The 57,671-nt window shown below is 47.7% G+C and carries 45 protein-coding genes; 17 read left to right on the top strand and 28 right to left on the bottom strand.

Translation table 11 applies throughout. The features are described from left to right. Positions 1 to 157 precede the first annotated feature (157 nt). From ACSF8W_RS17620 to ACSF8W_RS17610, 3 genes are all read left to right on the top strand, one after another. Complete coding sequence (locus ACSF8W_RS17620) at positions 158 to 1,081, top strand: LysR family transcriptional regulator (protein WP_500848476.1); 924 nt, start codon at positions 158 to 160, stop codon at positions 1,079 to 1,081. 225 nt (positions 1,082 to 1,306) lie between these two features. Continuing rightward, entirely contained in the window at positions 1,307 to 2,416 is a 1,110-nt protein-coding gene (locus ACSF8W_RS17615) for an NAD/NADP octopine/nopaline dehydrogenase family protein (RefSeq protein ID WP_500848475.1), read from the top strand. Positions 2,417 to 2,474: 58 nt separating this feature from the next. Further along, positions 2,475 to 3,881 (top strand): YfcC family protein, encoded by a 1,407-nt coding sequence (locus tag ACSF8W_RS17610; RefSeq protein ID WP_500848474.1) that lies wholly within the window; start codon positions 2,475 to 2,477, stop codon positions 3,879 to 3,881. A gap of 144 nt (positions 3,882 to 4,025) precedes the next feature. Here ACSF8W_RS17610 and ACSF8W_RS17605 read toward each other — a convergent pair whose 3' ends face one another. The 9 genes from ACSF8W_RS17605 to pheS all read right to left on the bottom strand — a co-directional run bounded on the left by ACSF8W_RS17605 (position 4,026) and on the right by pheS (position 16,715). After that, the gene (locus ACSF8W_RS17605; protein WP_500848473.1) at positions 4,026 to 5,627 is read right to left on the bottom strand and encodes a DUF1501 domain-containing protein; all 1,602 of its coding nucleotides are present in this window, start codon (positions 5,625 to 5,627) and stop codon (positions 4,026 to 4,028) included. Between the two features lie 3 nt (positions 5,628 to 5,630). Continuing rightward, positions 5,631 to 7,154, bottom strand: a complete 1,524-nt coding sequence (locus ACSF8W_RS17600; protein ID WP_500848472.1) for a DUF1800 domain-containing protein — start codon at positions 7,152 to 7,154, stop codon at positions 5,631 to 5,633. Between the two features lie 348 nt (positions 7,155 to 7,502). Further along, positions 7,503 to 9,290, bottom strand: coding sequence for a M3 family oligoendopeptidase (locus ACSF8W_RS17595; protein ID WP_500848471.1), 1,788 nt, complete (start codon positions 9,288 to 9,290; stop codon positions 7,503 to 7,505). A 41-nt stretch (positions 9,291 to 9,331) separates the two neighbouring features. Next, on the bottom strand, positions 9,332 to 10,120 hold the full coding sequence (gene btuD / locus ACSF8W_RS17590; RefSeq protein WP_500848470.1) for a vitamin B12 ABC transporter ATP-binding protein BtuD: 789 nt from the start codon (positions 10,118 to 10,120) through the stop codon (positions 9,332 to 9,334). A 12-nt stretch (positions 10,121 to 10,132) separates the two neighbouring features. Next, a complete protein-coding gene (btuC, locus tag ACSF8W_RS17585; protein ID WP_500848610.1) occupies positions 10,133 to 11,125 on the bottom strand; it encodes a vitamin B12 ABC transporter permease BtuC in 993 nt (330 codons plus the stop codon). Between the two features lie 154 nt (positions 11,126 to 11,279). Beyond that, positions 11,280 to 12,323 carry a succinylglutamate desuccinylase gene (gene astE / locus ACSF8W_RS17580; protein ID WP_500848469.1) on the bottom strand — a complete coding sequence of 348 codons (1,044 nt, stop codon included), beginning with the start codon at positions 12,321 to 12,323 and terminating at the stop codon, positions 11,280 to 11,282. Positions 12,324 to 12,538: 215 nt separating this feature from the next. Then, positions 12,539 to 12,835 carry an integration host factor subunit alpha gene (gene ihfA / locus ACSF8W_RS17575; protein WP_428478119.1) on the bottom strand — a complete coding sequence of 99 codons (297 nt, stop codon included), beginning with the start codon at positions 12,833 to 12,835 and terminating at the stop codon, positions 12,539 to 12,541. Positions 12,836 to 13,310: 475 nt separating this feature from the next. Then, positions 13,311 to 15,713: a phenylalanine--tRNA ligase subunit beta gene (gene pheT, locus ACSF8W_RS17570; protein WP_500848468.1), complete on the bottom strand. Its 2,403-nt coding sequence runs from the start codon at positions 15,711 to 15,713 to the stop codon at positions 13,311 to 13,313. An 18-nt stretch (positions 15,714 to 15,731) separates the two neighbouring features. Next, a complete protein-coding gene (gene pheS / locus ACSF8W_RS17565; protein WP_428478121.1) occupies positions 15,732 to 16,715 on the bottom strand; it encodes a phenylalanine--tRNA ligase subunit alpha in 984 nt (327 codons plus the stop codon). A gap of 454 nt (positions 16,716 to 17,169) precedes the next feature. Here pheS and ACSF8W_RS17560 point away from each other — a divergent pair, with 454 nt between their 5' ends. The 3 genes from ACSF8W_RS17560 to ACSF8W_RS17550 all read left to right on the top strand — a co-directional run bounded on the left by ACSF8W_RS17560 (position 17,170) and on the right by ACSF8W_RS17550 (position 18,312). After that, positions 17,170 to 17,427 (top strand): YiaA/YiaB family inner membrane protein, encoded by a 258-nt coding sequence (locus ACSF8W_RS17560; RefSeq protein ID WP_500848467.1) that lies wholly within the window; start codon positions 17,170 to 17,172, stop codon positions 17,425 to 17,427. Between the two features lie 13 nt (positions 17,428 to 17,440). Continuing rightward, entirely contained in the window at positions 17,441 to 17,890 is a 450-nt protein-coding gene (locus ACSF8W_RS17555; RefSeq protein ID WP_500848466.1) for a hypothetical protein, read from the top strand. 173 nt (positions 17,891 to 18,063) lie between these two features. After that, positions 18,064 to 18,312, top strand: a complete 249-nt coding sequence (locus ACSF8W_RS17550) for a phenylalanyl-tRNA synthetase subunit alpha (RefSeq protein ID WP_500848465.1) — start codon at positions 18,064 to 18,066, stop codon at positions 18,310 to 18,312. Between the two features lie 105 nt (positions 18,313 to 18,417). On the opposite strand, the gene ACSF8W_RS17545 is transcribed toward ACSF8W_RS17550, so the two are convergent. The 17 genes from ACSF8W_RS17545 to ACSF8W_RS17465 form a co-directional block, all read right to left on the bottom strand. After that, complete coding sequence (locus ACSF8W_RS17545) at positions 18,418 to 19,941, bottom strand: trypsin-like serine protease (RefSeq protein ID WP_500848609.1); 1,524 nt, start codon at positions 19,939 to 19,941, stop codon at positions 18,418 to 18,420. A gap of 368 nt (positions 19,942 to 20,309) precedes the next feature. Then, positions 20,310 to 22,268, bottom strand: coding sequence for a methyl-accepting chemotaxis protein (locus ACSF8W_RS17540; RefSeq protein ID WP_500848464.1), 1,959 nt, complete (start codon positions 22,266 to 22,268; stop codon positions 20,310 to 20,312). A gap of 647 nt (positions 22,269 to 22,915) precedes the next feature. Next, positions 22,916 to 23,596 (bottom strand): hypothetical protein, encoded by a 681-nt coding sequence (locus tag ACSF8W_RS17535; protein WP_500848463.1) that lies wholly within the window; start codon positions 23,594 to 23,596, stop codon positions 22,916 to 22,918. A gap of 131 nt (positions 23,597 to 23,727) precedes the next feature. Further along, positions 23,728 to 25,341 (bottom strand): alkaline phosphatase, encoded by a 1,614-nt coding sequence (locus tag ACSF8W_RS17530; protein WP_500848462.1) that lies wholly within the window; start codon positions 25,339 to 25,341, stop codon positions 23,728 to 23,730. Between the two features lie 8 nt (positions 25,342 to 25,349). Further along, positions 25,350 to 26,837: an alkaline phosphatase gene (locus tag ACSF8W_RS17525; RefSeq protein ID WP_500848461.1), complete on the bottom strand. Its 1,488-nt coding sequence runs from the start codon at positions 26,835 to 26,837 to the stop codon at positions 25,350 to 25,352. 493 nt (positions 26,838 to 27,330) lie between these two features. Beyond that, a complete protein-coding gene (locus ACSF8W_RS17520) occupies positions 27,331 to 29,046 on the bottom strand; it encodes an NAD-dependent malic enzyme (RefSeq protein ID WP_500848460.1) in 1,716 nt (571 codons plus the stop codon). 529 nt (positions 29,047 to 29,575) lie between these two features. Continuing rightward, positions 29,576 to 30,205: a hypothetical protein gene (locus ACSF8W_RS17515; RefSeq protein WP_500848459.1), complete on the bottom strand. Its 630-nt coding sequence runs from the start codon at positions 30,203 to 30,205 to the stop codon at positions 29,576 to 29,578. Then, positions 30,202 to 34,062: an RHS repeat-associated core domain-containing protein gene (locus ACSF8W_RS17510; RefSeq protein WP_500848458.1), complete on the bottom strand. Its 3,861-nt coding sequence runs from the start codon at positions 34,060 to 34,062 to the stop codon at positions 30,202 to 30,204. Before ACSF8W_RS17510 ends, ACSF8W_RS17515 begins: the two co-directional genes overlap by 4 nt. 3 nt (positions 34,063 to 34,065) lie before the next feature. After that, positions 34,066 to 35,076 (bottom strand): Rhs family protein, encoded by a 1,011-nt coding sequence (locus ACSF8W_RS17505; protein WP_500848457.1) that lies wholly within the window; start codon positions 35,074 to 35,076, stop codon positions 34,066 to 34,068. After that, positions 35,073 to 35,813, bottom strand: coding sequence for a DUF4123 domain-containing protein (locus tag ACSF8W_RS17500; RefSeq protein WP_500848456.1), 741 nt, complete (start codon positions 35,811 to 35,813; stop codon positions 35,073 to 35,075). The genes ACSF8W_RS17505 and ACSF8W_RS17500 overlap by 4 nt, the downstream gene beginning before the upstream one ends. Positions 35,814 to 35,987: 174 nt before the next feature. After that, positions 35,988 to 36,374, bottom strand: coding sequence for a PAAR domain-containing protein (locus ACSF8W_RS17495; protein ID WP_500848455.1), 387 nt, complete (start codon positions 36,372 to 36,374; stop codon positions 35,988 to 35,990). A 351-nt stretch (positions 36,375 to 36,725) separates the two neighbouring features. Next, positions 36,726 to 37,079 carry a 50S ribosomal protein L20 gene (gene rplT, locus ACSF8W_RS17490; RefSeq protein ID WP_007469869.1) on the bottom strand — a complete coding sequence of 118 codons (354 nt, stop codon included), beginning with the start codon at positions 37,077 to 37,079 and terminating at the stop codon, positions 36,726 to 36,728. Positions 37,080 to 37,123: 44 nt separating this feature from the next. Then, a complete protein-coding gene (rpmI, locus tag ACSF8W_RS17485) occupies positions 37,124 to 37,318 on the bottom strand; it encodes a 50S ribosomal protein L35 (RefSeq protein ID WP_036832349.1) in 195 nt (64 codons plus the stop codon). Positions 37,319 to 37,415: 97 nt separating this feature from the next. Next, entirely contained in the window at positions 37,416 to 37,967 is a 552-nt protein-coding gene (gene infC / locus ACSF8W_RS17480; protein ID WP_500848608.1) for a translation initiation factor IF-3, read from the bottom strand. A 3-nt stretch (positions 37,968 to 37,970) separates the two neighbouring features. Further along, positions 37,971 to 39,899 carry a threonine--tRNA ligase gene (gene thrS, locus ACSF8W_RS17475; protein ID WP_500848454.1) on the bottom strand — a complete coding sequence of 643 codons (1,929 nt, stop codon included), beginning with the start codon at positions 39,897 to 39,899 and terminating at the stop codon, positions 37,971 to 37,973. 186 nt (positions 39,900 to 40,085) lie between these two features. Further along, on the bottom strand, positions 40,086 to 40,451 hold the full coding sequence (gene yqfB, locus ACSF8W_RS17470) for a N(4)-acetylcytidine aminohydrolase (RefSeq protein WP_500848453.1): 366 nt from the start codon (positions 40,449 to 40,451) through the stop codon (positions 40,086 to 40,088). Positions 40,452 to 40,511: 60 nt separating this feature from the next. After that, positions 40,512 to 40,961 (bottom strand): VF530 family protein, encoded by a 450-nt coding sequence (locus ACSF8W_RS17465; RefSeq protein ID WP_500848452.1) that lies wholly within the window; start codon positions 40,959 to 40,961, stop codon positions 40,512 to 40,514. A gap of 229 nt (positions 40,962 to 41,190) precedes the next feature. Here ACSF8W_RS17465 and hutI point away from each other — a divergent pair, with 229 nt between their 5' ends. From hutI to ACSF8W_RS17430, 7 genes are all read left to right on the top strand, one after another. Then, entirely contained in the window at positions 41,191 to 42,459 is a 1,269-nt protein-coding gene (hutI, locus tag ACSF8W_RS17460) for an imidazolonepropionase (RefSeq protein ID WP_500848451.1), read from the top strand. After that, positions 42,449 to 43,489, top strand: a complete 1,041-nt coding sequence (gene hutG / locus ACSF8W_RS17455; RefSeq protein ID WP_500848450.1) for a formimidoylglutamase — start codon at positions 42,449 to 42,451, stop codon at positions 43,487 to 43,489. Before hutI ends, hutG begins: the two co-directional genes overlap by 11 nt. A 34-nt stretch (positions 43,490 to 43,523) precedes the next feature. After that, positions 43,524 to 45,233 carry a urocanate hydratase gene (gene hutU, locus ACSF8W_RS17450; RefSeq protein WP_500848449.1) on the top strand — a complete coding sequence of 570 codons (1,710 nt, stop codon included), beginning with the start codon at positions 43,524 to 43,526 and terminating at the stop codon, positions 45,231 to 45,233. Next, complete coding sequence (gene hutH, locus ACSF8W_RS17445) at positions 45,226 to 46,761, top strand: histidine ammonia-lyase (protein WP_500848448.1); 1,536 nt, start codon at positions 45,226 to 45,228, stop codon at positions 46,759 to 46,761. Before hutU ends, hutH begins: the two co-directional genes overlap by 8 nt. Before the next feature lie 165 nt (positions 46,762 to 46,926). Next, positions 46,927 to 47,802, top strand: coding sequence for a fructosamine kinase family protein (locus ACSF8W_RS17440; protein ID WP_500848447.1), 876 nt, complete (start codon positions 46,927 to 46,929; stop codon positions 47,800 to 47,802). 152 nt (positions 47,803 to 47,954) lie between these two features. Further along, positions 47,955 to 48,611 carry a hexitol phosphatase HxpB gene (gene hxpB / locus ACSF8W_RS17435; RefSeq protein ID WP_500848446.1) on the top strand — a complete coding sequence of 219 codons (657 nt, stop codon included), beginning with the start codon at positions 47,955 to 47,957 and terminating at the stop codon, positions 48,609 to 48,611. A 333-nt stretch (positions 48,612 to 48,944) separates the two neighbouring features. Further along, positions 48,945 to 49,148, top strand: coding sequence for a CPXCG motif-containing cysteine-rich protein (locus tag ACSF8W_RS17430; RefSeq protein WP_500848607.1), 204 nt, complete (start codon positions 48,945 to 48,947; stop codon positions 49,146 to 49,148). Between the two features lie 80 nt (positions 49,149 to 49,228). Here the strand turns inward: ACSF8W_RS17430 and ACSF8W_RS17425 are convergent, their stop codons facing one another. Further along, positions 49,229 to 49,840, bottom strand: coding sequence for a riboflavin synthase subunit alpha (locus ACSF8W_RS17425; RefSeq protein ID WP_500848445.1), 612 nt, complete (start codon positions 49,838 to 49,840; stop codon positions 49,229 to 49,231). A gap of 294 nt (positions 49,841 to 50,134) precedes the next feature. Between ACSF8W_RS17425 and ACSF8W_RS17420 the strand changes: the two genes are divergently transcribed. The 4 genes from ACSF8W_RS17420 to ACSF8W_RS17405 all read left to right on the top strand — a co-directional run bounded on the left by ACSF8W_RS17420 (position 50,135) and on the right by ACSF8W_RS17405 (position 54,145). After that, a complete protein-coding gene (locus ACSF8W_RS17420) occupies positions 50,135 to 51,505 on the top strand; it encodes an MATE family efflux transporter (protein ID WP_500848444.1) in 1,371 nt (456 codons plus the stop codon). A 130-nt stretch (positions 51,506 to 51,635) separates the two neighbouring features. Continuing rightward, positions 51,636 to 52,730, top strand: coding sequence for a DUF3080 domain-containing protein (locus tag ACSF8W_RS17415; RefSeq protein ID WP_500848443.1), 1,095 nt, complete (start codon positions 51,636 to 51,638; stop codon positions 52,728 to 52,730). Between the two features lie 106 nt (positions 52,731 to 52,836). Further along, positions 52,837 to 53,097, top strand: a complete 261-nt coding sequence (locus ACSF8W_RS17410; protein ID WP_500848442.1) for a DUF5062 family protein — start codon at positions 52,837 to 52,839, stop codon at positions 53,095 to 53,097. A 253-nt stretch (positions 53,098 to 53,350) separates the two neighbouring features. Beyond that, complete coding sequence (locus tag ACSF8W_RS17405) at positions 53,351 to 54,145, top strand: ParA family protein (RefSeq protein WP_500848441.1); 795 nt, start codon at positions 53,351 to 53,353, stop codon at positions 54,143 to 54,145. A gap of 71 nt (positions 54,146 to 54,216) precedes the next feature. Here ACSF8W_RS17405 and ACSF8W_RS17400 read toward each other — a convergent pair. Next, positions 54,217 to 57,671 (bottom strand): Ig-like domain-containing protein (locus ACSF8W_RS17400; protein ID WP_500848440.1); only part of this gene is annotated, 3,455 nt, incomplete at its 5' end.

Below are 57,671 nucleotides of genomic sequence, written 5' to 3'. Positions count from 1 at the left end.
CGATAAAATATACTCACCAAGCATTTTACCGATACGCAGCCTCGCTCACGTTTCTGCTATCGCACGACTTTTCCGCCTCACGAAACCGTCAGTGCTACCGCGCAATCCCCCTGTCAATCCGTTAAATTGGCAACATGATCACTCTATTTTAGCCTCAATGAAACTCTCACAACTTAATGCTTTTAAAGCCATTATCGAATGCCAAACTATCACCGCAGCAGCTGAACGCCTTAATTTAAGTCAACCTGCTGTCAGTCGCCTTCTCTCTGGGCTGGAAGAACGCCTGCGCTTCAAATTGTTTATCCGTAAAGGGAATCGCCTTATTTTGAGTGATGAAGGGCAAGCCTTCTATCTTGAAGTCACCAAAGTGTTTGATGCGGTTTCCGGCTTAGATCAGGCTGCACTCTCTATTCGTTCTCGCCATTTTGGCAGCCTGAATATCGCCGCGATGCCTTTATTGTCAAACACCTACCTACCCCGCGTGCTGGCGAACTTTCTGCAACAGGCCACGAAACTCAAAATCGGCTTGAAAACGTATCGTTCCGAAGAAGTGATCCGGCATGTACAAAGCCAGACCACTGACATTGGCTTTGCTTTCGTTGATAGCCCTGTGGCAGGCGTACATGCGCAGCGCGTGTCTTGCGAGTGTGTCTGTCTTATTCCGGTTACTTCGCCGTTAGCTGCCTTGGCAGAAATCGATATTCATGACATCGCCAATCAAGTGCTGATCCGTCACGAGAAAGACGCAACTCAATGCAAAATTGACACCTTACTTCGCCGCTATGGGCTTTCCACTATTGAACAAGTTGAAGTGTCGCTGGCCAGTACCGCTGCCGCACTGGTACGCGAAGGCGTCGGCATTGCCATTACCGACCCCTTCACTGCCGCCATCGACAGTGAACACCCACAAGTGGTGATGCGCCCGCTCATGTTCAGCTTACCGTTTGAGTTCGACATTCTCTATCCGGCGCTCAAACCGATTCACCGTCATGCCGAACGCTTTATCGAACACTTTATGCTGCTGGCCGATAACTTGAATATAACCCTAACACTTGGCCCTATTCGTAATCTGAATGAATAACTCACACGATGAATGTGTAGCACACTGCGCGCCATCACAGTTCACCCGAGACTAAGCCACGGTACGCAACATATAAATAACCGTTAATAATTATAGAGTTAAATTAAACACAAACAGCCAGTATAACTTTTTTGCATGGCTGTTTGTTGCTTCATCATTGGTCTAGAAGCGCCTTGACTCCTTACTCTGAGTGCAACCCAACACTCAATATAAAAAGGAATAATTATGTCAACGCGTGTTTCTGTTATCGGATCAGGTAATGCAGGTTTAACAGCGGCTTACCACTTCACCTTACACGGCGCGAGTGTGTGTTTATACGGGGCAACCGGCTTTGATCAGCCACTAACGGACATTGAACAACATGGCGGTATTGAAGCACTAGCAAGCTTCAATGATGTCGAACTGACATACGCCGGCAAGCAGGCGATCGATAAAGTCAGCCGCGATTTGAAAGAGACGTTGGACTACGCAGATTTATTGGTATTACCGGTGCCATCTTTCGCGCAAGAACCACTGTTTATCGACATGCTGCCTCACTTGCGTGACGGTCACACCATCATGCTGATGCCGGGTAACTATGGTTCATTGGTACTGAACCGCATTAAACATGAACAAGGCTATGGCCATTTGGATATCACCTTTGTGGACGCGATTTCGATTCCATGGGCAACGCGCATTGTCGGCCCTGCACAACTGGCGATTCTGGGCATGAAAGCCTTCCTGCCCGTCGCTGCCTTTCCCGCCAATCGCACCCAGCAGGCCATTGATGCCCTACAGCCTGTGATGCCATTGCCACTGACACCGCTGAGCAATGTGATTGAAGCCGGTTTGGAAAACATCAACTTCGGTGGTCACCCACTATTGACCACATTGAACATGGGCTTGCTGGAAAACTTTGACGGCCAATTCAACTACTACAAGGACTGCTGCTCAATCTCAACCGCCCGCGCAGCCGCCGTGATGGAAAATGAGCGCATTGCTGTGGGCAAGGCTATGCGCTTAGCCCTAAAACCAGAATTAGACGCCATGAATGCCCTGTACGAGATGGATTGCCCGTCAGTGTATGAGGTTAATCGTACCTCAGAAACCCACGGTAAGCTCAACAGCGCACCGAACTCTGCCGGTAACCGCTACATCACTGAAGATGCGGCTTATCTACTGGTGCCGTGTTACGAAATGGCACAACTTGCTGGCATTGAAACCCCGATGATCACGTCATGTTTGCATATCGATAATGCCTACAACGACACGGACTATTTCACCACGGGCCGCACTCTGAAAAAAATGGGATTGGATAACCTGACGCCAGCTGAAATTATCGATTTCGTGGCATAAACCGTTATATGCATAACACACGCGGAGCCTGACCGCTCCGCGTCTAAGGATAAGCATTATGAGTAAATTTAAATTCCCCTCTGCCTATACCATTTTGATGCTATTAACGGTGCTGATGGCGATCCTGACTTGGGTCATTCCCGCAGGTCAGTACCAAATGGAAGCCCACGCGACACTCGGCAAAATGGTGCCGGTTGTTGGCTCGTACCAAACCGTCGAGGCGAATCCACAAGGTATCATCGACATTCTTATGGCCCCTATTCAGGGCTTTTATGATCCTTCTGAATACGTCGCTCGCGCCATTGATGTGGCGGTGTTTGTGCTAGTGATTGGCGGCTTTCTGGCAGTGATCACCGAAACGGGTGCGATTGATGCGGGCATCGCCGGTACCATGAAACGCCTTGCGGGACGTGAAAAATGGATGATCCCGATTTTGATGGGCTTGTTTGCGCTAGGCGGCACCGTGTATGGCATGGCTGAAGAAACCATTCCGTTTTATGCCCTGCTGATCCCGGTGATGATCGCCGCAGGCTACGATAGCGTGGTCGGTGTGGCCATTATTATGGTCGGTGCGGGTATTGGCTGTCTAGGTTCCACCATCAACCCGTTTGCTACCGTGATTGCGTCTAATGCGGCCGAAATCAACTTCATGGAAGGCTTTGCTCTGCGCGCTGTAATTTTGGCACTGGGCTGGTTGCTATGTGTGGTCTACGTGATGCGTTATGCAGAACGTGTGAAGCGTGATCCGTCTACCTCGATTGTGGCCCACCAGCGCGAAGATAACGTAAAGCACTTCCTGCACGGCAAGGCGCAAACAAGTCTGACACTAACGAACACCCACAAAGCCATTCTGTCTATTTTCGCCCTAACGTTTGCGGTCATGATGTGGGGCGTATCCGCCAAAGGTTGGTGGATGGCGGAATTGTCTGCCCTGTTTATTGGTTCTAGCATCGTGATTGGCTTTGTTGGCCGTTTGTCTGAAGCGGAAATCACCGACAGTTTCGTCAATGGTGCCCGTGATTTGCTGGGTGTGGCACTGATCATCGCGATTGCCCGTGGTCTGGTGGTGGTGATGGATAACGGTAATATTACCCATACCATTTTGAACTACGCCGAGGGGCTACTGGGTGGCTTGAATGAAATCGCCTTTATCAATGCCATCTACTTTGTGGAAGCGGTGCTGTGCTTGGTGGTGCCGTCATCATCTGGCCTCGCGGTACTGTCGATGCCGATTCTGGCACCACTTGCAGACTTTGCCGGTGTAGGTCGTGATTTAGTCGTGACCGCCTTCCAGTCAGCGTCTGGCCTGCCAAACCTTGTGACGCCAACCTCAGGCGTGGTCATGGGCGGCCTTGCCATTGGCCGTGTCGCCTACACCACGTGGTTACGCTTCATTGGTCCACTGATTGGTATGTTGACGTTGATGATCATGATTATGCTGAGCATCGGTGTTGTCATAAGCTAATTCAGCTTGCCATATAGACACAACGTAAATAGAAATAAAAAGGACGGTGATCACTCACCGTCCTTCTTTTTCATTTAATGACTTGCTACATCATGCTGTTATAACAAATGTTAACGTATATGCATGGCTAGCTTATTTGCTGGATCACAGCTTTGTCCACGCATCAGCCCAGTACAGGCTGTCTCCCGGGGCATAACCCGCGTTGGAACACCAACCCGAAAACGGCCATGGTTTACATTGATACAGCGCGTTGTCTTTACCCAACACAATATCACCCGGCTTGTACGCCGTACCCGGCATATAGCTCGGATAGCCCGGCTCTACTGGGGGTTCTACCGGTGGCTCAGGGTCCACTGGTGGTTCCGGATCGACTGGCGGCTCAGGATCCACAGGAGGTTCTGGGTCAACGGGCGGCTCGGGATCAATGCTGCCTACCATAAATGGCAAGGTTTTGTGCTCAAACTGATTCAGTGAGGAGAACAACGTTTCCAGCGGCGCATCATAGCCGAACCATTCCGCGAGCGAGGCGTTGACCTGATCCGCCGCGATTTCTGGGATCAAACGGCCACTCTTGTAGTCATACTCACTGCCCGGCTTCAGATCCGGCCATTTACCGTAAGCACGACCGCCTTTCACCGCGCCACCCATAATGATTTGGTGACCCGCCCAACCGTGGTCGGTGCCGGTTTCGTTTGGCATGATACGGCGACCAAAATCAGACATGGTGAATGTGGTCACGTTATCAGACAGCCCTTGCTGCTTCATTTCGTGATAGAACGCCGCCATGGCGTCTGACACTTGACCAAGCAATGCCGCGTGCGCACCTAGCTGATCTTTGTGGGTATCAAACCCGCCTATCCCCACGAAGAACACCTGACGACGGTGCCCCATCGCATTGTTCTGACGCGCTTTGATCATTTTCGCGGTGGTGTGTAGCATGCCACCTAAGCCCGTGTCAGGGAAACCGGTGAGATCACCCACAGACGCTAACGCTTCATCCAGCTGCGCATTCTCGTAATAACGATTCGCCATGGTGGTGGAATAGTTATCTTCAAACAGGTTCACAAATTGGGTGTTGAAATGACGCATCATGGCTTCAACGCGATCAGAGGTCACCAAACCACTATAGCTACCCGCACCGGCACTGGTCGTCACAAGCGGCTCTGTGATGCTGTTTCGCAACCACTTCTGCTCACCAAACAGGGAAACCAATGGCGACAGTTTACCCGGCAGGTACATGTTTTCGACCATGCGCCCCGCCCAGCCCAATTTATTATTCATGTTCTCGGCACCGGACTGCCACATGGTTTGCTGCAGGTTATGAGCCATCAGAAACTCTGGGTAATTCGCCAGATCCTGATTACGACCGATGATCGGTTCTACCAGCTGACCAGAGTTCACAATAACTGTGGCTTTTTGCTCGGTGGCAAAAATGGGCTGCAGGCTCTTCATCGACGGATGCAGACCCAGCGGGATGTTGTTGCTCGTTTTGATGTTTAACGGCACGATGGTTTGACGATCGATAGCCAAACTCGGGCGCGCTGCCGCATAGTCACGGTACGCTTGATTATCGTCTGGGATAACCATATTGTAGGCGTCATTGCCCCCGAACAGGAACACACACACCAGTGCTTTATAGTCTTCTTCGGCAGCATGCGCCATGTTGATGCCTGACAGTGACGGCGCGGCAGATGTCGCGCCCAATGCTGCCGAGCCCTTTAAAAAAGTACGTCTTGATAGTTTCATGGGTTACTCCTGGCAGCGAAATTCCGGTGAACATTGAACAGCAAATAGCGTATCGAGCACTTGTCTGTCTGGCCCATAACGTTTCGCCGTCAGTTCAGCCAGCATGGTGCGAAGGAAATCTGCCAGCTTCGGTGACATCAAGCCTGCAAACACACGCTCGTTCACCAAGGCGATGTAGCCTTCGTGATCCGCCACGGCTTGCTTAAATTCAGAACGATCCCATGACCAACGCTTGGGTTCCACTTCATTACCTGCAACCACAACCGCCCACATGCGGTTAGAAATACGGCGTACTACGTCCATCGACAAAATGGCAAATTCTGGGCCGTACAACTGCTTATCTGTCAACTCGCCTTTCGGGGCATAGTCCGGCTCATAAAAGTTAAAGACGCTGGTGGCCTGTAGAGGGGCTTGACCGAAGTTGCCCTGCGTAGCGGGGAAATCCCACCAGCGCGAAGGATTGTTACTTTTCAGTTGCAGCGCACGCACCAAATTCGCCATTGCGATCACGGGCTCTTTCACCTTACCGAAGTTACGCGCACCGTTACCCGGCTGCTGGTAATCCGCCATTGCATGTCCCGCCAGCACATCATCATCCAACAAAATGGCTTTTAGAACGGCTTTCAGATCACCACGAACACCTTGACCGTTATTTTTAAACACATTGGCCACACGGCGGACGTATTCACGGCGTGGGTTACTCATGGTTAAACGCTGGATCAGCAATTTAGAAATAAACATGGGTGTATTGCGGTGCTCAAACAGCATATCAATGGCTTGTTCAAGATCTTGCTCAGCCGTTTGTCCAGCGGGGAATACGTGCCCGAGTACCACTTTTTCATCATGATCGTGGCGATTCGCGACCGCATACATCGGTTGGAAGTAGCTACGGCGACGCCACCCAGTAAGCACGCGAGCAAGTTGCTCCACGTCTTCTTGGCTGTAGTTAGGAATGCGATTGCCGTTGACATCAAGGCTGGCCATACCGTCATTCTCTAAACGCCATAACCCCACGCTAAAGAGCTGCATGACTTCACGGGCATAGTTTTCATCGGGGAAGCTGTTCTTTCTTGGGTTGGCTTTACGGCTGCCTTCAAGGGTCAGGTAGCGGCCCATTGCCGGGCTGAGCGTCACGGCTTTCAGAAGATCACGGAAGTTGCTAAAGGCATGATCCAACAGTAGATCATAATATTCTGCCAGCGCTTGCGGATCGGGCCCGCCAAAGCGCGACACCACCACGACCTGACTCAGTGCGTACGCCATACGTTGACGCAACTGATCGTCCCCTTCAATCACGCAACTCCACCACGCACTCATGCGAGAGACTTCATTGATGTTATCGCCGCTAGAATATGAAAACTGCTCCGTCAATTGACGCTGGCTGACGCGAGGGAGGTTAAATTGTTCTTCAAACCACGCGGTTTCACCCATGTTAACCAATCGCTGGACATCCCCTGGCTTAGGGCCAAATGTCGCGCGATAGATAAACCGTGCAGCCTGATCTTTTTCACGTATCAAACTCGTCACTTTGCTTTCCCTTCATTATTAGAATTTGAGAAATTGTGAACGAGTTCATGCTACAAAATCGAATTGAATGTCTTGAAGTGGAAGTAAAGTAACAATTTAATTATTAAGGCATTCATCCTACATACAGAGGAAACCCGAGGCCGTTCACATTTTAACCGCTTCGCGTTACCAAAAATCAACATCACATTCACCTTGATGTATAACATTTTGTTATAACAAGAATTATTCATAAAGCGTGACAGCACAATGGCTAGGCCTACAAGCATTCAGTAAACAAAACCGCGGGTACAAAAAAAGCCTGACACAAGGTCAGGCTTCATTATGCTTTATCAAAGAGAACAATTGGGGTTATTTACCCAGTGCTTTCAGTGACTGCTCAAAGGCATCAATCTGCTGAGAGACCATGTCGATACTTTGCTGCCAGAAGTCAGGCTGGCGAATATCCATACCCAGATGCTTCGCGACGACCTCTTCTGCGGTCATCGAGCCGGTATCACGCAGCAAGGCTTTGTAATCCTCATAGAAAGAGGCGCCTTTAGCGTCGCGCTGAGCATACACACCTTTGCTGAACAGGTAGCCAAACAAGTACGGGTAGTTGTAAAAGCTGACTTCGGCAATACTAAAATGCAGCTTGCTAGCCCAGAACATTTCACTGGTTTCATCCATCGCTTCGCCGTACCAATCGCGCCACGTGTCTGACATCAAGGCTTTAAATTGATCGGCCGTGAACTCGCCGTCTGGACGTTGCTCATAAAATGCTTTCTCGAATTCGTAACGCACCGGAATGTTAACCAACAAGGCCAATGCCGCTTGTGCCTCTTCCCAGAACATGGTTAGTTTGTCTTGCTCGTTTTCTGCTTTCGCCATCAAGGCGTCGCGTACCACGTTCTCTGCGAAAATCGAGGCAGTTTCGGCTAAAGTCATCGGGTACTTAGTCTGCATCAGCGGCATGTCGCGCATCACCCAGTTATGGAAGGCATGACCCAACTCGTGCGCCAGTGTCAGCACGTCTGACATACTGCCACCCCATGTCATGAACACTAACGGGGTACGGCTGCTGGCGAACTTGGTGCAGTACGCGCCCAAACGCTTGTTCGGTTGCGGTGCCGCGTCGATCCACTGCTTCTCAACCATTAAGTCAACAAACTCGGCCATTTCAGGGTCAACACCTGCGAACGCTTCACGAATGATAGCGATACCTTCGTCGAAGCTGTACGTTTGCCCTTCCCCGCCTGCCAATGGTGGCATGGATGCTTGCTCATCCCATGGCTTCAGTTTGTCGGTACCAAACAGTTTCGCCATCAACAAACCGGCCTTCTGACCCACTCCACGTTGCGCTTTTGTCACCGACATCATGGTGTCGAGCGTGGTTTGTTCAATGCAGCTACCGTGCAAGCTGGCATCCAAGAAATGCACATCTTCTGTGTGACTGCGTTTTTCGTACTCGGTCAAACGGCTGCCTGCAATGGCATTCAAAATGGCGGCAAAGCTTTCTTCATGCGTAGTCATGGCCTGTGCCACGGCGCGCCAGGCTGGCTCACGGCGTAAGCTGTCCGGACCATACAAAATACTGGCCGCTTGGGATAAGCCCATGGTCTCTTCTGTGCCATCGGGCATTGCCAATGTCACTTTCAGGCTACCGGTAATGCTGTCGTACAAACGGCCCCATGCCAGTAAACCGTCTTGCGACAGCGCTGTGACCAGCTGTTCTTCTGAAACCGAAAGCTGACGGTTTTTCAATAAACGATCACGCTCAAAACTGAACAGCCATGAATCAATACCTTGCGTAAGCAACTCAGCAAATGCCGCCTCATCCAGCCCAACAATGGCTTGGTCGTATGGCGTCATGGCTTGTTCCAATTTGGAGTACAGTACATTTACGCGACCTTGCAGCTTTTTCGCGCTCACGTGAGATGCATCTACCGACAATAAACAGTTGGCGAAGGTGTCTAAGGTGTACAGTGTAATGTCGATGCTTTCATACGTGCTAACCGCTTGTGCCAGTGCGCTGATATCATCAAGGGCATACGCAGACAGCGTCGGCAACGCACGTTCTACTTCGGCAAGATCCTGCGCAATTTTTGGATCGTCAATACCGTTGTACGCAATGGACAGATCCCAACTTGGTGTTTGCATAGTGACTCCTTTAGTGACTGACGAGTGTTAAGGTCTGCGCCTTAATCGGTAAAGAGCAGGCATGATTGCCCGTCGTGCTCAATACGCTGAACTTGGGTGGCAAAAACGGTTTCGAGCCGCTCAACCGTCATGACGTCACGTGGTTCCCCTTGGGCCACGCAACTGCCGTTATTCAATAAAACCACTTTATCTGCTTCGCGCAGCGTGCGGTTCAAATCATGGTTAGCCATGATCACGGCAATGCCTTGTGAGGCGATATTGCGGATCAACTTGTACATGGTGGCCTCTTGGCCAATGTCGAGCGCGGCAGCGGGTTCATCGAGCAACAAGAACGTCGCGTCCGGGTTTAACGTTGGCCACACTTGCAAACACGCCCCCGCAAGCCTGACCCGCTGCCATTCCCCGCCCGACAACTGCTGAATATTGCGACTGAGTTTATCCATGATTTTCAAGGCGCCGCACACCTCTTCGACCGCGGCTTGTACCTTGTCATCGGGTAACACCCCAAGGGCGGATAACGATAGTGACAAGTAATGGTACACCCCCACGGAAAACGCAGGTCGGTCTTGTTGGGATAAATAACTGCGTAAACGCGCTAAGTCCGATAAGTCATAATCGGCCAATGGACGTCCCGCTAAAGTCACATTCCCCTGCGCCTCCACCAAACCCGACAGCATGGAAATCGCGGTACTTTTCCCGCTGCCATTGGGGCCAATAAAATGAACAATTTCGCCGCCATGAATATCAAACGACAACGGCAATAAACGCGGTGGCATCGCCAAATTGTGTGCGCGGATCAACACCGGCTGAGAAGAAGAAAGAGCTGTCATCAAAACCGCCTGTTAATCAATGTGCGAACGGAGCAGCATCCAGATAAACACTGGCGCGCCCAAACTGGTGATCACGACCCCTACCGGCAACTCGGCAGATGGCAACACAATGCGCGATAAGGTATCGGCCAGTGCCAGCAGCAACGCCCCAACCAACGCTGACAAGGGTAATAAATAGCGGTTTTCGGTGCCTAACGCGAGGCGCAGTAAATGCGGGATCACTAACCCAATAAAACCAATCACGCCGCCCAAGGCCACAGATGCCCCGACAAGTAATGAAACAATGAAAATCAATCGCCAGCGAAACGCCGCTACATCTAAGCCAAGTTGTTTGGCTTGCTGTTCACCGAGCATGAGCAAATCAAGCTTTTTGCCTTGTAAGCACAGCCATACCAATACCGGTGACACCACCAGCAATAGCACCAACTGCTGCCAGCTCACGCCCGCCACACTGCCCATGAGCCAATACATCAGCATACGTAAATTCAAATCATCACTGAAATAGAACGCCCACGTCACGACAGCCCCCGAAAGAATGCCCAGTGCCACCCCGATCAGTAATAATCGCGCCGTAGACACTTTTCGCCGCCGTGATAATCCCACCAGTATCAAGGTAAAACAAAGCGCCCCCAACATGGCGGCAATCATCATAACAATAGGACTTGGCGCAATGGGCAAGAGAAACAGAACAATGACTAAAGCAAGACTGGCGCCACCGGAAATGCCGAGTACGCCCGGCTCGGCGAGCGGGTTACCGAGCAGCACTTGTAATACCGCACCAGAGACGGCGAGCGATGCCCCTATCGCTAATGCGGCGAATAAACGTGGCATGCGCAGCTGAACGAGCAGTTGTTGTTCCAAATCACCTGAGGGTGCCCACGGCAAAATAAACAGCTCACCCACAGAAAGAGATAAAAACACAGCAATGAGCAGGAGCAGCCCAGCAATAAGAAAACCCACACGCCATCTCGCTTGACGACGTGCCATTAATTCATTTAAAAGCATCACAAGTACACAATAAACAGAGTCTGCCTACCTTACTCTTTCACCGATAAAATGAAAAGTCGACTATCATTAGCTTTCTGATCTTTCAGGCGAAATTGACTCTAATCATAATAAAATAGCCATTTTTCTCTTCCGTTTCATCACCGCTTAATGGTTATTTGACTGTCACTTGATCAGTGACATTCACGTCAGTCTGTTGAACTAACAACCCTGCCCGTTGACCCAAGGCTACATTGGCATTCGGGAATACGATGGCTTCGCCGCCATCTAACGAGTAGTACTCGATATCCCCGTCCTTGCCTAACAACGCCCCTTGCTCAAAGAAGGTGAAGTTCGCTTGGTCGTCGGGGAAACTAAAGGTGAAATCATCACTTTGTTTCACGAGCGTTCGTGTCACTTTATACACAGCCAAGGCGTTGGCTTGCCACGTAACATCCATCGCTGGCGTGGTCACTAATGTCGTCAAAGCCTGATAAAACGGCGCTAACCTTGCCAGATCGTTTTCCCCAAACGGGGCAACTTTTCCCAACTCTAATGTGAATGCTTGTGCACCAAAATACGCAGCACTAAACCAACTAAAGGTCGGTGACGGTGAATTTGCCAATAACACTGCTTCTATTTTTGCCTGCTGCAAAAAGGCAAACAGAGGAACGCTGCGGGTCGGTTGCTCAGAATAAGGGCTAACGGCAAAGGTATAATGTACGGAATCGCGAATCGCACAATGCAAATCCAGGTGCCAACGTTGTGCACCGTCCAGCGATGCCGTGGCATAAAAATCGCGAAGTACAGCCTGAAGCGTATTCGCACGTTGCGCATCAAGGGTCGTGGCCGGGTTGGTTTGCTTAAATAAGCGGTTCATGTTTTCATCAATAAACCGCTGATGACAACCAATAGCGGCAGGATGCCCGATAATCAATAATAATCGGTGCGCCGGATACAAATCGCCAGTAAGGAATTGCTCGGCAAGGTGTTGGACTAATTCCATCGGGGCGGTTTCATCACCATGGATACCTGCTGAAATCACAATGGCTTTTTGTTGATCCGTACAATGACGCGGTGAAATCGCTAACACCCCGCGAGCCAATAACGCACATTCCGCCCCCGGCGTTGTCTGCCATTGGCCACTTTCTTCTGGACTACCCATGTCGAGGCTGGCAGCCAGAAACGCCCCCGCTTTCACACGATCTAACATTCCCATCGATATCCTCCCTGCTCGACTGCATTAACGGTACGCTATTTTCAACTCACCTTTTTAGTGTACTGCCGACCGACACGAATGAACACGATCGCCGCGGTTGAATGCCTGTCTTTATGACATTCTGAGATCTGGGCAGGCTCCTTTCCTTTTCTACAGGCGTAAAAAAACCCAGATCAGCACATGCTGTCTCTGGGTTCTTAGTTAGGTCGCCGCGTTTACTTTTCGACTTCGATGCTTTCTACGCGAGCTTTCAATTTCTGACCTGGACGGAAAGTGACAACACGGCGAGCAGAGATTGGGATATCTTCGCCCGTCTTAGGGTTTCTTCCTGGACGCTCGTTTTTATCGCGAAGATCAAAATTACCAAAACCAGATAATTTTACTTGTTCGCCATTTTCAAGCGCTTTTCTAATTTCTTCAAAGAAGACTTCCACCGTATCCTTGGCGTCCCGTTTGCTTAGTCCAACATTCTCAAACAGGTTCTCAGCCAAATCGGCTTTTGTGAGCGCCATAGATAATTCCCTCAAGACTATATTGAATGGATAACAGAGATAGCATAACTATACCTGTAGCGAATTCATGGAGTGAGATGACATCGGTGAGTGACAATTTTTGGCCACTCGAAATCATGTTCAATCTCAACTAGAGTCAAGTTTAAGCCAACTCGCTGATTTCCGCCAACTTTTTTACGTTAACTTCGTGTCAAATTATTGATTTCTGGTAGCACCAAAGGGCTACACCCATGCATCCAGTTGTGCTTAATAGCAACAATAACCAATAAGATAAGCTGAAAAATGAGCTTATAACAATATATCACGCTAACAATTTGTGGACATATAGGAATATTCTCTGAGTATCAAAAAGTTACGTTTATTAGATTCAGATCAAAAAAAAGCAGCCGATATGGCTGCTTTAATAAAACAATAACTTAAAAAGTTATCCAACGTCACTTTACTGCTACCGAATCGGTAACAGCCAGTACGCTATTTAGTCACGCAGGCTTGCACCAAAGCGCTCTGCCAGTACCGCAACAATGCTGTCAACCGCACCCGCGATATCAGCTTCTTCCAGTGTACGTTCGCCAGACTGAAGCGTCAGTGCAATCGCAAGACTCTTCTGACCGTCTTCAACGCCTTTACCTACGTAAACGTCGAACAGGTTCACGTCAGTCAGTAGCTCACCACCGTTTGCACGGCATACTGCAACTACGTCGCCAGCCGCTACGTCATCATTCACAACAACTGCGATATCACGACGGTTTGCAGGGAACTTAGACAGTGCAACCGCTTCTGGGATCACTTTAGTGTTGATCGCAGACCATTCGATTTCGAATACGATAGTACGGCCGTTCAGACCAAACTTACGCTCAAGCTCTGGGTGAACAGTACCGATCACGCCCACTTCTTTGCCGTCTACGATGATAGCCGCAGACTGACCTGGGTGAAGTGCTGGGTGCTGAGTGGCTGCAAATGAGTACGCTTTTTCGTTTGCAGACAGCTCAAGAATCGCTTCTAGATCACCTTTAAGATCGAAGAAATCAACGGTGTTGGTTGCGATATCCCAGTGCTCTTCGCTACGTGTACCCGCGATAACACCCGCAAGCATAGGCTCTTGGCGCATGCCGTTTTCAGCATTTTCGCAAGGAATGAAACGTAGGCCATGTTCGAACAGGCGAACACGTGGCTGCTGGCGCTTCTGGTTGTGAACAACCGTGTTTAGCAAACCTTGGATCAAACCAAGACGCATTGCTGACATATCCGCAGAAATTGGGAATGGCAGAATCAATGGCTCAACACCTGGAACAACCAGTTTTTGTTGCTCTGGCTCAACGAAGCTGTAAGTGATCGCTTCTTGGTAACCGCGGTCAACAAGCAGGTTACGAACACGCTTAAGCGGTAGGTTCGCTTCTTTGTGATCGTTCATGTTCAGTGCAGCAACAGGCGCTTGATTTGGAATGTTGTCGTAACCGTAGATACGGCCAACTTCTTCAATCAGATCTTGCTCGATAGCGATATCGAAACGCCATGTTGGTGCTGTCGCAACCCAACCTTCTGACTTGTCTTCAAAAATAGAGGCTTCAACAGCCATGCCTAGACGCTCTAGGATTTCAACCACGTCTGCATCTGCAATGTGGTGACCCAGCAAGTTGTCTAGTTTTGTGCGACGTAGTGCCACTTGGTTCGCTTTTGGTAGATCAGCTTCAGATTCTACCGCAACCACGGGTGCAACTTCACCGCCACAGATTTCAACAAGCAGTGCTGTTGCACGCTCCATCGCGTTCACTTGCAGTGCGTAATCCACACCACGCTCGAAGCGCATAGAAGAATCTGTGTGTAGACCGTATGCACGTGCACGACCACGGATGTGATCAGGTGCGAAGAATGCACACTCTAGTAGTACGTCTTTTGTTTCAGACGTCACACCAGATTGCTCACCACCAAAGATACCCGCGATAGCCAGTGCTTTGTTCTGGTCTGCAACAACCAATGTGTCAGCGTTTAGTTCTGCTTCGTTACCGTCTAGCAGCGTCAGCTTTTCGCCCTGCTCTGCCATACGTACAACGATACCGCCTTCAATCTTCGCCAGATCGAATGCGTGCATTGGTTGGCCTTGCTCTAGTAGAACAAAGTTCGTGATATCAACAACAGGGTCGATAGAGCGAATACCACAACGACGCAGTTTTTCTTGCATCCAAAGTGGGGTTTCAGCTTGTACGTTCACGTTCTTAACCACACGGCCAAGGTAACGTGGACATGCTGCAGGGGCTTTCACGTCGATAGACACCGTGTCTTCGATTGAAGCGGCAACCGCTGCCACTGAAGGCTCAGTCACGTCAGCGCGGTTTAGTACGCCCACTTCACGTGCCATACCGCGAATGCTGAAACAGTCAGCGCGGTTAGCCGTTAGGTCAACGTCTACGGTTACGTCATCCAAAGCAAGGAATTCGCGGAAATCCGTACCCAGTACCGCATCTTCTGCCAATTCCATGATGCCATCAGACTCAACATCAATACCTAGCTCAGAGAATGAGCAAAGCATGCCGTGAGAAGGCTGACCACGTAGTTTGGCTTTCTTGATTTTGAAGTCACCTGGAAGCACTGCACCCACAGTCGCCACGGCCACTTTAATGCCCAAACGACAGTTAGACGCACCACAAACGATATCAAGTAGCTCTTCTGCACCGATATCGACTTTGGTCACGCGCAATTTGTCAGCATCAGGGTGCTGACCACACTCAACAACTTTACCTACTTTAACGCCGGTAAATGAACCCGCCACTGGCAGTACGTCGTCTACCTCTAGGCCAGCCATAGTAATTTGGTGTGTTAGTTCGTCAGTAGTAACCGCAGGGTTAACCCACTCACGAAGCCAAGATTCGCTGAATTTCATAGTGATTAAACCTCTGGATTACTTGAACTGCTTAAGGAAACGTAGGTCGTTCTCGAAGAACGCACGTAGGTCGTTTACGCCATAACGCAGCATGGTCAAACGCTCTACACCCATACCGAATGCAAAACCAGAGTATTTCTCAGGGTCGATGCCTACACTGCGTAGTACGTTCGGGTGAACCATACCGCAGCCTAGTACTTCTAGCCATTTGCCGTTTTTACCTTTCACGTCCACTTCTGCTGAAGGCTCAGTGAATGGGAAGTATGAAGGACGGAAACGCACTTCAACTTCTTCTTCAAAGAAGTTGCAAAGGAAATCGTGCAAAATACCTTTTAGCTGTGCAAAGTTAACGTTCTCATCAACCAGCATGCCTTCCACTTGGTGGAACATTGGCGTGTGCGTTTGGTCGTAGTCGTTACGGTATACACGGCCCGGTGCGATGAAACGGAATGGCGGTTTGCCATTTTCCATCGTACGGATCTGTACGCCAGACGTGTGCGTACGCAGCATCAAATCTGGGTTAAAGAAGAAGGTATCGTGGTCAGTACGTGCTGGGTGATCAGCCGCAATGTTCAACGCATCGAAGTTGTGGAATGCATCTTCGATTTCAGGACCAGACTCAGTACTAAAGCCTAGTTCGCCAAAGAACTGCTCGATACGCTCAACGGTGCGTGTCACAGGGTGCAGGCCACCATTTTCAATGCGACGACCAGGTAGGGTCACATCGATAGTTTCAGCAGCTAGCTTCGCTTCAAGTTCTGCACGCTGAAGTGCATCTTTACGCGCTGCAATAGCTTGCTGAACCGCACCTTTTGCTTTGTTGATCTCTTGACCAGCAGTACGGCGCTCTTCCGGTGGAAGTTTACCCAAGCTTTGAAGTTGAAGGGTTAGCTCACCCTTCTTGCCCATGTATTGGACACGGACATCGTCCAGAGCGACTGATGAATCAGCTTGCTCAATAGCTGCCGTTGCGTTGGCAATAATCTCGTCTAGATGTAGCATCGTTTCCTCATCCACCCACAGGTGGCGTCCTTAAGGGAGATATAAATTCGCGTAACGATACATACTAAAGAAACATGCGTCCAAATCCAAATCCAATCGCAATAAAAGGGTCGGATTGGATGAAAAAAAAACGGCTTTCAAGACGAGCTACCTCAAGATGCTGGATTCAGAGCATTTTCCGCACAGCACATTCAAGGAAAACACCTGTTATCACAGGGCTCCCTTATTCTTCCCTCTATCCCCATGCCCTCTTCTACTGCCGCCTCCTATAAGGCGACATTTATCTCATCGCAATACGATAAATGCGTCGCAATAACGCCCCCAGCGAAGAAAAAAAAACCACTTTTTTGCTTTTATGTCTTGCGCTTTAAACGCCCTCCCTCTACATTAATAAAACACCGTTCAATTGCAAAATACAACGTCATTACGACACTCACTAAAAAGGAATTACATCATGGGTGAACAAGAAAAATATTGGCTAGTCTACGCCAAAGCAACATTTGTTATTGCCGTCGTCGCAATGGTGATCAGTATTATTAAATTGCCTGGCGATTTACTCATTAAAGGCTATTACAGCATCTGCAGTTTGTTTTTGGTCAGCGCCACGATCACATTAAGTAAAGCGATACGCGATCAGGCGGAATCCAATAAGTTGATAAACAAATTAGAAGAAGCGAAAACCGCGCAACTTCTTCATGATTTAGATGATTAACATTGTTGATAATATGGCCAAGACACCTATTCAACTATTAGCCACCCAACAGCAGCAATTGTTGCTGCTGTTGAAAGCCGCTGAGAAACAGACATTGCTTCGCTATGCCGATTACGATGCCCTTGTTAATCGGCTACAGGCCAATCAAGCAACAATCAGCGATACACTCGATGCTGTCAGTGGTCAATCTGCAACATCGCAGTCTGTCTTCACCCGTTTGGTTGAAAAAGGCATTCTGCTCAAACAGCAAGTCGCTAAGAAAAACAAGGCCATACAGAAGCTTGAACAAAAAACGAATCAACTCAAAGACGCGATACGCAACACGCGGGCACTCATGACTCAGATACAACATGTTCGTACTGAGATACACCGTGGTCCGTGTATTCAGCTTGAGTTAAAAGTGCGTCATTTGCAGGCCAAAAACGCCGCATTGATAACAGCATACCAATGCCTCTATTGGTAATGCTGATTCCCACTCCTGCCACACCTCGGCCACCAGAGGGGGAATAAAAAACCACAAAAACGACCAAGTGAGTAATTTATAACCAATCATGCCGGGGTTAGTAAACTTTTTTATTTAAAAAGCACATCTTTTCCAGTAGATTGAAAACCTGCTTACAATTGGGAGTCACAGAAATGCAGAACAATGCTGTCACAGCACTAATTAAAATGAATACATTTGCTGTTTTGTTATGCTCAGCTCTATTGGTTTTGGGTAATACCGGCTTAAACTCTTCACTGCCTATCTTTGTGATGGGTCAGTTCGACTTTATTCATGCAGGCTTTTTCTTAGTCTTTAACGGTATGTTCTTTATCACATTGGGCTGCCTTTTATACGGACGTAAAAAAGCCGTCAATACATTTAAGCAGCTTGCTACCGCTTAATTGATTGCATCAGCCATTACCGGCTGGAGACAAAACCGATTAGAAACAAAAATAGCCTCAGGATGAGGCTATTTTTTTATGTGACTCAATACTACTACATCGCGATTACAGCTTTGTCCACGCACTGGCCCAGGCATCTGCCACACCCGGCTCATACGCACCGGATGCACACCACAGGCCATTTGGCCATGCACGGCACTGATACGTTCCACCATTGTGCGTCACCACATCCCCCGATGCATACGCCGTACCGGCGACATAAGCATTCCCAGATGCTGGAGGTGTTGGTTCAGGATCTGGCGTTGGTTCTGGAGTCGGTTCAGGCGTGGGTTCTGGTGCGGGCGGTTGGCCGCCACCACACGCTGCTGATGAAACCGCCTGCCATACGCCCCACGGGCCTGATTGACTTGGATCGGCGCCCTGATTCCACCATTGCGCTTCCCACTGCTTGTTCTGCCACGTCACCACATCGCCAGTGTTATACACCGCGCCCGCATTCCATTCTGCGTCACACGCACCGGGATCCGGTTGTGATGCAGACGTCACCTGCGCGCTGGCTTTGGCAACATAGCGCGTTGTGGTTTTATCGATTTCAAACGCTAACGCGACCGCTGCATTACCGGCGGCTGATGCAGAAAATTCTACCGCTACCTGACACGCCTGCCCCGCTGGCAATGTAGTTGCACGGCATCCATCCTGACTGATCAACGCATTCTGCGCGACGCCACTGGCGCTAACACTGGTCTGTGTGACCGTGAAAGGCACGTTACCGGTATTTTTCACAGAAAAGGTATGAGAGGCCGTTTGCCCTAATTCAAATCCGGCGATCTGCTGGTTGGCGCTATACCCCACAGAGACATTGTCCGCATTCAGCGTCACGACACTGTCAACCCAATCACGCAGGGCGGCGATATCAGTGTATACGCCGTATTTACCCGGACGCGCACAGCCAATCCCCCAACTCACGACCCCAAGTTGCGTTACGACACCACCCCGGTTGACCACAATGGGACCACCGCTGTCACCTTGGCAAGAATCAATGCCGCCTTGTGGAATACCCGCACAGAAACTCACCGGCCCAACATTGGCATAGCTGCCACCCGCAGAACGACATTGTGCGTCAGAGACCAAGGGCACATCGACGGCCATCAACACTGACGGCGTGCTGCCGCCTTCAGACAATCGCCCAAGCCCGGCCACGCTCAAGGTGTTGCCCGTCACGGCATATTGATTCAACGAACCAGCGGCAATCTCAACACGCTTATCATTACTGATCACACGGTCCAGTTTCAGTACCGCAATATCATTGGCTAAGTTGCGTGAATTAAAATTAGGGTGTACATAAATGTTCGTCACATTGGCGCGTTCACCATCCGTCCCGTTATACCGAAAGCCGCCAACTTTTACGGCAATCTGGCTCGGTAAATCACTGTCTACACAGTGAGCCGCCGTGAGCACATACCCATCACCCAGATAACTCGCCCCACAAAAGGAACGGTTGCTGTTACGCCCGACGATCTGCGTGTAGAACCCCCACTCTGCGGTATTGGCAGGGCTGCCTCCAACAATATCGGGAGTGATAATACTCCCTATTCCAGCGACATTTTCATTCGCCTGCACGCTGCCCATGCTGCAGGCCACCATGACTGCCATCACACCAAATTTTAGTTTCACGTCATTCCCTCGAAGTAAGTTCATCATCATCGGCAATGCACTTCATTTGCATCGCACATTAACAAGACAAGCTGTTTTTCAGAGAATGGCCAACCCGAACAGGTTGCTTTTTATAAAATAGGCAACGCCGCAGACAGTATTTATAAATTAACAATTTCATTACATCACTTGGTGTGAATAGAGTCACGCACTGCTCTATCAACTAAAGGATAGCGGACGAGCTTTGAGGTGGATGATTTGGGGAGGTGTTAAACAAAACAGGCCTGCTATAGGGAATGCGGGCCTGTTTGTTTATCTGAGTATAAGGGGATTAATCTAATCGATTATTTGTTCAGTTTAAAACGGCTCAAATTCTGATTCTGCTTTTCAGCCAACTCAGACAGGAAATTAGAAGCTTCCGTCGACTGGGAAATACCCGCTACGTTCTGGCTGATCACATCTTTAATCAAATTTACCGTCTGACTGATCTCTTCTGCAGCATGAGATTGCTGATTCGCCGCAACAGCAGACTCTGATGCCCCTTCCGAAATCGTCGACACCGCGCCATAGATAGAAGTCAGCTGCTCATAAGACTCATTGGATGTCGTTTTGGTCAACTCAATTTTATCTAAACACTCTTGAACTTTCATCTGCGCATCAATGGAATGGCCTTGCAGTTCTTCAATGATGTTCTTGATGTGTACTGTCGAGTTCTGGGTTTTCGCCGCCAATGAACGTACTTCGTCAGCAACAACGGCAAAGCCTCGTCCGTACTCACCCGCACGCGCCGCTTCAATCGCCGCATTAAGTGCCAGCAGGTTAGTTTGATCAGAAATGTTGTTAATCACCGTTGCCACTTCTTCGATGCTTTCACAACGCTGGCGCAAGGTTTCGACCACAACAGACGTTTCCGTTAACTGCTCGGTCAGTTCCTCTGCACGCACTTTGTTTTCTTCCGCAATTGCACGGCCAGACAAACACAGTGACATCGCTTCATTGGCTTGGGCTTCTGCCCCACTCACTGACGTCGCCACCAATTCAGCAGAAGAAGAAAGCTCTGTTGCCGCAGCGGCAATCTGCTCAATCTGAGCACTCTGCTCTTCGGCATTCGCTGCACTTTGTACCATGACCGCCGCCAGTTCAGTGGCAGAAGAGGCCACTTCATTACTCTGATCCAAGATCTGGTTAATCACTCGACGTGTATCCGTGATGGTTTTGTCGGTGTTAAGGCCCAGCATGGCAATCTCGTTGCTACCATCGATATTGGTGGTCACACTCAAGTCTTGTGCCGCCATCGCTTTCAGTGACGTCGACAGCAACCCAAAAATGATCGTGAACTGGCGAGTAATATACAGACCAATCAGCAGCGAAATAATGGCCGCTACAATCCATGACCAGAGCTGCACCTGAGATGACTTATCTGCCGAATCTAGGCTCGCCGTACCTAAATCATCCACCATACCAACATTACGGCTGTAAACCTTCACAATCAGTGAGCGAATTTCTTTGGCAACAGCATCACGCTCAGCTTTATATGCCTCAACGCGCTTCAGGCTGTTCACGATAAACGTGGTGCCATCGACATACTTGCTCATCACATCAGTATCAAACTTTTGCACATAACCGAAGCGTTGATACTTGTTCACAAATGACTGCGCACCATTGAGGTACAACATCATGTTATCGACATCGACCAAGCTACGCAGTGCAATCACTTGCGCTAAACGAGGATAGAAGGCATTAAAGTCACTCACAAACTGCGCGGCATCTTTATTCAATTGTTGTTGATCGATGTTCTCTGTGCGCAGTTGATTCAAAACAGGGAAAATCGCAGGCCACGATACCGGTGTGTTCCACCACTGTGCATCAATGGCTTTAAATACCTCATATTCATCATTGAGCAATGCCAAATATTTCTTTGTCATCGGAATAATGCGGGTTAATTCCGCCTGACCTTGTTGCGTCAACACTTGAGTATCAATCGTTTTATTAATTAACGCATTTACATTATCAACCGTTACGCTAAGCGATTGATAGCGTTGATCCATTTCTGCCGTGCTCGCATTCACCAAGTCACGGGTCTGAATACGGGCGGCGTTCCATTCACTGTCCACATCAGCCAGAAGATTGCTCAATTCCGTGCGTTTTGTGGTCACCGCAATGTTGTCTTTAATCATGGCTATATTGCCATTAATCACGAAGGCCACAGCTGCAAACAAAACCAGCGTCGCAACAACAGGGAAAATAATTAACAGGCTGATTGGTACATTTCTCGACCAACGCGATGCGGTATTCGCACTCATACTACACTACTCAAATTCATTTTATTTAGACTGCCACAACGTAATAAATGGCATATGAAATTAACTTATTAAAAAATCAACGCAGTCAGCATAACAGGCACAAGTAACACACAATCCAAGTAGAATAATGCTTAGAATAAAAGAGGTTAACTATGAATATGTATTAATATTGCGTCTTAAATCCGTTAGATTTTTATTTAAATGTAAATCTATGATTTATGCTGCTCATTAAACCATTGTATTAACAACTAATTTATTGCGCAATGAAATACTTAAAATGTGTCAATAAAAGCCACTCCATTAATATAATTACATTAACTTATACATACATGTGATTAGGCTTCTACAGCAAACACCACTCAATTTATTGGCGGCGAGTTATTATTTCATACCTCATTCCGTCAAAAATAAGGCGGAGGGAAATAAAACTGACGTCTGAATATCCCCTTCACAAACAAACTCAGCATGCTTTCACTGCGTTTTCACCAATAAACCATTTAACGTATTATCAGTCAGAGCCCTGCACGCTTGCCATTACATGGGGACTTACCCTGATTTTCTGACACAAAAAAACCGGCTCGCTATGCCGATAGCGAGCCGTTTTATCCTTGATGGGGTATATTCATCGCAATACTGATTCTGCTGCCTCAGTGGCGATGCGCCCCGGCGGCATACACATACCCAGCAGCGACCGCTCTCGCTAGGAAGGGATCATCGACCGCATCATCAGCAACATCCGCGTAATCCGTGGTTAAAAAACGCTTCCATCGCATCACCGTGTCGGTATGTGTGGCTTGCCACGGCTCATAACCCGTTAAGGTGTATTCATAGCGCTTCATCTTTCCCGCGATGTGAAGATAAGCAGGTATATTTCCCTTATCAAGCCATGCTAATTTGATGGTTTGATCGCCCAATTTCCCTCGGTAGCATGTGACTTGTTTACTGGATGCCACATTCGCAGCCAATACAGCCGTTTTATCACAATCCACCTCAGAAAGTTGCTCTGTTATCTTGGGCGAAATAAGCTGACCTACCCCCTGCCAATCCATCGGTAACTGCAACGAACGCAATGCCCCCTGAGGATAATAAATACTGCGTTCTGCCGATAAGAAATGGCGAGTGAATTCCGTCTGTTCACGCTTATCTCGCGTCCAATGTTCAGCAATATGGCGCTGCGGATACAATAGCACCCGATCGGTCGCACTCATCCACAATTGAATGTTTTTCGCTTGTGATTGAAAACCTAAGCTGTTGGTCATCGTATAATGCGCAACCCGCCCCACCGATGTTTCGTCAAGAAGAACATCAGAAGCTGAGCTTTGAGCCATAACGAAGATCCCAACTAAACCTGCGAAGCTCACTCTCCCAACGAATCGTACTGACGTTGCAATTCCCTGCATCTCTAGCTGGCGACGAAACCAACGGAGCTTGCGCTCCGCTGTATGACAGCTATGCCCCATCATGAACCGGAACCTGCTTCTGCCACGCCCATTTCAGCGCGATTTATTAAATCACCCGCTTGGTTCATGATATGGAAAATCATATTCTGCTCTAATGTTCCTCTCACGAAATGTGCCCCCGGACCTGTCGCATAAATCGCCACATCTTCACCCGCATGGGTTTCACTACTTAAAGGCACTAACGCTTGGTTTTTACTGTCAACCATTAAGCCTTCATCATACAGTGCAACACGATCCCCATTGGCATCATACGACTGATTGTCGCGCGCACTTGGCCCATTACCATAGATCAACGTGGTATAAGGCTTACCATCCAACGCCAATTGTAATTCACCGCCGCTATTGCGTACTAAACCAAGAATATCGTTGCCTCGTTGGGCATAGCCCCCCATCGTCATCACATGCGAATGGTCTGCGGTAACAATGATCAATGTTTCTTCCGGGTTGGTCATCTCAACGACACGTTCAACGGCCTCGTGCAATGCTTGCGTATCATGCAGTGCTAACCCGGCTTTGGTACCGTGGTGGGCATGGTCAATCCGCCCCGCCTCTATCATCAAGAAAAAGCCTTTCTCATTCTTCGACAGCACATTGAGCGCCGACTCTGTCATTTCGGCCAATGACGGCTCTACGTTCGTATCCCGTTGCGCTTCATAGGACATGTGTGAACGGCTAAACAGCCCCATTAAACGTCCCGTATCATTCACATCAATGCCGGCTAATGCTTGGCGGTCTTCCACATAGACATTGCCCGCGTCTTTCGCTTGCCACTCAGTGATGAGGTTTCTGCCATCATCACGGTATCCGTATCCCTCACTTTGCGTATAATCGAGGAAATTACGGCGTCCGCCACCGAGTACGACATCCAGCCCACCACCGACATCATAGTTAACCAGTTGATCGGCTATATCGGTGCAACCGAGTCCATCTTGCGCATCGCGTTTAATGTAGTAATCCGCCTCCCATCCACGTGCAGGGGTTCGCGCATACGTGGCTGCGGGGGTAGCATGTGTAACCCGTGCCGTGGCGACAATCCCGGCACTCATGCCTGCCATTTTTGCCAGATCGAGTGCGGAAACCAATTCATCCTGCTGTGAAGCGGTGCAATCCCCATAGTTCACTGATGAACCAATATTTATCCCGCCACGGAAGGTTTTTACCCCCGTCATCATCGCTGTCATGGTGCCGGCAGAATCTGGTGTTTGTGAATCCGTATTGTAGGTTTTTGATAGCGCAACATGCGGGAAACGTTCAAAGCTCAAGGCATACTCTTCGCCACCTTCGTTATCAGTTTGCTGCTGGCCGACCAAAATACGGCCTGCGGTCAAGGTCGAGATCCCCATCCCGTCGCCCACGATCAATACGATGTTTTTCGCCGTTTGCGTTTTATCAACAAGATCAATGTTCTGTGCTAACAACGTCTCGCCTTCGTCATACCATCGATTCGCTGTCATCGCAGCGGCTGAGGGAACAACAACAGCACCCCCTGAACCTTCAGAATCGGCTGAGTTATCGGAATCATTACAACCCACTAATACCAGCGCAGAAGCCACCGAACCGACCAGTAGAGAACGTTGCCAAGGTTTACGCTGCCAATGTTGTGTATTCATCATTTTCTCCATTATTCGTAGCGTCGACCTTGCAACGACAAGGTACGGTTAATCACGTGATAGATATAATTTTGTTCAACCAAACCGTTAAACCATTGCGCGCCAGGACCCATGGCATAAATTGCCACATCTTCACCGGCATGGGTTTCGCTAGTTAATGGCACTAAGGCTTGTTGCTGGAAATCATCCGCTTGGGTATTCACATCCGTTAAATCCACGCGCGCGCCTTCATTAAAGGTCGTAAGAGCCCCCGGCCCATTGGCATAGCCCAAGGTGGTGTAAGGCTTATCATCTTTAGCTAAGACGTTACCGCTCGCTCCGGCGACTAAGCCTAAAATAGGATTACCGCGTTGCTGATAGCCCGCCATCGTCATTACATGAGAGTGATCTGCAGTCACAATGATGAGGGTGTCATCCAGTTGATTGGCATCGGCCAACTTTTGCACCGTGTGTTCAATCGTTTGATGGAATTGCTCGGTTTCCGTCAGCGCTAACTTGGCAATACCCGCATGATGACCATGATCGATACGGCCCGATTCCACCATCAAATAAAAACCATCGTTGTCAGCCAGTAAGTAATCCAGTGCGGTATCGGTCATCTCAGTGAGCGACGGTTGCTCTGTGTCGCTGCGATGTAGCTCATATTCCATGTGAGAGTCTGAGAATAACCCCAGCACTTTCTGCTCAGCGTCGGCAGACAGCTCTTTCATTGCAGAGGCTGTATCAACAAACTGGCGTTGCTCTGGGGCGGTATCGATCCATTCCTGAATCAAGTTACGTGAATCGGTACGACGCCCAGAGAGCCCTTCACCACTCGGCTCAAAGCTGCGACGTCCGCCCCCTAAAACAATGTCGATGGCCGACGATGCTTCTACCAACTGCAAGGCGATATCTTTGACTTTACCGTCACAGTCTTCAGGTACGCTGCTTTCCCAGCCGCGGTCAGAGATATGTGCATACGTTGCTGCAGGTGTTGCATGCGTGATCCGGGCCGTAGAGACAACACCTGTATTCATACCGCGTTGCGCCGCATACTCTAGGGAGGTTTTGAGTGTTGCTTCGTTAACGCCACAGTCGCCGCGATCAATATAATCGCTGACCGAGAGCATCCCCGCCCGTGTTTTCACACCCGTGACCATGGCGGTCATCGTGCCGGCTGAATCGGGTACTTGCATGTCAGTGTTATAGGTTTTAGCTAAGGCGGTGTAAGGAAACTGCTCGAAACTCAGCAGGAATTCCTCGCCACCTTGATGATTAATTTGACTTTGCCCAACGAAGATACGCGCGGCGGTTTGTGTGCTGATCCCCATACCATCCCCAATAAACAGAATGACATTTTTTGCTTGATCATAAGCAACGGGCTTTTGGCTAATCTCTGCGATTTTTGCCTGCCCATCCTGAAACCACACACTCTGAGTTTGGTTATCTGGCAACACACTGGCAGACGCCGATGACATTGCGAGAACGCTTGTGAATACAAACGTAGAGGTCGAATTCATGACTTACATGTCCCTATGTCGATATTAAATACCATCCAACGCGTGATAATTCCATTACACGTTGGTTCAAAAAACACAGAGAGTAAATCAAGTTAATATGACAGTGAGAAAGACGTTAAATGACAGATTTATTTAACGTGAATAGTGGCAGATTAAGAAACAGCAATACAAACTAAAAAACTGTAGTGTTATAACATAACAACCAATAGAACTTATTATCCGCTATACCAAAGAATCAAGATTGTGGGAGTAATCAAAAAATATTCGACAACCTTAATGTATTAGGATGAATTCATTAAAGTCATTTTTGTCTTCCTTGCCTCAGGCATACTTAATAGCCTCTTTATTCATCTCTGATAAATAAATCCTTGAAAAATAAGAAAGAACAAAGCACTGGTGTATTTTTATATTGACCATGTCTTGTTTCATTGCCCTTGAAAAGAAAAGTGATGAGACGCATCACTTTTCTAAACAATGGTTGATTTACCTCACGCTACACCCTGCGATAAGGTAAATACACAGGCTCCCAGATATGCGCAGCAAGTTCCTGCTCAATATCTTTACCTACTAATGCACTATTAGCCTCCGTCGCCTGCATGTTTTCCAAAATGCGGCTCGCGACATGCAGAGAAACGTCTTTTAGCTGACTAATACGCGGAAAAACACATCCATTCTGTAAATCAGCGTCACTCACCTGTTCGGCCAACGCATAAGATGCCGTGGTAAACATATCTAAGGGGATTTTCGACGTCTGTGAAACAATGGCCGCAAGCCCGACACCTGGGAATATAAAGACATTATTCCCTTGGCCTATGCGATAGTCATAACCATTGTAAGTCACATTATCAAACGGGCTGCCTGTTGCGACAATAGCCTGACCATCACTCCATTGATAAATATCTTCTGGCACGGCTTCGCAGTTTGCCGTCGGGTTCGACAATGGGAACACCATCGGCCGTTTGGTATACTCCATCATCTTCTGGACATGCTCTTCCTGAAACGCCCCGCCAATGCCACTGGTCCCCAGTAACACCGTCACTGGATGGTGATTGATCAGCTCGGTTAATGACACTTTGCCGGGTTCTGCTACCGACCAGCCTTCCGCCAGCGCTCTTGGCTTCGCATACCGTTTTTTGTATTCATCTAAGCCATCTCGGTCATCAAACACCAACCCTTGGGAATCGAGAATAAAGATCTTATCGCGCGCCGCCGTATGCGAACACCCTTCTTTCAGTAACCCGGCATAGATTTGGTCAGCAACACCAACCCCGCCTGCACCTGCACCGTACACCACATAGGTTTGAGCAGCCAGTGACTCCTGCTTGATCTTCACAGCCCCCAAAATGCCCGCGAGTACCACCGAGCCTGTCCCCTGAATATCATCATTAAACGACGGCAGAAACTCCTCATAATCAGTCAGGTTGTCGAACGCATTGGATTTACTGAAATCTTCCCATTGCAGCACGGCATTCGGGAAAGTACGTTTAACCTGATGAACAAATTCTTTGATGAAGGCTTTATATTCTGCTCCACGCAAGCGGCGGCGAGGGATACCAAGATACATAGGGTCATCCAACAAATCTTGGTTGTCTGTACCGACATCCAGCGCAATAGGAAGACAGTGTGCGGGGTGTATACCAGCTCCCAGGGTATACAAGGACAGCTTACCAATCGGGATCCCCATCCCTCCCACACCCTGATCGCCTAACCCTAAAATACCCTGACTGTCGGTCACAACAATGATCTTGATATCTTTACCGGAAAAATGCTGCGCCTGCTCATCCATCTTACTGACGTTGTCTTGCGTGACGTATAAACCACGCGCTTTCTGATAACGGTGGCTGAATTCTTGACAGGCTTTACCCACTGTAGGGGTATAAATGATAGGGGTCATCTCTTCAATATGGCGAGAAAGCAATGCATAGAAGAGGGTTTCATTACGATCTTGTAGTGCACGTAAGAACAGGTACTTTTCAATGTCCGTTGATGCATTTTTAAACCCGTCATAAACACGATTTAATTGGTGTTCAAAGGTTTGTACTCTCGGGGGGAGTAACCCATCAAGCTGGAACATTTTGCGTTCTTCGTATGAGAATGCGGTACTTTTATTTAAGGTTCGATCATTGAGTAATTCCGTTCCAGTCAGCGAGACGGGCCGAAACGCATTCCCATTTTCATCCTTCCAACGCAAATATTTTCCAGTTGTCATTGTGTTTCTCCATTCACATTCATACTGTTTTTATTGATTCTTTTATTCTCAAAGCCAGTAACCAATATGGTGGGTTAGCATCATGCCGGGTACCCACTGATTGTAAGTTCTTTAAATGAACAAAAATGTGACATTGATGCGGTTGGAAACATATGCAACTTAAAGTGCGATGTATAGACCAATTAGGCCTTTTGCGATAGGGAGGATCAACATGTTGTTCTCACCATCAGTTGCTGGCGGCAAGGAAAATGCAAATTTATATAGTATCGAGCCAATGACATCACTCCTTACTATTACTTTTAACATCTGTTCCGAGAGCTACCACTACAATGCCGGGTACAGAACTTATTGATTAGCCAAGGATGTTGAGTAAGGTGAGACCGAATAAGGCCTCACCACATAATTGTATACTTATCAGTAAGCGCTCACAAATGACGCCGGTATATGTCAGCTAACCGTATCTAATCAGCACTTGTAATCATTGTACGTCTATATATGTCTTGTTTAATGTCTATTTTATAAAATAGTATTACTCAAAGTTTTCCTTCACAAATAACTCAACCTTATTATGCCAAGATGGACTATTCAACTTTTTCGAAGACTCTATAAGAATTTCTTTATCCATTCCACCAGAGAATTGTACGCTGAGGAATGTTTCTGCAGTAAATAGAGGCTCAGAAATATCCCCTCGCTGGAGCATAGTGCTTAATGTACAAACAATTATACTGAGCATTTCAGCGTGGATTATTTGGTGAATAATACCTGCATCATAAAGTTGATCAAGATTTGAATATATTAACGCATTGGTACCAGAGAAGCAGTCAATTTCGTTAATGTGTAGCCATTCATCCGCACATATTTGTGAATAAAGGTGAGAGTCATCAGATATTGGATTAGAAAAAACATCTTGCAAATCACTATGACCTTCAAGCAGAGCTAGAAACTCTGAATCCAAGTCACTATTTTCATTCGTATATATATCATCTTCTCTACGAAAAGCATATCCGATACTTTCAAACCCACTAACACTATAAATACAGAGTGCTTCTATAGGTTTAAGACTCGACTCTGTTCTGAGCTCATTCAGTAGCACAAGGATGTCTGCGCTGAAAGATTCTTTAAATTTTTCTAAAAAATTTGGTAGTAAATTAGTCTTCATTTGTATGCTGAAACCTCACGTTGTTCCATCAGAACATTTAATATCCCGTCTCTATCCCCCCTGACAGCCATCAATTTCTTAGATAGCTCTAATTGAGGACCATAGCCATGTTGCCCTGTGACATTAGGAGCCCATGTTAAGTTATCTTTCGATAACCAAGGGTCAATACCAACTTCCGATAATAACATTCTATTAAGTTTTCCTGCACTCTTCCCTCCTTTTTTTTCCACCATATGATGAGCATGAGGAGACCTCATTCCTGGAGGAGGCTCAGTACCAGATATTTCTCTCAAATATCGCCCCCAAGTCCCCCAAATATTTTTCCCTTTTTTTAGAGAGCCATGATAGACAATATCCTGAATTTCAATATCGGATAGACCTTGACTCAATGCATCTCTTTTCCACAATTGGAAATTTGAAGAGTTAACATTTTCAGCGAAATTTTTAACATTTTGTTCAAATGCCTTTGGCGTTAATATTCCACAAGGACCGTTACATCGACTTACCGCTAGCCCCAGTGGATCCACCCACCCTATCGGATTGGGTACATACTGGTAATTGTTTAAACCACCAGCCAGACCAATTGGGTCAGCAGTTACAAACCGGCCTGTATCAGGGCTATAGTAACGATGTCGATTGTAGTGAAGTCCGGTTTCTTCGTCAAAGTACTGACCTTGAAAACGCAGCGGACTGCGCACTTCTTCAACGTGTTGACGTAACACATTGCCATAGGCACGATATTGCACTGACCACACTGTCTCACCCGATTGACTGGTGATATCAATAGGGGTACCGATTTGGTCGAGGTGGTAGTGGTACACCTCACTGTCTTTGCCTTCCCCTGATAGCATCACCAGCGGCTTAAAACTGCCGGGCTCGTAGACATAAGTTTGGTAATGATCGTCGCTGGTTTCAGCTATCAGCGTATCGCCTTGCCAGACAAATTCTGTACGTTTAACGTTACCATGCTTATTTATAACCCGCTTTTCAATCCGTCGCCCAAAAGCGTCGTAGCGGTAGAGTGCTAGCGTGCCGTCTGCGAGGTTTGCTTTAATTAAACGGTGCTGGCAATCGTACTCATATTGAGTGATTAGTTGCTGGGCTTTGCCCCGTTTTTCCGCGACAAGGCGACCAAACTCATCATATTCGTAGTGTTTATCTCCGCTGAAGCTAAGCTGATTACCTTTTATACCAAAACGTTGATTACCTAATTCACCTGTTATCACTTGGTCAAGTAAGTTACCCGCAGGATCGTGAAAAAACGTCTCTTGGACAGCGCCATGGGTTGCTTTTAGCCGCGCCAACGGGTCGTAATCGTAATAAACACTCCCCAGTTGGCTATCCTGCATTTCAACAAGGTTGCCTGTAGCGCTGTAATGGTATTGTCGAGTTCTGGTTTGATGGGTATCTTGGTAGCGTTTTTGTGCGGTGAGACGTCCCTGTTGATCGTATTCAAACTGACTTAAAAGGCGACCTTGCGAACGTGATGTTTCTAACCCATTCATAAAGTAGTGATGGGTTATCACCTGTTCATTTAAGGCGACACTCTGTAATTGCCCTCCTTTATCCCAACGGTACGAGAGTCGATTAGCATCAGGCAACTGCCAAGCTGTAAGCTGGCCTATATTGTCATAATCAAAGTAGTTTGATGCCCAGTTTTGATGCTCCTCTACGAGGCGGCCCATTAAGTCATAACGCCAAGCAAGCGGGGTTTCCCCATCATCAACACTAATGAGTTGACCAAATTGATCGTACCGGTAAGCAATATTTTTGCCATCAGGCAACACTTTATTAATGAGCCTACCTAGCGGATCGCGCTCAAATTGTGTTTCGAGTTGCGTATCTGCACTACCAATCTCTGTTTTCTTTGTAAGCTTACCGTTAAGGTCATACTCATAGTTAAATTGGCGATTATCAAAGGTACGCTCACTACTTACTAAGCCGTTTGGATAATAGGCTATCTCGTGGGTTTCGTTATGCTCGTTAATAATCGCGGTAACGAAGTTTTTCGCATTATCGTAACGATAACGCAGCGATGCGCCGTCAGGATGGATCACTTGACTGACTAAGTCAGTGTTAGGGTGGTACTCGTAGGTGGTTTTTTGCCCCGCCTCATCAACAACGCGTGTCACCTTGCCATACGCATTGTATTCGAAATATTTACTCTGCCCTGACGGTTGAATAACTTTACTAACGCGGTCTGCCTTGTCCCACTCATATTGAGTTATCGCGCCAGTTGGGGACTGTTCATAAATTAGCCGACCAAACAGGTCGTACCTATAACGAGCTTGAGTGCCGTTCGGGTATATTTCTTCAATTAATTGACCCAGCTGATTCCAGACCAATTGGTGAGTTGACTTATTAGGATAAATAATCTCTATCAACTTACCTTGCAGGTTATAGCGATAAAACGTATCTTCACCTAATGGATCGCGTTTTTCTGTTATATCCCCTTGCGCGTTGTAGATATATCGCCAGTTGCGGTCCCCCTGAATGACTCGACGTAAATTGCCACGCCAATATTGATATTCAATGACTTCTCCATCAGGTAAAACAGTTAGTGCTTTCTGCTGGTAGTCATTGTAAACATGCCGCGTTTCATTCCCTATAGGGTCAACGATAAGGATAAGATCCCCATTATCGTTGTAATCATACTTGGTAACCGCCCCATCAGGGTCTACTGTTTGAATTAATTTAGCATTTTCGTCATGCGCATAAGTCGCTTTGCTACCGTCTACCGAGATCGAAGTGACTGAGTTGTTAATAAAATCCCATAAAAACTGCGTGTTATACCCTGTATTACTCCAGTGCTTAACGCATCGTGCTGCTTTACCGTCACCTAACCAAGTCCAGCCAAACTCGACGCCTCCTGCCATTCTTCTAAGCGAAATAACATTACGATTATCATAACGATACTGTTCACCTTCTTTAGCCTCGTTAACGGCTGTTAACAGCTGCTTGGTTTCATTGTAAGCATATCTAAAGCAGAGACGTTCTTTTTGCCATTCTCTTTTGCCATCTTGGTATTGCTGTGTTCTAAATTCAATAGCCGTAATTAAGTCATCGCAATAATTTAGCCACAGTGCGATACCTATTTCATTAACTACAGCATTAGGACGATCATAAGCATCATACTGTATATCAAGTCGATTATCGTAATTATCACTGATTGCAACTAAGCGACCTTTATCACCTTGACGTTTAAAGTGATGGAATGGTCTCCCTCTTTGTGCTACCACATATTCTTCACTATTATCACCTAAAAATATTGCGGCACCAGCGAGATCATTATAAATTTGTGGTCGTGTTGATTCTGGTATAGCTAACTTAGTCAGCTTACCTTCAGCGTCCTTCCAAACTACATTGTCACCATTAAACATTAATAACTGACATAGAGTATGGCTCCACCCATAACCCAGACCACTATTTGCTTCGCAGTTTGATGTCCTATATGTGCGCGTAAAAGTAAATGGCAATACGCCAGGTAAGGTGACATCTTCGAGTTGAATAAGCTCTTCACCCGTCACCATGGAAACCGGGCACCCTTCTGTTTTTGTACTATTAGTCTCTTCTGTTGCTTTACCACTCTCCGTTGTTGACTGGCTATTCTCAATTTCTCGACTATCGTCTGTCGTTACGTGAGCTTTCTGTTCGACACTTCGCGCTTCATTTGTTGCAGATTTAATATCATTACCATCAATGTTCTGATCGAGAGTTCTATTGGGAGTAAAATTACCCTCTCCTTTACTCGCTAAACGCATTATGATGTCTGAATTAGACTTAATATCAACTTGAGATATATCAATAATAACTTTTAAGTTTTTTACAATTTCAATAGCAATTCTTTTCGCAGCCATCACTTATGCCTCTATTAATGTACTAATACCTGCGATTTCACGTAATCTATTCATATTTCTCAACACAACGCCGCCAGGAACGACAAGACTAATTACAACCTCAACTAATATTGCAGCTAAAGCCACTGATACGATATCACCTATTTGTATCGGTGTTAGCATCATGAAATACGACCATACGGCGTTTAAACATAAAAAACACCTTACTTCATCTGTCAACATCATCAACATTTTCGCTGATTCCTCTTTCGCATTAGATAATGTTTCAGCTATCAATTCTGGGTTTTCAACATACTTCTTTAACCAACTTGTTAACTTCGAGGGATTTGCTAAATGCTTAAAAAGATTGGCGATCTCATCCCAAGCATCTATGACGGCATCTAGTATGTTCCGTAAGAAATTAGCAATAGCATCTGTGATGACAAATGTTGAGTTAATATATTCACCCCAAGCTTTCCGCTGTGTTTCCCATTGACTTTCAAGCCAGGAACTCAGTTTTGCTATTGTTGGGTCGTAGGAATCGATTAGCGCTTTAACATCACTATTATTAACGTCAGGATTGAAAACAACTCTTATTAATTTCCCTTTAAATTCATCACCGAGTTCAACCTCAGAAAAACCATTAACATCTACATTTCCTGAATACTTAGGCCATAAATCGATGTAGGTAGTACGTGGAATACCGTTATAGCCGATTTCTTCAATTGCTTCGACAACCGTAATAGTATATGCCGTATTAGCAATAGGAACATACTCTTGTGCTTCAAAGCAGTGTACCAACGTTATCTTTCCATCAAGTGGGCAACGAGTGACACTTGCTGATATTTCATCGTCATCTAAATCTGTCACGTATGATTTATTATTGACGATGATCTTTTGCTCCATCTCCATTGCCCAGCCATACACCCAATGCTGAATATGTTCGCGATATTCATCGATTGATGATTCGAAGTTTTTCTTTATCTCAGAAAACATCCTATCAGCATCTTGGATTGACTCTATATTTTCGGTCATGGATACACTTCCCTATTGAGAAAACCAACAACATAATCTTGAATATTTTCAGCAGATCCACTGTATCTAGTTACTAACCTTGTCACTTTGGCTTTAATTATGGGGTCAGGGTAAGAAAAATAAATATCTGCTCGACTATCACGCAACCACTGTAAAACGTTAGCCACTAAGACACTTTTGTCATCTTTCTCAAATTTATTAATAACGTTATTAGGCACCTTCCACCAAGGAATTTTTCGCTCTTCAGATACCGTTTTTACACTCTTATTATTCACTATTTTGGACTTAGCCTGCCAAGATAGACAGGGGCCCATTAATATACTTCGCTCTTCAGGATTACAGTAATCAGCAATTCTTAGGCTAAATCTTGGGTCAAAAAAACGGAAAAACGCATGCTTACCATTGGGCATCCATACTTGCGTTAAGCTGCGCAGATGTTCAAATACTTTGTCTATAGGGTAATAACTTTCAACCAGTATTCCCCAGTCATCTGCCGCATCAGCCTTTTCCCAATCAGTAAAGTCCTCTGAGTCCGTCACTTCTGAAATATAGGGCATAAGATTCCACCAATCGCCATAATCAGTATCTAACCATAGCGGCAGTGCACTCTCCCCAAAACGGGCATAGTATGTTTCTAATGCCTTGCTCTCGCTTGTGCCATTAAACACTGCATAGCGATTCAAGCTAGTAATTGGCTTAATAAAAAAATCCATTTCTAATAAGAAAGTCGTTAACACCACTCATCACTGAACAAGCAAGATAAGTTGATGAAACGCTTGCTACCTCCTGCATCAAGAGACGAACATTACCTATGTTTACCATGTGTACTACGTTATTTATTCCTTTTCACTCCCCCAGAACCACTAACGTCATGCCCTCTCCCACGTTTAATTTACTGATTTCAGCAGTCATTAAATGGAACACTGGCCATTTTTACACGCTTCACACTCTTCACAGAATGGGCTAGATGATGAAAGCGTTTGAGTCTGTCCAGCACTCGCGCCTGCACTATCTCCAATAAACACATTGCCGCTACCTCCCATCACGACACCGCCGTGAGAAGTACTGTCCCCCATTCGTGCAGCAGGCTTACCATTAATAAACACACTGGCAGATCCCCCTTTTATAGAGTCTGGCGGGCCAACACACACCATCATGTCGCCTTTGCGCGCAGCTGGCATCCCATTGATAAACACGTTAGGTGATCCAGCAACGGCAGGCCCGCCCACATGCGGTACTTTAGAGGTCACTTTAGGGCAAACATGATTGTCCCCAAGTCGAGCAGCCGGTTTTCCCATCACCATTTATCCCCAAAATATCAGCCTATAACCTGACGTTGTCGCCACATAAAATTTGCCACACAAATTAATGCGAATAACCTTAGTCTTATTGTGGGTAAAAACAAGTGTGCACTTAATGAACGTGGAGGTTCTTAATAGAAATATGAAACTGATAAATTACGTTGTTTCGAGGGAGGGTTTAGATGATTGTTCGCGTAGAAATAGCAGCGGGTAGACGGATTAAAAAGAGGAGATAAAGCGAGGAAGGGTAAAACCGACTATTCAAGAAAGGTTCTTGTTTTATGATGCGCAGAAATGAAAAAAGGAGAGCCGAGGCTCTCCTTTTTACGTAAAAACTAAACTGTAAAATTACAGAGCAGCTTTTGCCTTCTCAACAAGCACTGTGAAAGTTGCTTTGTCGAATACAGCGATATCTGCAAGGATCTTACGATCGATTTCGATAGACGCTTTCTTAAGACCGTTGATGAAACGGCTGTAAGACATACCATTCTGACGAGCAGCAGCGTTAATACGTGCAATCCATAGTTGACGGAAAGTACGTTTCTTGTTGCGACGGTCACGGTAAGCGTATTGACCAGCTTTAGTAACAGCCTGGAAAGCTACGCGGTAAACACGTGAACGTGCACCGTAGTAACCTTTAGCTTGTTTCAGAACTTTCTTGTGACGTGCACGCGCTTGTACACCACGTTTTACGCGAGGCATAGGAGACTCCTAACTAATAAATTAAAATATAAAACTAAAAACGATTAAGCGAACGGAAGCATACGTGCAACTGCAGCCACTTCACACTTAGGAAGGATTGCGTTTGGACGAAGCTGACGTTTGTTCTTAGTAGTACGTTTAGTCAGGATGTGACGCTTAGTTGCGTGCTTAAACTTGAAGCCACCAGCAGTTTTCTTGAAACGCTTAGCAGCACCTTTGTTGGATTTCATCTTAGGCATGATGAGACTCCGCATTGTTGATAGTTAATAAACATAGTAATTAGGCGAACAAAAAACGCTGCGTTAAGCAGCGCTTTATGCTACTTGAATGCCTTGATTACTTCTTCTTTGGAGCAAGCATCATCGTCATTTGACGACCTTCAACCTTGTTAGGGAAACTTTCAACAACCGCTAGGTCGATTAGGTCATCCTTAATTCGGTTTAGAAGATCGATACCAAGACTCTGGTGGGCCATTTCACGACCGCGGAAACGCAGTGTGACTTTGCCCTTGTTGCCCTCTTCTAAAAAGCGACTCAGGTTGCGCAGTTTTACCTGATAATCGCCTTCGTCTGTACCAGGTCGGAATTTAACTTCCTTGATCTGGATTTGTTTTTGCTTTTTCTTTTGCTCTTTAGCAGCCTTGCTCTTTTCGAACAGGTACTTGCCATAGTCCATCACACGACAAACTGGTGGCTCGGCATTCGGGCTAATTTCAACCAGATCAACACCAGCTTCGTTAGCAATAGCCACTGCTTCTTCGATAGAAACAACACCGATGGACTCGCCATCGATACCAGTAAGACGCACTTCACGTACACCGCGAATTTCGCCGTTCAGGCGATGTGCATTTTGCTTAACTGGAGCTTGAGTTCTTTTTCCGCCTTTAATACCTTATTCCTCCACAACATTGAGCTTGCGACTGCTAATATCTTGCTGCAAGAATGCAACAAGTTCATCAATCTTAAATTTACCCAAATCTTTACCCTTGCGAGTACGAACTGCGATTTCGCCTGCTTCGACTTCTTTGTCACCGCAAACCAGCATGTAAGGTACTCGCTTCAAAGTATGTTCGCGAATTTTAAAGCCAATCTTCTCATTTCTCAAGTCCGCATTGACTCGAATTCCACTTTTTTGTAGTCGTTCGACCACTTGTTGAGCATATTCAGCCTGACTGTCAGTGATATTCATCACTACAGCTTGCTGAGGTGCCAACCAAGTTGGGAAGAAGCCAGCATATTCTTCGATAAGGATACCGATGAAGCGCTCTAGAGAACCAAGAATTGCACGGTGAATCATAACTGGCGTGTGACGCTCGTTATCTTCACCTACATAGGTGGCACCCAAACGCTCAGGAAGTGCGAAGTCTAACTGAACTGTGCCGCACTGCCAAGCACGATCTAAACAATCATGCAAAGTAAATTCAATTTTCGGTCCGTAGAATGCACCTTCGCCTTCTTGAAGGTCGTAAGGGATCCCCATTGATTCTAGTGCAAGCTTAAGATCAGATTCCGCTTTATCCCACATTTCGTCTGAACCTACACGCTTTTCTGGGCGCGTAGACAGTTTAACAACGATGTTGTCAAAACCAAATGTCTGATACGTATCATAAACCATCTTGATGCAAGATGTTACTTCTTGTTGTACTTGGCTTTCGGTACAGAAGATGTGTGCATCATCCTGTGTAAAGCCACGTACACGCATTAGGCCGTGTAGTGCGCCTGATGGTTCGTTACGGTGACAGCAGCCGAACTCCGCCATACGCAGCGGCAAATCACGGTAAGATTTCAGACCTTGGTTGAAAATCTGTACGTGACCTGGGCAGTTCATTGGCTTGATAGCATACTCACGGTTCTCTGATGAGGTGGTGAACATGTTTTCAGCGTATTTGTCCCAGTGACCAGAACGCTCCCATAGAACGCGGTCCATCATTAGTGGACCTTTTACTTCTTGGTAGCCGTATTCGTTCAGCTTGTCGCGAATGAATACTTCTAGTTCACGGAATACTGTCCAGCCATTGTGGTGCCAGAATACCATACCCGGTGCTTCTTGCTGCATGTGGTACAGATCAAGTTGCTTGCCCAGTTTACGGTGGTCACGCTTCGCCGCTTCTTCAAGACGCGTTAGGTGCGCTTTCAGCAGTTTCTTGTCTTGGAATGCCGTACCGTAGATACGCTGCAACATTTTGTTGTCGCTGTTACCACGCCAGTATGCACCCGCTACGTTCAGCAGTTTAAAGTGCTGACAGAAGCCCATGTTCGGCACGTGTGGACCACGACACATGTCGATGTATTCTTCGTGATGGTATAGGCCTGGACGATCATCGCGTGATACGTTCTCGTCTAGGATTTCCATTTTGTAGGTTTCACCACGTGATTCGAACGTATCACGTGCTTCCTGCCAGCTCACATTTTTCTTAACGACGTTATACTTGGTTTTCGCTAGTTCGATCATGCGTTTTTCAATGACTTCAAGATCTTCTTGAGTCAGAGATTGTTCTAGATCGATATCGTAGTAGAAACCATTGTCAATCGTTGGACCGATTGCCATTTTCACGTCTGGGTACAACTGCTTGATGGCGTGACCAAGTAGGTGCGCACATGAGTGACGGATAATTTCTAGACCGTCTTCATCTTTTGCAGTGATAATTTCCAGACTTGCGTCATTTTCAATCAGATCACAAGCATCAACGCGAACACCGTCAACGCGACCAGCGATACACGCTTTTGCAAGACCTGGGCCGATTGAAAGTGCGATGTCCATTGTAGATACAGCGTGGTCGAATTGACGCTGGCTGCCGTCAGGAAGAGTAATTACAGGCATTGAATATTCCTTACAGTGGTGCCACACACCAAGTAGCACATGTTGGTTGTAAAGCCTTTGAAAGCTTTTAGGATAATTAATAGCACTTTCGTTCCACCAACCCCGCAATACTGAGCGATATAGCGAAACGAAGTGGGAAGAATAATACAGAGGGCTATACCTAATTGCAAAGCCTCTCAGCGAGAATCATTCTTCAACTACGTGATATGTCACTACATACAGGGAATCGACATTCGGATAAATCTCGTTAATTACCGATTTCAATTCAGGTAGCGTCATATTCTCTTGTTCGGCATGAAATTCCGTTAACGCTGAAAATTGCACAGGCGTTACCGCATCAATGTGCAACTTACAAAACCAACGCCCTTCTTCGAGGGTAGACACGTCAACAATGGATCCGACTTGGTAGTGGCGCTCAGATTCATCTCGAATGGTGATGGTTTTCTTCTTCGCAAGAATATCGCTTTCAAAGCGGGCGAAGAATGTCATTTGGGTGGGAATTTGGCTCACAGTAATTTCACATTTTTTAGAGTAAAGGGAACGCCTGCTCATCGCATCGTGTATCTGTACCGCGATACGATGAGGCAATCAGACAGCTTGCAATGCGTTGAATTAACGACGTCGTGAACGCGATGCGCGCTCTTTATATGATGACGCGGCCTTCGCTTGTGACAGCTCAATCGATTCAAGCGTCAATACCATTGGTGAGCGTGGCACAATGCCAGGGGCAAAAGTACGCTTACGTGGCGGCAGCACATATTCTTCATCACTGGCACGAGGCATACGCTTAAAGCGCGATAGGTAGAAACCTTCCAGCTTTTCACGCGCCCATTCTGTTTTGCGGAAGTATTTCACGCATGCTGGTACTGACGGGTTTTTCTGGAAGCAGTGGAAACGCATTGACGCGGCTAAAATCTCCCAGCCATAAAACTCAACCAACTCCGTCAGTAGCTTGTCTAGACTAAGACCGTGAAGTGGGTTGTTTTGTTGCTCAGCGATTTTTTTCGCCTTTTCTGCAGATGCATCTGCTTGTTGTTCTTGAAGGGGTTGTGTTTCTTTCATTATTCTGTTCCTGAAACAGGCTCGCCATTGGCGTATGTAGAACTGATTATACGTGTTAGTTTTTGCAAATGCTCCACAAAAGCGCCTGAAGATGCCCCTCTCCTGCTCGCTTTATACACACGTCAACGATTACTGACAAAGTCGGTCACACTTCATTCACCCTGATGCTTGAGTTTCTCTTCCAGATTGCTTATGTATTGATATAGACATATTCAACGGTAGCGCGCACATGGATACAGTGTTAACGAACGTGAACATGGTAACTCTGACACCTGAATACGGGTATCAGATCATACCGCACGCCCACATAGGGATTGCGGAAGGTAAAATCGTCTTCGCTGACAACGCCCCTCTTCCGGCTTGCCATGGCCACCCTGAAATCATCGACGGTCAAGGTGCCCTGGTGACACCCGGCCTCATTGATTGCCATACCCATTTAATCCACGCCGGTAACCGCGCCGAAGAGTTTGAGATGCGTTTAAACGGGGCGTCTTATGAAGAAATAGCCCAACAAGGCGGGGGCATTCTTTCAACCGTTTATGCCACCCGTGCCGCCTCTGAAGAATCCCTGTATCAACTTGCCAATCAACGATTAGCAGGACTCAAACAAGACGGGGTTACCACGGTCGAAATCAAATCCGGCTATGGGCTGACACTGAAAGACGAACTCAAAATGCTCAGGGTGGCACGCCGCCTTGGTGAGCAAGCCGATATTAATGTAACGACTACCTTACTGGCGGCCCATGCCCTTCCAGCTGAATTTAAAGACAATTCTGATGGCTATATTCAGCACATTTGTGACGATATCATTCCACTTGTTACACAAGAGAAACTGGCTGATGCGGTAGATGTCTTCTGTGAAGGGATCGGTTTTTCGCGTGCGCAATGCCAACGTGTTTTTACAGCCGCCCACCAGCATGGACTGGCAATAAAAGGCCACACCGAGCAGTTATCAGATTTAGGCGGCAGTACCTTGGCAGCAAACATGGGCGCCCTCTCGGTTGATCACATTGAATATCTGGATGAAGCTGGTGTGGCGACATTAGCCGCAAAGGGCACCGTCGCCACGCTATTGCCGGGGGCTTTCTATTTTTTACGAGAAACCCAGCGCCCGCCTGTCGCACTGCTACGCCAGTATCAGGTCCCCATGGCGCTGGCCAGCGATTATAACCCCGGTACCTCCCCTATCGCGTCACTGCGTACCGTGATGAATATGGGCTGCACCTTATTTGGTCTGACGCCAGAAGAGAGTTTACGCGGCGTGACGCAACACGCCGCACAAGCGCTTGGCATGGGGCACCTCCGGGGGCAAATCGACGTCGGCATGTCAGCAGATTTAGCCATCTGGGATCTCTCTCATCCTGCCGAGTTGAGCTATCGACTGGGCGTGCCTGATCTTCTTTATCGCATGGTAAAGGGACACCTGTTTTCCCATAACAACGCATATTTAGCCACGCGGCCCGGGGTAAATATCCAAGGAGACAGCCATGACCATTGAGATAAAAGCCCCTGACATGCCAATCTGGCAAGGTCGTACCGATCCGGAGGATGGTCCGCTAGGTCGCCGTTGGCACCAACATATCCAATCGGCCGACCTGGCGAATGAAGAAGGCATCATGCTGATTGGGTTTGCCTGTGATGAAGGCGTAGCGCGTAATAAAGGCCGCACCGGTGCGTATGATGCCCCACCCGCTATCCGCAAAGCCTTGGCCAATCTCGCTTGGCACCATACCGACCCCATCTATGATGGCGGCGATATCGTCTGTAATGATGGGAATCTTGAACTCGCACAATCTCGTTTAGGTGACGATGTGTGCCATGCACTGCGTCAGAAACACAAAGTCATTGTCTTGGGGGGCGGCCATGAGGTCGCTTGGGGCAGTTTCCAAGGGATTGGGCACTACTTGCTACAAAAACAACACGCCACCGATCTCACAGACAAAGGCGCAAACTCGCCCACGCTAGCATCTCCCCCTCATATAGGGATCATCAACTTTGATGCGCATTTTGACCTGCGTAATCCCCCTGCAGGACAACAATCGGAACGCGGCAGCTCCGGAACGCCCTTCCATCAAATTCACCAATTTTGTGAGCGACAAAATTGGCCGTTTCATTACGCCTGCCTAGGGCTGAACCGTTCAGCGAACACCCAAGCCTTATACCAAAAAGCGGATGCTTTAGGCGTGTTTTACCGTGATGACGATCAACTCACTTACGCGCAACTGCCTGCGGTCACAGAATCCCTCCACACCTTTATCGCTCAGTGTGATTACCTTTACCTGACCATTGATATCGATGTGTTTTCCGCCGCCGTTGCCCCCGGAGTGAGCGCCCCTGCTGTCCGCGGTGTCGCACTGGACATTGTAGAGACATTACTCGTACCGATTCTGTCAGCCCAAACGCCTTCCGGTGAGCGCAAGTTACTGGTGTTTGACATAGCAGAGTACAACCCGCGGTTTGATATTGATAACCAAACTGCACGGCTTGCAGCCCGGTTAGCGTGGTTAGTCTCGCGCAACATCAGATAAGAAAGCCGGTCACCCCGATAACAAGGAGTTCGTCATGAAACATTCTGCTTCCCACGATCCCCGTTTGGATAAGACTCGCACGGTGATTGCGCCAACAGGCACCACCCTCAACGCCAAATCGTGGCTCACTGAAGCGCCACTCAGAATGCTGATGAATAATCTGCATCCTGACGTGGCTGAGCACCCGCATGCGCTCGTGGTGTACGGGGGAATAGGTCGGGCAGCACGAGACTGGGCCAGTTTTGACAAAATGGTTGAGGTGCTGAAGCGACTGGAAGCAGATGAAACCCTTCTGGTGCAATCGGGCAAACCCGTGGGGGTATTCAAAACCCACAGCCATGCCCCTCGGGTACTCATTGCCAATTCCAACCTTGTACCGCATTGGGCAAATTGGGAACACTTCAACGCACTCGATAAGCAAGGCCTGATGATGTACGGGCAAATGACCGCTGGTAGCTGGATTTACATCGGCTCACAGGGGATTGTGCAAGGCACCTATGAAACCTTTGTTGCGATGGCCAAGCAACATTTCAATGGTGACAGCCGTGGCCGTTGGATCCTCACCGGTGGCCTTGGCGGCATGGGAGGCGCACAGCCCTTAGCAGCCACGATGGCCGGTTTTTCCATGATTGCTGTTGAATGTGATGAAAGCCGGATCGACTATCGCTTACGCACTGGCTATCTCGACTGCAAAGCCACCAATCTCGACGAGGCGCTGGCATTGATTGAAAGCGCCAAGCAAACCGGACAGCCGATCTCCGTCGGTTTAGTCGGCAATACGGCCGACATTTTCCCTGACATCGTCAAACGTGGTGTCATTCCAGATTGCACCACAGACCAAACCTCCGCCCATGACCCGCTCAACGGCTACCTGCCACAAGGTTGGACCTTGGCGCATGCCGCTGAAATACGTCAGCGTGACGAAGCCGCCGTTGTCAACGCCGCCAAAGCCTCTATGGCTGTTCAGGTGAGGGCCATGCTTGCATTACAGCAAGCGGGCTCTGCTACTGTGGATTACGGCAACAACATTCGCCAAATGGCAATGGAGGCTGGTGTGGCGAACGCCTTTAATTTCCCCGGATTTGTACCCGCTTATATTCGACCTTTATTCTGCGAAGGGATCGGCCCCTTCCGCTGGGCGGCACTGTCGGGGGATCCCGAAGACATTTACAAGACAGATCAAAAAGTCAAAGCATTGATCCCTGACAATCCTCACTTGCACCGCTGGCTCGACATGGCACAAGAACGCATTCAATTTCAGGGCTTACCTGCCCGTATTTGCTGGGTCGGCTTGAAAGATCGTGCCCGATTAGGCTTGGCATTCAATGAGATGGTCAGAAGCGGCGAACTGAGCGCCCCGATAGTGATCGGGCGGGATCATCTGGATTCTGGCTCTGTTGCCAGCCCCAATCGAGAAACCGAAGGCATGTTAGATGGTTCTGACGCGGTGTCAGATTGGCCTTTGCTCAATGCCCTGCTCAACACCGCTTCCGGTGCCACGTGGGTATCACTGCACCACGGAGGTGGCGTGGGCATGGGCTTTTCTCAACATTCAGGCATGGTGATTGTTTGCGATGGCACCGATGAGGCCGCCGAACGCATTGCCCGCGTGCTGCACAATGATCCCGCAACAGGCGTAATGCGCCATGCCGATGCGGGCTATGACATTGCCGTGCAATGTGCCGAAGAACATGCGCTGGATCTACCTATGCTGTATGCCAGCCAAAGGAGCCGTGATGAATAACATAACGATACTGCCCGGCAAACTGACATTACCGCAACTTCGGGACATTCACCGACAAGACGTGACATTGTCACTTGATAAGAGCGCCTACCCCGCGATGCAAGCCAGCACGGCCTCCGTTGCTCAAATCATTGCTGATGACAAGGTCGTTTATGGTATTAACACCGGCTTCGGCTTACTGGCTAACACCCGTATTGCCGTGGACGATTTGGAAACCTTACAGCGCAGCATCGTCTTGTCACACGCTGCCGGGATCGGCGCTTACATGGCCGATCACACGGTGCGTTTAATGATGGCGTTAAAAGTGAACAGTCTAGCGCGGGGCTATTCGGGTATTCGTCCCGGGGTTGTTGATGCACTGATCACCTTGATCAACGCAAAAGTCTATCCTTGCATTCCTCAAAAAGGATCCGTCGGCGCATCGGGGGATCTTGCTCCACTCGCCCACATGAGCACCGTCTTACTGGGGGAAGGGGTGGCACGCCATCAAGGCGAAATCATCAGTGGTGCTGCTGCATTAAAAATTGCCGGCCTCGCCCCTATCACGCTCGCCCCCAAAGAAGGACTTGCCCTGCTTAACGGCACGCAAGCCTCAACGGCATTTGCACTGGAAGGTTTATTTGCCGCCGAAGATCTCTATGCAGCAGGTACCGTGTGTGGGGCGATGTCGGTTGAAGCCGCATTAGGCAGTCGCAAGCCCTTTGATCCGCGTATTCATCATGTGCGAGGCCACCTCAGTCAAATTGACGCCGCCATGGCGTATCGTCATGTGCTCGAGGCTGACAGCGCCATCGGCCAATCCCACCAACAATGTGATAAAGTACAAGACCCCTACTCACTGCGTTGTCAGCCGCAAGTCATGGGCGCGTGTCTGCAACAGATCCGTCAAGCCGCAGAGGTCTTAACCGTCGAAGCCAATGCCGTCTCCGATAACCCGCTCGTGTTTGCTGACGATGGCGACATCCTTTCTGGCGGCAACTTCCATGCAGAGCCCGTGGCCATGGCTGCCGATAATCTGGCTTTAGCCATTGCTGAAATTGGCAGTTTGTCTGAACGTCGCATCGCATTATTGATCGACAGCGGGCTGAGCAAACTCCCGCCGTTTTTGGTGGATAATGGCGGCGTGAATTCTGGTTTTATGATTGCACAAGTGACCGCTGCGGCACTGGCCAGTGAGAATAAAACCCTCGCCCATCCTGCGTCCGTTGACAGTTTGCCCACCTCGGCCAATCAAGAAGACCATGTTTCAATGGCGACCTTTGCTGGCCGCCGCTTAAAAGACATGAGTGAAAATACTCGCGGGATCTTAGCCGTCGAATTATTAGCGGCAGCGCAAGGGTTGGACTTTCGCCACCCGCACCGCAGTTCAGAACGTATAGAGCAGGCCAAAGCCATGTTGCGAGCACACGTCAGCTTTTACGATAAAGATCGGTATTTTGCCCCTGATATTGAAAAAGCCAATCAACTGCTGAAAGAAGCCAGCTTTAATGCACTCATACCACCCTCATTATTACCCAGTTTGGGCTAAGCATAATGTCACTTTTAGCTCAGAGAACTTGGGTAACTAAAGGGCTGCGTGTGTCACTCATTTTCTGTCCGAGTGCAAAACCTTGATAGGCGCACAATTATTTATGCAGTAAATAGACTACTATGTTCAAGAGTCATCTACTTATTGTGGTTTCGTGGAGGATATATGTGGCAAGCGATTTCTCACCAACTCTCCAACGTGTTGAATAAACCCTTCAAAATTAACGAGAAGGACGTCCTTGAGGGCGGTGACATTAATGAATGCTATTGCATCAGTGATGGTCACGAGCGTTTTTTCGTTAAACTCAATGACCGAGAGCTTTTAACGGTTTTTGAAACAGAAGCGGAAAGTTTACGTATCCTTAATGAAACCGACTGTATCCAAGTCCCCTACCATATCCACGTCGGAACCAGTAAAGACAAATCTTTTCTGGTTTTAAATTACCTGCCCACAAAAGTATTAACAGATGACTCCGCCTACCAGCTAGGTGCACAACTTGCCCATTTACATGCGTGGGGAGAACAAGCGGAATACGGCTTTGATTTTGATAATTACATTGGCCTGACCCCTCAACCCAACCGCTGGCGTCGCCGCTGGTGCCGCTTTTTTGCGGAACAGCGCATTGCATGGCAATTACAACTCTGCCAAGAGAAAGGCATGGTGTTTGGCAATATTGATGAAATCACCAGTAGCGTGATTAAGCTACTCATGAATCATCAACCCAAACCGTCATTACTGCACGGTGATCTCTGGCATGGCAATACCGCCGTCACGGTGACGGGGCCGATTATTTTTGATCCTGCCAGCTATTGGGGCGATCGTGAATGTGATATTGCCCTTACCGAATTATTTGGTGGTTTTCCAGCGAGTTTTTATGAAGGCTACCACTCCGTTTGGCCGCTGGATGAAGGCTATGAAACACGCAAAGATCTTTACAACCTTTATCATGTACTCAACCACTGCAACCTGTTTGGTGGCAGCTATATCGCTCAAGCCGAGCAGATTATAGAAAAACTGGGGTTAAATCCGTCGCCATCCTAACGAAATACGTACAGTTATGGTATTTTTCGCTATCAAGGACAACGACCACGCATGCCATACATGGCATGTGTGACGTTTATTTATGATAGCTACGGCAACATAACGATGGCGAGAATCATGCCTATGTTGTCGCGACTTACGAGTACCTCATCATGCTACAAGCTGCTATTTTTGATATGGATGGCCTGTTGGTCGATTCTGAACCCTTCTGGCAACGCGCACAGGTTGATATTTTCTCTTCGCTCGGCGTTAACATCACACAACAAGATACCCACCAAACCATCGGCTTGCGTATCGACCATGTCGTGGCATTCTGGTACAGCCAGCAACCTTGGGAACAGCATGATATCGCCACGGTAACAGAGATGATTGTCAGCCGTGTTGAATCCCTCATCCGCGAGCATAAGCCGATGTTACCAGGGGTGATTGAAGCGATTGACCAGTGTGAAGCGCATGGGCTCAAAATTGCGCTGGCCTCGTCATCCCCGATGCGTCTAATCCAATCGACACTTGACGCCCTCGACTTAACCGGTCGATTCGCCGCCGTACTTTCTGCTGAACCATTACGCTTTGGTAAACCACACCCAGAAGTGTATATCAATGCCGCAGATGCCTTAGGCGTGCCTCCCCACGCGTGCGTGGCGTTTGAAGATTCCGTCAATGGTTTGCTTGCCGCTAAAGCGGCACAAATGAAAGGTATCGCAATTCCTGAACACCTCTATGCCAATGATCCTCGCTGGGCCATTGCCGATAGAAAACTTAACTCGCTGCTCGAAGTAAATAGCGATTTACTTGATAGCCTCTGTTAATTAAACGCTATCACTATGATGCAAAAAGAGCGTGCTTTTTTTGCATCATTTATTTATACCCTTTTTATTTATATTACAATGCGTAAATAAGCAAAAATGTCCTCATATTGACCGCTAAATTTTTATTATCATCCACATGAAAATGAAAATAGCCAGATGCTTCCTCACATTCCATTTATTTACGTCACGCATTATTTGAAAACTTTCCTCCGGCTCAAGGTTTATAGTTAATTTTAAGCGAAAACGAATGGCGGACGCTAAAATTACGACTATAAGTTAAGTCGATAGTGGCGGCTGACTCTTTGCACTTCATTCGTACCTAAGGAGCTGATGATGACCAATTATACCGAGCAAGCTGTGGTATGCCCGCATTGTGGACACAATATCCGCATTACGCTAGATGCTAGCCAAGGTAGTCAGGAGTTTTACGATGATTGCCCTGCGTGTTGTCATGCCATTCATCTTAATATGCAGGTTGATGAACTTCATAAAACCATTAATTTATTTATTGATGCTGATGATGAGCAGATTTTTTAATCTGTATATCGAGCACATCACAAAAAGGATTGCGTGATTCACTCACCCAATCCTTTTTCTGTTTGTATTTCAAATATGGTTTATTCAGCGCGTGCCGCTAATACACGTTCAACCGTATCGACAATCGCTTGTGTTTGCGGATCAATTTCGATATTCACCCAATCCCCATTACGGCGCTCACCAAACAACGTGCGCTGTAACGTTTCTGGGATCAAATGCACGCAAAACCGTTGCGCTTCAACCTGACCAATCGTTAAAGAACAGCCATCGATACCGATGTACCCTTTGCGTAGAATGTACTTTGCATAGTCAGGTGGCAATGTAAACCACACCGTGCAGTTATTCTCCGTCTTTTCAATGGCACAAATTTCCGTGGTTGCATTGATATGGCCAGACATCGCATGACCGCCAATCTCATCACCGAACTTGGCCGCACGCTCAATGTTCACTTTACTGCCCACTTGCAGGGTGCCTAGGTTTGTCACGGCCAAGGTTTCTTGCATAAGATCGAACGATACCTGATTACCGTCGATACGTGTGACCGTCAAACAACAACCGTTATGCGCGACTGAAGCGCCAATTTGCAGCCCTTCACACATCGCACCTTCAAGCGCAACGACGTGGGTTTGGAAGGCCTTTTTTTTCTCAATAGCGACAACCTGTGCCATCCCCTGAACAATGCCCGTAAACATATTTCTCCCCTTCCCTCTATCGGCTAATACTGTTGCCAAATAGTACCATAACCACGATTGTCCTAAGCATACTGTGTTTTCAACCGGTAAAACGGCACGATTTGCGCGCACAACGGTGAAACTCCGTGATACATCCCGCCTTATTCATCGCTAAAAAGCATTGTTTAACAGCGCCTTAAGTCGAACACTAAAAAAACGTTACAATCTTTATGGGTTTTCGTTATTCAACAATTGTATCAATGAAAACTGTCGTTATAATTCACGCGTTTATTATCCTCAATTCGGGAGCCATCCGTGCAAAATTACAGGCGTGAAACACGTCATCTTCTTAAGCTCGCCATTCCGGTGCTTATTGCTTCTGTTGCCCAAACCTCTATGGGGTTTGTTGATACCGTTATGGCCGGCGGCGTAAGTGCCACTGACATGGCCGCGGTATCTGTGGCGGCGAGTATTTGGCTTCCTTCTATCCTCTTTGGTGTGGGCCTGCTGATTGCTATCGTGCCGATTGTGGCGACGTTAAATGGTTCCGGTAAAAAAGACCGCATCCCCTTTGAAGTGCAGCACGGCTTTTTGCTCGCGGCGTGTATCTCCTTGCCAATCATGTTCGTACTCTACAATGCCGGCGTATTAATTGACATGATGGATGTGGAAAAAGCCTTGGCGGAAAAAACCATCGGCTATCTGCACGCAGTTGTGTTTGCGGTGCCTGCGTTTTTGTTCTTCCAAACCCTAAAGAGTTTCTCTGAAGGCCTGTCCATGACCATTCCGGCCATGGTGATCGGCTTCATTGGTTTGGGCGCAAACATTCCGCTGAACTGGATTTTCGTTTACGGTAAATTCGGCGCACCAGAAATGGGCGGTGTCGGTTGTGGTGTCGCAACTGCCATTGTGTATTGGTTGATGTTCTTCTCCATGCTGGTCTACATCAAGTTTAACAAGCGTTTGAACCGTGTAGGACTGTTTGCTCAGTGGCATAAACCGCAACTCAGCGCTCTTACACGTCTATTCAAAATGGGCTTACCGGTTGCTGCGTCAATTTTCTTTGAAGTCTCACTATTTGCAGCTATTGCCTTACTGATCTCCCCGCTGGGCTCTATCACAGTCGCGGCGCATCAAATCGCCAGTAACTTCTCTTCGCTGATCTTTATGATCCCGATGAGCCTTGGTGCGGCATTGAGTATTCGTGTGGGTCACCTTATGGGCCGACAAGAGCTATTTGAAGCGAAAATTGCCAGTCGATCCGGCCTATTAGTGGCCTTGTGCGTCGCAATGATGACCGCAACAGCCACTGTTATTTTCCGCGAACCGATTGCTTTGATGTACACCGATAACCCAGAAGTGATCATGATTGCAGGCCAGCTATTGTTCCTTGCCGCCATTTATCAATGTACCGATGCGATTCAAGTTGTCGCTGCCGGGGCACTACGTGGCTACAAAGACATGCGCGCTATCTTCATCCGTACCTTTATCGCGTACTGGATTTTGGGCTTACCGATCGGTTACATCTTGGGGATCACCGGGTGGTTCTTGCCACCAATGGGTCCACACGGTTTCTGGATCGGCAATATCATTGGTCTGACGGCAGCCGCTATCATGCTGGCTACTCGCCTGTATTGGGTGCAGCGTCAGGACAACGATACACAAATTGCTATGTCACTGCGCTAAAACAAACGCACACGGTGCAACAGAGCACACACTCACAAGGCGGCCAATTGGTCGCCTTGTTCATTTCCTGCGTATAATTTTGATGTTCCCATCATTGCTGTGTCAGCACACCATGAGAGCCATTTTGCGCATGCGATTACCTTATTTTCAACGCCTCGACATCAATCCTGTCACCCTGCGCATTGTCGCCTACGGGCAACGGATGCTGTGCGCGCTGCTTATTACATTACTCATAGGCTGTGACCGTCACGCAACAGAGGCACAATTTGATACCTACCAAACGCGCTTAGCCAATGTACTCGACGTGTCTGCGCAATCACCGGAGGACATTGATACCGTTCCGTTTCCCGATACCCGTGACCTCACATTATCCGTAGAGGACATACGGATAAATTTACTCGATGCGTATGAATTACGACAATGTGGCTTGTTTAATCTGATTGCCGAGCGCAATTCCATTCTCGGAAAAGTGCAGGATAAAACCCGCCAACTGCGTTATGAGTTGTTGTTTCTCAATGGATTGCAACACTGCTTAACCATTTTGCCTGACGATACCGAACTCTACGCCACGCTATTAGATTACCAAACGAAGAAACAGCAACAGCTCCCTATATCACTGTGGAATATGCTCACAACCGGCAAGGAATGGCGTCAACAGTTCACCTTGCACTATCAAGCCTTTACACCGCAACAACTGTACGGTTTCAATGAATCGCTCGCCGCTCTTTCCTACGCGCAGCACCTCGCCAACCATATGGCCACACACAATAACATCAACGAAAAACAAGCGAACCGCGTACTGTTCCACCAAGAACAGCTCCACCCTTATCACTACTTTGGTCAGTTGGCCTATTCCATTGAACATGCCACACAATGGCTAAACACCATCACAACCCTGCTAACCAACCATGAGCGTGCTATTTTGTGCGGTGAAAATCGTAACCAGCAAAAGGCGAGCTATCTCTCTAACGTGTTCTATAAACACTTTGTCACCACCTTGCAGCCTTATCTCGCCGAACTCGACTCACAATATCGGCAAATCCAACCGTTTTTACTGACACTCTTGCGCCCGCCTCGCACCATTGATGCCCCGTCGTTGTCGCGCTATTACCAGTATTATATTGCTGGCGAACAACATCGAGCGTTTCGTGACGCAACACTGGCGCATGTCGCCTTTTGGAAACGCACATTTAAACGCTGCAATATCCGTGTCGGTACCCACTGATCACTCTTCATCGACAGACCACAAAGAATTCACACCTTAAGCTATATTCAAACGTTATATCGCTTTATGATAAAAGAATATACGTTATGGATGGCAGGAAGCGATGATGAAAAAGCACAAAAATGAAGCCAAGTTGCTAAAGAAAGCACTGGAGTTAGGCATGGCTTTTGCCAAGAAACAAGGATACGGCGACCTCGATAAATCGGTCTCACCCAAAGATAAAGTCGAGTGCATTTACCGCCTGTTAGTGGAAGCCAAACAAATTACCCCACTCGCCGTTGACCAAGAAGAGGGGCCGAACATGAAACATAAATTGGTACTCTGGATTTCACGCCTGCTGCCACCCGATCACGAACTGCTGCAATAGTTCCTTTATGTCCCTCATTTCACTGTTTTTCGCTTATTAAGAAGCCTGGCGAGTTAACTACACGGTTAACCGTCATGCCTCTCTTTACCTTCTCCTTTGCCTTCGCTTCTTACTTCACTGCACGTGTTACTCTTTTTCTGCCTTAAATATCCCTATAAGTCATCGCCAATTAACAATTCAGACACTGACATGTTGATGCCACATAATGCGTGCGCTACCGTATTAATATGGAATCAATACAAAAGGGAATAATATGCGTCGTGTTGTGTTTAACCAGAAAGGCGGAGTCGGCAAGTCCAGTATCACCGTTAACCTTGCAGCAATGAGTGCTGCCCAAGGGTTCAAAACATTACTGATCGATTTAGATGTACAAGGCAACAGCAGTCACTATTTAGGGTTTGATGTTAACGTCGACAATAAAAAGTCCATTGCCGATTTACTCAATCAAACCGTTGGTTGGTTCTCAATGTCGACGCCCATCAAAGCGTTCCCACAGCCCACACGCTACGAACATCTCGATATCATTCCATCCAGCCCCAAACTAGAAAAAATTGAGTCTGAATTAGAGCGTCGATATAAAATCTACAAGCTCAGGGATGCGCTTGATGAACTCGCGAACAGCTACGACAGAATTTATATTGATACCCCTCCCAATTTGAATTTTTTCAGTAAAGCCGCACTTATTGCGGCTAACAAATTGCTGATCCCTTTTGATTGCGACAGCTTTTCACAACAAGCCTTACTCACTCTGTTAAACAACGTTGCCGAACTGAAAGAAGACCATAATCCTAAGTTGGACGTTGAAGGTGTAATTGTGAATATGTTCAATGCACACGCTAAATTTCCCAACATGATCATTGAAGATCTTAACGATCTTGGTTTGCCGGTACTCAAGCCCTACCTCCCTTTGTCGATTAAAATGAAAGAATCACACTATCACCAAACACCTTTGATTCATTTGTTACCTAAACACAAACTCAGCCTGCAATTTCAGGCGCTCTATCACACACTTGAAGCTGTTAAAGCACCAACAGAAACCGATGCATAATAAAAAAGCCCACTGCAATAACAGTGGGCTTCATAACATCAATCACTCATGACTCAGTGACTTTTTCACTATTAGTCTATGGTTAGTTGACCATTATTCAGCAAGTCATCAATGAAGGTATTGGCATTCACCCCGCCCATATTCTCCATGACAATCTGCTGAGTCACATCTTTTCCGCCAGCACCATCGGTATCAACGTGAATCACAATATTGTTACCTTCTTGCGTCACTGACAGGTATTGATCTAAGTTGTCAGCCGTTTCACCTTGCAGTAAATCAGACAAGTCCAGAATATCTGCTTGATCATTCGTGTTGACATTACCCACAGTAAAGTCCGTGATGATATCCACTGCGACACCGTCATTTTCACTGCTCACAATATGGTTCAATTCCACATCATCACCCGACAACCAACGGAAAATATCCTGACCTTCACCACCCGTTAATACATCACCGTAATGACGACCATCCGCTTCACCGGCACCGCCACCATGGAGCTGACCGTTGACGCCACCGATGATGACATCATCACCTTTACCACCAATGATGTGGTCATTACCGGCCGCACCATCAATCACCGCCCCCATTGCAGGGTCGTAACTGTCAGGTGCTTTAACGGTTCCCGCAATGGGGTTGCCATTTTCATCAAAGGTTGAACCGTAGGCATACGTCATCTGGTTATTAACAACATAAAGATTGTCATCACCGCCTTCACCTTGCGCATCTACCGGTTCTGGTACGTCATTGACGATATACTCAAACTCAGCAACACCAACGTTACCAGCCTCATCAGTCGTCTTGATTACGTACCCATCAGTTAGTGAACTACCATTAGAAGTCATTCCCACCCAAGTTTCATAATCATTCAGGCCCGCATCAATACCCGCCTGAGTAATGCTGATCACGCCATTGGCATCAATCGCGAAGTAACCATCCTCACTCATCGCATTCAATGTATTGTTATAGTAGAAGCCAACATTAGTAATGTCGGTTTCAGCTCCTGTTAAAACACTACCCAATTCTTGCCCAGCAATCAGTGAGTTTTCATCGACTCGAGATGAAACATGCTGAGCCGATGAATCAGTATCAACCGTCACCACTAATGGATTGTTTTTATCCGACGTCGACGTATTTCCAGCTTTATCCGCAACATCAATCGTAATTTCATAGCTGCCATCCACAAGCTGGCTATCTGGCTGATAACGCCATTCACCATTAACGAGCTGGATGCCACCTGTCAGTTCCCACTGACCATTGACCCAATTCGCTTCAGCGGTAATGGCATCGCCACCGCCAACAGGCGTCAGCGTCACGGTTATAGACTGCACATCAGCATCAATACCATCAAGATTGATCACTGGCTGATCATATTTCGTTAAGTTATCCGTGTTACTGATACCTGAATCATACGAGGTATCAAGGTCTGCCACCGGTGTAGAAATGGCCAGATCAGCTTCCGCATTTTCCGTTGTCGTTTGAGAGGTATTTCCTGCTTGATCGGTTACTTGTGCACTGATTTGTACGCCGGTTGTGATACCAGTACTTGGGTCAATATCACCGATACTTGCCTCAACCTCGATGCCATTCAACAAATCATCAGCCGCGACAACACGGTCAACCAACACGGTACCGTCAAAATCAGTGATCACAATACGATCACCGACTTCTGTACCCGGTTGCAAACTCACCAATGCTGTTACTGTATCGGCCTGACCCGTAGCAACCTCATCAATATTGAACATACCATCAAGGTTTGCATCATCCTGGAAGGTAATCGTCGGGGCTGGAGGTGGCGTCTTATCGACTTCCGCCGAGTCCGTTACCACAGACGATGGATTACCCGCAGCATCCACGACTTGTGCACTCACTGAAACGCCATCTTTACCCGCTACCGTGCCTACTGATACTTCAACTTGAATGCCATTGTTCAGGTCATTCTGTGTGACTTCCCGATCAACCAACACGGTACCATTAGTATCTTTAATGATGATGCGATCGCCCACTTCAGTACCCGGCTGCAGGGTAACCTGTGCAGATACCGTCGCTTCATTACCCGCCGACAATTCATTGATGTTATAAATGCCATCACCGTTAGTATCACCTAACAACTCTACCGTTGGGGCTGGTGCCGCTTCGGTATCCACAAGCGCATTGTCGCTCACCTCTGGGGATGGGTTACCAGCCGCATCCACGACCTGTGCGGTCACTTCAACGTTGTTGGCCGTTCCAACAGACACTTCCACCTGAATGCCGTTATCCAGATCGGCTTGCGTGATTTCACGATCAACGAGGATTGAACCGTCAGTGTCTTTGATGATGATACGGTCGCCAACTTCAGTGCCTGCTGCCAGTGTCACTTCGGCCGTTACCGTGCCATCAGCGCCCAGCTCATCACTGTTGTAGACGCCATCGCCGTTATCACCCAGTAGCTCTACCGTTGGGGCTGGTGCCGCTTCGGTATCCACCACCGCATTGTCGCTCACCTCTGGGGATGGGTTACCGGCAGCATCCACCACCTGTGCGGTCACTTCAACATTGGCGCCTACAACCGATACCTCAACTTGAATACCGTTGTTCAAATCATCTTGAGTAATAACACGGTCAACCAGGATTGTGCCATCGGTGTCTTTGATAATGATACGGTCGCCAACTTCGGTACCTGCAGCTAATGTCACTTCCGCCGTTACCGTGCCGTCTGCGCCCAGTTCGTCGTTGTTGTATACGCCGTCGCCATTATCACCTAGTAACTCTACCGTTGGAGCTGGCGCCGCTTCGGTATCAACCAAGGCGTTATCACTCACTTCTGGGGATGGGTTACCAGCCGCATCCACGACCTGTGCGGTCACTTCAACATTAGTGCCTACAACCGATACCTCAACTTGAATACCGTTGTTCAAATCATCTTGAGTAATAACACGATCAACGAGGATTGAACCGTCGGTGTCTTTAATGATCACGCGATCACCGACTTCGGTGCCTGCAGCCAGTGTCACTTGTGCGGTGACGGTGCCATCTGCGCCCAGCTCGTCGCTGTTGTAGACGCCATCACCGTTATCACCCAGTAGCTCTACCGTTGGGGCTGGCGCCGCTTCGGTATCCACAAGCGCATTGTCGCTCACCTCTGGTGATGGGTTACCTGCGGCATCCACGACCTGTGCAGTCACTTCTACGTTGTTGGCCGTCCCAACAGACACTTCAACTTGGATGCCGTTAGCTAAATCTTCTGCCGTCACTGCACGGTCAACCAAGATTGAACCGTCAGTGTCTTTGATGATAACGCGGTCACCAACTTCGGTACCTGCAGCCAATGTTACTTCCGCCGTTACCGTACCATCAGCGCCCAGTTCATCGCTGTTGTAGATGCCGTCGCCATTATCGCCTAATAACTCTACCGTTGGAGCTGGCGCCGCTTCGGTATCAACCAAGGCGTTATCACTCACTTCTGGGGAGGGGTTACCAGCCGCATCAACGACCTGTGCGGTCACTTCAACACTGGTGCCTACAACCGATACCTCAACTTGAATAC

This window comes from Photobacterium sp. 270122K (assembly GCF_059941365.1).
Note: the sequence above shows the minus strand (reverse complement) of the source record. Positions and strands in the feature narration are given on the sequence as shown.

What these genes read in the sequence shown, in the direction of transcription:
- ACSF8W_RS17620 (WP_500848476.1), top strand. Translation starts at nt 158, where the DNA reads ATGAAACTCTCACAACTTAATGCTTTTAAAGCCATTATCGAATGCCAA.
- ACSF8W_RS17615 (WP_500848475.1), top strand. Translation starts at nt 1,307, where the DNA reads ATGTCAACGCGTGTTTCTGTTATCGGATCAGGTAATGCAGGTTTAACA.
- ACSF8W_RS17610 (WP_500848474.1), top strand. Translation starts at nt 2,475, where the DNA reads ATGAGTAAATTTAAATTCCCCTCTGCCTATACCATTTTGATGCTATTA.
- ACSF8W_RS17605 (WP_500848473.1), bottom strand. Translation starts at nt 5,627, where the DNA reads ATGAAACTATCAAGACGTACTTTTTTAAAGGGCTCGGCAGCATTGGGC.
- ACSF8W_RS17595 (WP_500848471.1), bottom strand. Translation starts at nt 9,290, where the DNA reads ATGCAAACACCAAGTTGGGATCTGTCCATTGCGTACAACGGTATTGAC.
- btuD (WP_500848470.1), bottom strand. Translation starts at nt 10,120, where the DNA reads ATGACAGCTCTTTCTTCTTCTCAGCCGGTGTTGATCCGCGCACACAAT.
- btuC (WP_500848610.1), bottom strand. Translation starts at nt 11,125, where the DNA reads ATGCTTTTAAATGAATTAATGGCACGTCGTCAAGCGAGATGGCGTGTG.
- astE (WP_500848469.1), bottom strand. Translation starts at nt 12,323, where the DNA reads ATGGGAATGTTAGATCGTGTGAAAGCGGGGGCGTTTCTGGCTGCCAGC.
- ihfA (WP_428478119.1), bottom strand. Translation starts at nt 12,835, where the DNA reads ATGGCGCTCACAAAAGCCGATTTGGCTGAGAACCTGTTTGAGAATGTT.
- pheT (WP_500848468.1), bottom strand. Translation starts at nt 15,713, where the DNA reads ATGAAATTCAGCGAATCTTGGCTTCGTGAGTGGGTTAACCCTGCGGTT.
- pheS (WP_428478121.1), bottom strand. Translation starts at nt 16,715, where the DNA reads ATGCTACATCTAGACGAGATTATTGCCAACGCAACGGCAGCTATTGAG.
- ACSF8W_RS17560 (WP_500848467.1), top strand. Translation starts at nt 17,170, where the DNA reads ATGGGTGAACAAGAAAAATATTGGCTAGTCTACGCCAAAGCAACATTT.
- ACSF8W_RS17555 (WP_500848466.1), top strand. Translation starts at nt 17,441, where the DNA reads ATGGCCAAGACACCTATTCAACTATTAGCCACCCAACAGCAGCAATTG.
- ACSF8W_RS17550 (WP_500848465.1), top strand. Translation starts at nt 18,064, where the DNA reads ATGCAGAACAATGCTGTCACAGCACTAATTAAAATGAATACATTTGCT.
- ACSF8W_RS17545 (WP_500848609.1), bottom strand. Translation starts at nt 19,941, where the DNA reads ATGGGCAGCGTGCAGGCGAATGAAAATGTCGCTGGAATAGGGAGTATT.
- ACSF8W_RS17540 (WP_500848464.1), bottom strand. Translation starts at nt 22,268, where the DNA reads ATGAGTGCGAATACCGCATCGCGTTGGTCGAGAAATGTACCAATCAGC.
- ACSF8W_RS17535 (WP_500848463.1), bottom strand. Translation starts at nt 23,596, where the DNA reads ATGGCTCAAAGCTCAGCTTCTGATGTTCTTCTTGACGAAACATCGGTG.
- ACSF8W_RS17530 (WP_500848462.1), bottom strand. Translation starts at nt 25,341, where the DNA reads ATGATGAATACACAACATTGGCAGCGTAAACCTTGGCAACGTTCTCTA.
- ACSF8W_RS17525 (WP_500848461.1), bottom strand. Translation starts at nt 26,837, where the DNA reads ATGAATTCGACCTCTACGTTTGTATTCACAAGCGTTCTCGCAATGTCA.
- ACSF8W_RS17520 (WP_500848460.1), bottom strand. Translation starts at nt 29,046, where the DNA reads ATGACAACTGGAAAATATTTGCGTTGGAAGGATGAAAATGGGAATGCG.
- ACSF8W_RS17515 (WP_500848459.1), bottom strand. Translation starts at nt 30,205, where the DNA reads ATGAAGACTAATTTACTACCAAATTTTTTAGAAAAATTTAAAGAATCT.
- ACSF8W_RS17510 (WP_500848458.1), bottom strand. Translation starts at nt 34,062, where the DNA reads ATGGCTGCGAAAAGAATTGCTATTGAAATTGTAAAAAACTTAAAAGTT.
- ACSF8W_RS17505 (WP_500848457.1), bottom strand. Translation starts at nt 35,076, where the DNA reads ATGACCGAAAATATAGAGTCAATCCAAGATGCTGATAGGATGTTTTCT.
- ACSF8W_RS17495 (WP_500848455.1), bottom strand. Translation starts at nt 36,374, where the DNA reads ATGGGAAAACCGGCTGCTCGACTTGGGGACAATCATGTTTGCCCTAAA.
- rplT (WP_007469869.1), bottom strand. Translation starts at nt 37,079, where the DNA reads ATGCCTCGCGTAAAACGTGGTGTACAAGCGCGTGCACGTCACAAGAAA.
- rpmI (WP_036832349.1), bottom strand. Translation starts at nt 37,318, where the DNA reads ATGCCTAAGATGAAATCCAACAAAGGTGCTGCTAAGCGTTTCAAGAAA.
- thrS (WP_500848454.1), bottom strand. Translation starts at nt 39,899, where the DNA reads ATGCCTGTAATTACTCTTCCTGACGGCAGCCAGCGTCAATTCGACCAC.
- yqfB (WP_500848453.1), bottom strand. Translation starts at nt 40,451, where the DNA reads ATGAGCAGGCGTTCCCTTTACTCTAAAAAATGTGAAATTACTGTGAGC.
- ACSF8W_RS17465 (WP_500848452.1), bottom strand. Translation starts at nt 40,961, where the DNA reads ATGAAAGAAACACAACCCCTTCAAGAACAACAAGCAGATGCATCTGCA.
- hutI (WP_500848451.1), top strand. Translation starts at nt 41,191, where the DNA reads ATGGATACAGTGTTAACGAACGTGAACATGGTAACTCTGACACCTGAA.
- hutG (WP_500848450.1), top strand. Translation starts at nt 42,449, where the DNA reads ATGACCATTGAGATAAAAGCCCCTGACATGCCAATCTGGCAAGGTCGT.
- hutU (WP_500848449.1), top strand. Translation starts at nt 43,524, where the DNA reads ATGAAACATTCTGCTTCCCACGATCCCCGTTTGGATAAGACTCGCACG.
- hutH (WP_500848448.1), top strand. Translation starts at nt 45,226, where the DNA reads ATGAATAACATAACGATACTGCCCGGCAAACTGACATTACCGCAACTT.
- ACSF8W_RS17440 (WP_500848447.1), top strand. Translation starts at nt 46,927, where the DNA reads ATGTGGCAAGCGATTTCTCACCAACTCTCCAACGTGTTGAATAAACCC.
- hxpB (WP_500848446.1), top strand. Translation starts at nt 47,955, where the DNA reads ATGCTACAAGCTGCTATTTTTGATATGGATGGCCTGTTGGTCGATTCT.
- ACSF8W_RS17430 (WP_500848607.1), top strand. Translation starts at nt 48,945, where the DNA reads ATGACCAATTATACCGAGCAAGCTGTGGTATGCCCGCATTGTGGACAC.
- ACSF8W_RS17425 (WP_500848445.1), bottom strand. Translation starts at nt 49,840, where the DNA reads ATGTTTACGGGCATTGTTCAGGGGATGGCACAGGTTGTCGCTATTGAG.
- ACSF8W_RS17415 (WP_500848443.1), top strand. Translation starts at nt 51,636, where the DNA reads ATGCGATTACCTTATTTTCAACGCCTCGACATCAATCCTGTCACCCTG.
- ACSF8W_RS17410 (WP_500848442.1), top strand. Translation starts at nt 52,837, where the DNA reads ATGAAAAAGCACAAAAATGAAGCCAAGTTGCTAAAGAAAGCACTGGAG.
- ACSF8W_RS17405 (WP_500848441.1), top strand. Translation starts at nt 53,351, where the DNA reads ATGCGTCGTGTTGTGTTTAACCAGAAAGGCGGAGTCGGCAAGTCCAGT.